Source organism: Microcystis aeruginosa NIES-4325, from assembly GCF_008974145.1.
GTDB lineage: Bacteria > Cyanobacteriota > Cyanobacteriia > Cyanobacteriales > Microcystaceae > Microcystis > Microcystis aeruginosa_G.
Genome location: NZ_BJKP01000005.1, coordinates 1 through 56,747, shown reverse-complemented (window position 1 = coordinate 56,747; position 56,747 = coordinate 1). Strand labels below are relative to the sequence as shown.

Genomic DNA, 56,747 nt, shown 5'->3' with positions numbered 1-56,747 from the left:
AAATCGGTAAACCGTGCAAACGAAAAAACCAGCCCACTTGTACTAACTTGATCACAAAAGCGAGTAATCCCCCTACTCCCGCAATTAACCAAAGGGGTTGCAGATTTAACTGCAACATTTTCACCATGGTTAAACTCATTAACGCTCCGACGAGCGGACTGGTAAATAAAGAGATACTCTGTAGAACCCGCTGCCCCAAAAGACTCTTGGAACCCAACAACTCGAATAACGACCAACTAACCAAAATCGCCAGTAAAACTTGAGGATGAAGACGCGATAATAACGGGACATCCTGCCAGAGATTAGTTCGTAGCAAACCAATAACCAACAACGGTAAAGCAGTGCGCAGACCAGCCGCCGTCGCCGCCGAAAGTACCGCTAAAATTCCAATTAACATAGATTTCAGTTAAGCTAAGACGCATTTTCACCGCCTATCCTTGGATTAGTTGAGTCTCCCCCAATCTCTTTACTGTTGCCTGTTGCCCCTCGCAAGAGGGCCTCATCTCAACAAGCAATTTAAAATTGAAAGATTTGGCGTATTCTTCTCCATTCTATATTTTCCGATCGAGCGACAAAGGTTAAATTTTGGGAAACACTGCAATATGCTGGCAGTCATCCTGGCTAAAAACACGCTATTTTATTAACTTAATAGTAACCGCGCTTTAGGAGTAAACAGTTTTTATGGACTCCCTGACAACCCTCCAATGTCAAAACCTAACTTGTCTAGCCCCGAACGCTCTCACTAATAGATTCTGTGAAAAATGTGGTACTCCTTTAGTTAAGCGCTATTTATGGATGATGGGTGATTGGGGGAGAACCTATTATCGTGTTGGTGAGCTAATTGATAATCGTTATTTGGTCAAACAACCACAAGTTGTTATTGATACTAAACCCGCTCAAGCACCCCAAGCGCCGGACGAACCTCCTAGCTGGATTTCCCTCTACCTAAAATTGTTACCCCTTCATCTTCACATTCCCCAAATCTACGGCTATATTCCCAGTCCCGACGAACGCTTAAATATGGACATCTGGCTGTTGGAATACGGCACTATTCCCCTCGATGAAGCGGGAGAATTAATTTATCCAGAACTATTGCCCACTCTCGGCGAGGTTTGGTCGCAAGCTTCCGATTTAAGGCAAATTCACTGGTTATGGCAAATGGCCAAACTCTGGCATCCCCTCCAGAAAAAAGCCGTGGTCTCTAGTCTGCTTAACCCTTTTCTGACGAGAGTGAATAATCAGCTGCTGCAATTGCTAGAATTAAGCAAAGACGAAGCCACCGCTCCCAATTTACGAGATTTAGGGGCTTTCTGGGCCAGTCTGATCCCGACGGCAGCCGCTAATGTTCAAGATTTTCTCGCATCCCTAACCCAAGAGCTAGAATCCGGTGATCTCGATCGCCCAGAATCCCTGGTCACTATTCTCGATTATGCACTACAGCACTACGGTGGAGGTCAAGATCGCACCTATGAGATTTTTACCTGCACCGATACTGGTTCGCTACGGGAACACAACGAGGATGCCTGTTATCCCCCTGCTAATCAGGCCCTAACCCTCGCTCATGGTCAAAATCCCTTCGACAAAGCTCAGGGCAAGCCCCTAGCGATTGTCTGTGATGGCATCGGCGGTCAGGAAGGGGGCGAAATCGCTGCGCAATTGGCGATCGAAACCCTGTCTAGGGAAATTAATCAGGGTCCCACCACTGATATTGAAGTCTGTCCCGATAGTTACAGTCTTGTCCTCGAACAGGCGATTCGTGTCACCAATGATCTGATCAGTCAACGCAATGATCAGGAGTCAAGACAAGATCGCCGGCGCATGGGTACGACTCTAGTTATGGCTTTTGCCCAGAACCAAGAAATGTACGCAGCCCATGTGGGAGATTCCCGTATCTATTGGATTACTGCCCACGGTTGTCATCAAGTGACCGTGGATGATGATCTCGCTTCCAGGGAAGTGAAATTAGGCTATCTCCTCTATCGTGATGCCATACAGTATCCCAACGCCGGGTCCTTGGTGCAAGCTTTGGGGATGAGTAGCTCCAATAATCTCCATCCCACTGTTCAGAGGTTGATTGTTGATCAAGATTGTGTTTTTCTCCTCTGTTCCGATGGTTTAAGTGATTATGATCGGGTAGAACAATACTGGGACAGTGAAATTCTGCCTCTTTTGCGAGGAGAGAAAACTGTAACCGCCGTGGGGGAAAGTTTATTACAACTAGCTAACCAGAAAAACGGTCACGATAACTCCACCATCGCCCTAGTTTATTGTCGGGTAGTTCCTGCGGCTGAACCCGTCACGCCTTTAGTTTATACTGAGGCCAAAGAACGGATTATTGCGGATCTGAATGACCAAGATTTTGCTCCTAGTCAGGAAACCTACCCCGGAGAAGAAGTGGTGACGGCAATACCCGCTCCCTCCCCCGCATCTTCTTCGGTTCCTAGTCCTACCTCTCCCCCCCAGCGCACTACCGTTTCTACCCCGATGGGAGCGATCGCTATCGGTGTCCTCGTTTTGCTGGCTGCGATCGCTTGGCAATTCCTGAGTCGTGATACCGCTTCCAATCCATCGATTTCTCCTGCACCTGTTAACGATATCAGTCCGGTGACGACACCTTCCGCACCTGTCACCGCTCCTAGTCCCCCCAATCCCTAATTCCCACCTCCCCACTTCCCTATATGTGGTCGAAGATTAATCGGCTTGTCGGGGGTTGCCAGAGCGAGTTAAGATAAAATGCCTGATTAACTGCCGAGTCTATCATATATGGTTGATGCTGCGACGTTCCCCTCCGACACCTCCGCGATCATTGATGCCTTTGAAACGCCTCTAGAGTTTAACTTTCAACTGCCGGATCCCGAAGATGAAACCATCCAAGATCACGACTTTCAGCAGCAACTGGATTCTTTTTGGAAAGTCTGCGATCGCTTTGATTTGCAAACGGAAATCTGGCGGGGGCGAATTTTGCGAGCTATTCGCGACCGGGAGAAGCAAGGCGGTGATAGTCGGGGTACGGGCTTTTTAAACTGGTTAAAACAGCGAGAAATCACTAAAAGTCAAGCTTATGCTCTGATTCAATTGGCTAATAGTGCCGATACTCTCCTGGCGGAAGGACAACTGGATCCCGATAGTATCAATAATTTTAGTAAACGCGCCTTCGTAGAAACGGCCAAATCTGCCCCCGAAATTCAAAAATTAGTCAGTGATGCAGCCCGACAAGGGGAAAGAATTACCCGTCGGGAGGTAAAGCAATTGGCCGATGAATGGACGGCGATGAGTTCAGACTTACTACCCGATGAAGTGAAGGAAAAAGCCAGCGACGGCAGTTTACCGGCGCGTCATCTCGCCCCCCTAGTGAAAGAATTAGAAAAGTTACCCGATACTCATATCGACACTCTCCGTCAAGAAATCGCCGCTAATCCCGATGTAGATACGGTAAAATTAATTACCTCGGAAGCACGCAGTTTAGCCAAATATCTCGATGCGGCGGCCCAAGTGCAAACTCTCCGACGGGGTAATTTAGATATTGAAATGGCTCTAGAAGAAGCTTTGCGCGTCGATTGTCTAAATACGGCGGCGGATCTGGTTAAACAAGCCACACAATTAGAGCAGGCCGTGGCTAAACTTTATACTACTTGGAAACGTTTGGGTAGTTTGTCCGATCGCCTCTATGTAGATACGGGAGCAAGTAATCCCCATCTGCGATCGATGTTAACCTGTTTGGAAAGTTTAACCAGTGAAGTGATCGAAGTAGAACTGGATGAAGGTGGTCAAAAAATGGTACGTTTACGCATTATCAGCGATGGGGGAAGTTAGATGCTTTGTTGGTGGTTGGGTGTTGGGTGTTGGGTGTTGGGGTGTTAGGGTTTTAGGGTTTTAGTTGAAATTCCCCTATCCCCCCCATTACCCTATTCCCCCATTCCCCTAACGGCTTGCTGCTATAATCTCTGAATATCCTCAATTTTTATGAAAACTTATTAATAGATACTTGACTTTATGCTAAAAATCAAGGAAAAAAAACAAATAATTAGCATCGGTTCCATAACTGCGGCGATCTTGCTCAGTTTAACCCTAATTCCTGCCGCTATGGCCAAGGATGTGCTTCTGAGAGTGGGCATTGTCCAACGTTTTGGCGATGAAGCCAAGGAAAAATTAACCCTCAGTAGTACCAGTGGTGATAATCTCACCCTCCGCATGGTGGGAGAAGATGGCCAATCCCAAACCCTGCAAACCAATCGCCTACAATTAGAAGTTATTCCCCGTCCCCTCGCTTCTCCCATCCTCCAAGAAAAAGTCATTTTGAGCGACCACGCCACCTTTGAAACCGCCGAAAATAGCGCCAAAAATTGGGCAAAAATGGGCATTAAAGTAGAAATTACCCAACCTGGGCGCTGGCAGGTTTGGGCAAAGCGAGAAGTTTATGAAAATCCCCTAGTGCGGCGTTGGTTGCTGACCAGTTTGCAAACCAAAGGCCACAATCAACCCTATATTAATAGTGTTTTACTCAAAGAAAAGCCGCAAGTTTCTTTCCAGATCAACGGGGTGCGCTATTTTCCCAAAGAATTGGAAATCGAGAGCCAAAAAAACCTGATTCAAGTCACCCATAGCCCCGATCAGGTACGTTTGTACGGAGGGACTATGCGCCTACAGCCCAACGCCTACGGCACTTTTACCCTAGTTAATAACGTTCCCCTCGAAACCTACCTGCGCGGGGTTGTACCCCACGAAATCGGTCATGATGCCCCAGAAAGTGCCACCCAAGCGCAAACTATTATCGCCCGTACCTACGCCCTCCGCAATCGCCGCCGTTTTCAAGCCGATAATTACGAACTCTGTGCCGATACCCATTGTCAAGTTTATTATGGATTGACGGGAACTAATCCTCGGGCTGATCAAGCGATCTCATCCACCCAAGGCCTGGTTTTAACCTACCAAAATGAGTTAGTGGATGCCCTTTATTCCTCAACCACCGGCGGGGTAACTGCCCTCTTTAGTGATGTTTGGGATGGGGAAGAAAGACCATATCTCCGGGCAGTGGTGGACTCCCCTAATCGAGTCTGGGACTTGTCGAAACAATCTCTCGCTAATGAGACAACTTTTCGCCAGTTTATTAATCTTAAAGATGGTTTTAATGAGACGGGGCGACGGGTTTTTCGCTGGCAAAAACAAGCTTCTTTAGCTGATTTGAGTCAAGACCTAGAAACCTATCTAACACGGCGAAAACATCCCCTCGCCCATTTCCAGCAAATCCAATGGATGGAAGTGACTAAGCGCTCTCCTTCGGGTCGGATTCTGACTATGACTATTCAAACCGATAAGGGGATTTTGGAACTGCATAAAAATGAGGTGCGTAGTGCCTTAGGACCGCCTCGCAGTACCCTATTCTACATCGATCCTATCTACGATACCAATCGACAGATTAAGGGTTATAACTTTATTGGTGGCGGTTTCGGCCATGGGGTAGGATTAAGTCAATTTGGTTCCTATAATTTAGCCCGTTTGGGTTGGTCTCCCGAACAAATTCTCGCTTTCTATTATCCCGGTACCACCATCCAAACTCTCAATAATTCGATTATCTTTTGGCGAGGAAATTAAGCAGTTATCAGTTATCAGTTATCAGTTTCTCAAGGCAAGAGGCAATAGGCAAAAGGCAAGAGAAAGGCTCTGACAATTCTCCTACCTAAAAAGAGGATTAGAAACTAAGTAGAGCAAATATTTGACTAAATTCTACATCGGTAAACGCTGAATATCTCGGTTAGAACCAATTACCACCATGGCTAAATCCTTGTGTAATCTTTCTTGGGGATTGGGGTTAATCTTGAATTTTTCCGCATTACCGACAGCGACAATATTTAACCCATAACGATTACGAATTTCTAACTCTGCTAGGGTTTTACCGTGAAAAGCTTCCGGGACTTTTAACTCGACAATACTATGTTCGGGATCGAGATCAAATCGTTCTAAAATTGATGGTTTAGTTAAACGGTGCGCTAACTCACAACCGGCATCGTATTCGGGAAAAACTACTAAATCTGCACCAACTTTTTTTAGTAATTTTCCATGAATTTCTGTGGAGGCTTTAGCGGCGACAAAATTAACCCCCGCTTCCTTACAATTGAGAGTAGTAATGATACTTTCTTCCACGTATTTACCAATAGCGACAATCACCGTATCGGTTTCAAAAATTCCCGCTTCTCGCAGGGCGTTAGGTTTGGTAGAATCAAGCTCGATCGCATTATCTACTATTCGATCAGATAACGCTTGTGCTACTAATCCTTCGTCAATATCTGTCGCTACCACTTGATAACCTTGTTTGCGTAAGGTTTCACAGACGGCGCGCCCAAATCTGCCTAATCCGATGACGGCAAATTGACGATTTTGGGGACGCATACTACTAAAAAATTTAATTGATTGCATAATTTTAAGTTAAACTGTTACGCATTTAAAATGCTAGTATCAATAAGTACCAATAACTGATAACTGATATTAATTATCCCACTAAAAGGTTTTCTTCGGGGTAATTAATAACTGTTGGTTTCGGATCGCCGATAATAGCCGCTATTAAAAGTATAACTCCTACCCGTCCCAGATACATCATAAAAACAATAATTAACTTAGAAATCGGCGATAAAGCTGCGGTTATCCCCGTAGATAGGCCGACAGTTCCAAAGGCAGAAACCACCTCAAAAAACAGTTGAATCATTTTAAAATCTGTCTCGACAAACGAGATAGCTAGGGTGGACATAATAATCGCTATAACTGAACCAAAAACCACCGCCATTGACTTTAAAATTAACGGCATAGGAATGCGTCTTTGATAGAGAGTTACTTCTTCACGACCTCTTAAAACCGAGCGGGTACAATTATATAAAATCCTAAAAGTTGTGGTCTTAATACCTCCCCCTGTACCGCTAGGACTGGCACCAATAAACATCAAAGCCATGGTAATTAATAAACCTTCTACGGAAATTTTACCAATATCAATGGTATTAAATCCTGCTGTTCTCGATGTTACCGATTGGAACCAAGCAGCCAGCAATTTATCTTTAAGTGATAAATTAGCCAAAGTGTCACCATTTCCCTGTTCAGTAAATAGGAAAGCCAATGTTCCTATCACTAATAAAAATATGGTTGTGCTGATAGCAACTTTGTAGTTAAGAGAAAAAACAAAGCCTTTTCTTTTATATTGAAAGCGGTAAATAAACCAAGTGTAAAACTCGATAATTACCTGATAACCGATACCTCCCAAAATGATCAATCCTGTGATGGCTAAGTTAATAATAATTGAGGATTGATAGGACATCAAATTATCTTTAAACAAGCCAAAACCAGCATTATTCCAAGCACTAATACTATGGAATAAAGATAACCACACCGCATATCTAAAATCATACTTTTGAGAGAAGACAGTTAACATAACTAAAGTTGCTGTTAACTCAAAAACTAGGGTAGTAGCAATCACTGATTTCATTAAACTTTGACTACCTTGTAGGAAAGGTCGATCAAAGGATTCTTGAATCGCTAACTTCTGTCTCAGGTCAAATTTTCGCCCAATTAATAACATTAAAAAAGTGGTAGTGGTCATATAACCCAAACCTCCCACTTGCACTAATAAAGCAATAAATAATTGACCCCAAAAAGAAAAATAAGTACCCGTATCTACTACTGCTAAACCCGTGACACAGACGGCAGAAGTGGAGGTAAACAGGGCAACAATTGGGTCATTCCAAGTGCCGCTAGTGGTAGAAACAGGCAACATCAACAGGGAAGTTCCCGCTAAAATTACCGCCATAAATCCCAAGCAAATTGTGCGTGCGATTGTCATATAAATTCCCTAGTGAAAGTAGCTAAGAGAAGATTGTTTTTTGGCTAACACTTCTTGATAAACTAACTGCAAGCGATCGATATTTTTGCTAAGAGTGTAAGATTCTAAAACTCTTTGACGGGCTTTTTGACCTAAAATTGTGGTTAATTCGGGATGATCTCGTAATACGGGCAAGAGAGTTTTTAATTGGGTAATCAGTCCTTTAGTATCTAGAACTATTCCCGCACCTTTTAACACTTCCCCATCGGCCCCCACATCCGTGGCCAGACAAGCAACACCACAGGCCATCGCTTCCAAGAGGGAAATCGATAAACCTTCCACTAATGAGGGTAAAATAAAGCCGTCAACCCCGCGCAAAATTTCAATTCGTTTATTTTCATCGCCGATAAAACCTAACCAGATAATACCATCTTCTTCTCCATAAAAAGGTTTAAGGGAAGGAGTTAACGGACCATCGCCCACAATGAGCAGTTTGCATCTATCCCCTAAATTGGTTTTTTTCCAAGCTTTCAATAAAGATTCTACATTTTTCTCCGGCATGATCCGACCGAGATAAATAAATAAACAATCGGCATTATATTGAGCTTTAATATTCGATAGTCCTGGACAATACTTATTAACATCAACCCCGTTGGGAATAATTGCTAATTTTTCTTCGGGAACTCCCAATTTAACTAAAAAATCCCGTTGAGAGGTGGAAAAAATAATTACTTTATCGTAATTAGCTAAAAAAGGGGCGTGTAGTTGGTAGGTTAATAATTGGGTACTGGAGATGATATTGCGAATTTTACTATCAAAAGCCGGGTGAAAAGTCGCCACCAGAGGCAAATCTAAAGACTCACAAATTTCTGGTAGTAGAAAATCGAGGGGAGACAGGGGTAAGGACGCATGAACTAGATCCGGTTTCAGTTCCCTGAGTTTATCCTGTAGAACCCGACTCGATTTCAGGGTGGGAATAGTATAGACTTGGGAACTATAGAGACGTGGCAGGGTGATTTCGTCGTAAAAGTCAGGCCAATCGCTTACGGTGGGTTTTTCGGAAGAAAAATGCAGAAAACTGACTTGATAATCTCGATCGAGCAGGGAATTAGTCACTTCTCGCCCATAGGTAACGTTACCGCAAAAAGGAGATTTTTTTCCTAACCAGGCAATGTGCATTCAGATTCTCTTAAGAAAAAGTTAATTTAGCCAAATATCAGCTTACTAAATTAGCCGTAAAATTAAAAGCTAATACAGTACCTAAGCAAAATTAATTACCCATCTAAGTCCTCAGCTAAAAATTGCCTTTTGCAAGAGTGCCTATTTGATAGTTAAAATTCTCGGCTTTTTACTGATTCGCCGAGGACTTGCGACGACGACAGCGTTCTGAACAGTATTTGACCTCATGCCAACAGTTTTGCCACTTTTTGCGCCAAGTAAAGGATAAACCGCAAACGGGACAAATTTTACTGGGAAGATCGGACTTCGAGACCTGACGTGCCATGATTAAAATTAAAAAGTCAAAAACTGCGCCTTATCTATGAGTGTAGATGAAAATAATCAGAGTTCCCCACTCGATCGCCTGAGAATTATTTTGGTTGAACCGGCTGGAGCCTTAAATGTGGGTTCCACTGCCAGAATTATGCGGAATATGGGCTTAAGTCGCTTAATTATCGTCAATCCTGCCTGTGATATCCTGGCAGAAGAAGCGCGACGCATGGCAGTACACGGAATTGAAGTCCTAGAAAACTGTTCACAGGTAGCCACCCTTGGGGAAGCTTTGCAGGGTTGTCATCGCATCATTGCCACCACCTCGAAACCCCGTCACCTGAATACTCCCCTCGAAACACCCCGGACCGCCTTACCCTGGTTACTCACCCCTAACCTGGAATCGGCATTAATTTTCGGGCCAGAAGACCGGGGTTTAAGTAACAGCGAACTGAACCACGCCCAGCGTTTTGTCGGTATTCCCGCTAATCCTCAATATTCCTCCCTCAATCTCGCCCAAGCGGTGGCGGTTTGCTCCTACGAACTGTATCAAATGGCGACGGAAAATAGGCTCGAACCCCCGTTAGAAACGCTCCCTAATGCCACTTTTGAGGCTCTAGAAGGCTATTATCAGCACTTGGAGAGCTTTTTGCTCAAAATTGGCTATCTTTACCCCCACACCGCCGCCGCTAGGATGGAGAAATTCCGGCAATTTTATCATCGGGCCCGGCCCACGGTGGAGGAATTAGCCCTGCTGCGGGGCATTATCGGTCATATTGAAAGTATCGGGCAACTTTTTCTCGGTCTTGATAGTCTCAAGGGCAAGAAAAAAAATTCTCCTAGCGATCGATAATAAATCTGGATACCCTTGAGGAAAACCGTGACTCGTCAAGTAACTCGTCGTCCCACTAAAGTCCTATCTGTCCCTGGTTCCCCTAGTGACATGGACTCAAACAATAAAAAAAGGCCTGTACCAGTTAAAAAGTCGAAAAAACAACGTAAACCTAACCTAATCGCTTCTTTTCTCCTTCAGGTTCTTCGCTTCTCTATCCTTGGTGTCGGTTTAGGTGCGATCGCTGGTACGGTTTTAACGGTGGTGGATCCGAGCAAATTACCCCTACAACCAAAACCCACCGCTACTAATTCCCCGACTCCCAAACCCGTCACCCCAAAACCGACCACCTTAGTCTTAAACGAAAATCTCAGCAGCCTCAACCAGAAATTACAGGCTTTAGCGGTCAAATATCCGAAATTACAGGCGGGAGCTTTATTTATTGACCTCGATAACGGTGCTTACGCTAATTTTCGCGGAGATACTATTTTTGCCGCCGCTAGTACGATTAAAATCCCGATTCTGGTGGCCTTTTTTGAGGATGTGGACGCGGGGAAAATTCGTCTCGATGAAACCCTTGTGGCCACTAAGGATGTCATGGCCAGTGGATCCGGGGATATGCAGTATCTAGGAGTGAATAAAACCTATACTGCCCTAGAAACCGCCACTAAAATGAACGTAATTAGCGATAATACCGCTACTAATATGTTAATCAAGCGCATGGGCGGCAAAGAGGCTCTTAATCAGCGTTTTCAAGCTTGGGGTTTGACCAGTACTGTAATTAATAACGCTTTACCTGACTTGGAAGGAACCAATACCACAAGTCCGAGAGATTTGGTGACAATCTTAGGAAAAGTTAATCAAGGGGAATTACTCAGTTTACGTTCCCGCGATCGTCTATTGAATATTATGCAGGAAACGCGCACTCGCACCCTGCTGCCGCAAGGTATCGAGAAAGCCGCCGATATTGCCCATAAAACCGGTGATATTGGCTCGATGTTAGGGGATGCCGGAATTATTGATATGCCCAACGGGAAACGCTATCTAGGGGCAGTGATGGTGAAACGTCCCCACAATGATAGTAACGCTAGGACTCTGATTCAACAAATATCGCGCACGGCCTACCAACACTTTAAATGGTATCAAACTCAACCGGCAGCCAAACCGCAACCAGTCCCCCAGTCTTCTCCCTCTCCGAGTCCGGTCGTTATTCCTAGTCCAGGTAATTAGCCCCTAGGTTAAATTATTGGCTAAAAGACGGGCCAATTGTTCGGCATTTGCCCGGGGGGAAAGACGAGGGAGGATTTTTTCCCCCGTGGCTAGTTTTTGACAGAGGACGGGGATTTCGTACTGATAAGCGTTAAACCAATCCTCTCGACTGGTAATGTCCCTAATTTCTAATTGCCAGTCCGGTTGACGGATTTTTTCTAGTTTCTCTAGCAACCCTTCGCAAAGATGACAGTCCGGTTTACTGTATAAAATTAGTTCTATGGTAGTCATAAATATTTATGTTCATTACCCCCACGATTAGTCTCTCATCAACAATTATACAAACTCCCTCACCCACACCGACTTTAAATAATAATTTAGTTAATTCAGGTACTCAATATCTAGTCTATATCGGTGTGTTTCTTCTGGCAATTACCCTAGTCATTGTTATTGGTATTATCAATCAAAAAATTGAATACGCTATCATTTTTGCCGCAACTCTCACTGTTATTTTAGTTGCTTTCTTCTGGTTTTTATAAGTCCTTCAACCAAGGGGATTGAGGTGATGGTATTCTGACTTCCCCAACTGACTCCGTTCGGACCTCGGCGTGAGCTCACGGCCGAAGCCTAACCCCACCAACAAACTTTTTCAGCACACCCTATACACAAGCAAAATGATCAGACTTATAATATAATTGTATTGATTGTGGCTTGTTGCTAGAATCACCCCAAATTGACTCAATGGGTTTATAAACGATGACAACCCTAGATATTGCTACCGATATTGTCTGTCCTCCCACCGATTTATGGAGTGATGAACCACCCGTGGAAAGTGATCTGCATTTACAACAAATTATTTTATTATTATCTTGTCTTGATTGGTTCTGGCAAGATAGAAACGATTACTATGCCTCGGGCAATTTGACCATTTATTATAACGAAAGACAACTGAAACAGCGAGATTTTTGTGGACCAGATTTTTTCGTGGTTTTAGATACAGAGAAACGTCCCAGAAAAAGTTGGGTCGTCTGGGGAGAAGGGGGTAAATATCCCAATGTAATCATCGAAATTCTCTCCGATTCCACTGCTAATGTGGACAGAAAAGCCAAAAAGGAACTATATCAGCATACTTTCCGGACTCTTGAGTATTTTTGGTTTGATCCTAATACCTTAGAATGGCAAGGATTCACTTTAATCGAGGGACAATACCAACCGATTACCCCTAATGAAAAGGGTTATTTATGGAGTAAGCAACTAGGATTATATTTAGGGATTTTTGCCAATAAATTGCGCTATTTCACCGAATCGGGTGAATTGGTTCCCACCCCTCAAGAGTCGGCCCAACAGGAAAGATTAGCCAAAGAACGGGAAAGATTAGCCAAAGAACAGGAAAGATTAGCCAAAGAAAGAGAACAACAACGGGCGGAAAAATTAGCCCAAAAGCTGCGAGAATTGGGCATTAATCCCGATGAAATTGCTTAAATATCTGGTTGGGGGTGTTAGGGTGGAAACCACGGCGCAATTTTTCCTTAATTGCTAGGCATTAAGATGAGGAATCCGAAACTCTGATTCTAGCCTAGAAATCATGGCAAAATCTCCACACTGATGTTATAAAAATGACCAAGGGCAACAATCTTCAAATATAATTAATGCCATGGTGCAAAAAATAGCTTTTTTTAATCATAAAGGTGGAGTCAGCAAAACTACAACCACTTTTAACCTTGGTTGGATGCTTGCTGAGAAGGGCAAAAGAGTAATTATTGTCGATACCGATCCCCAATGTAACTTAACTGGTATGGCTTTGGCTAAAGAAAGTGAAGATAGGGAGGAAAGACTACAAGCCATCTACAATACTTACTCTAATATTAAAACAGCTTTAGCACCTGCTTTTGAGTCTCAACCGAGATTAATTGAAGCTGTGGACTGTATTCCTATTGATGGTCGTGATCGTTTATTTCTATTGCCCGGTCATGTGGGGTTAGCTGAATATGAAGTTACCCTAGGTATTGCTCAAGAACTTAGTGGGTCAATTCAGGCTTTAAAAAATCTCCCCGGTGCGATTACATATTTATTAGACAAAACTGCCGAAAGATTTGAAGCTGACTATATTTTAATCGATATGAGTCCCAGTTTGGGGTCAATCAATCAAAATATACTGATGACCAGTAACTTTTTTATTGTGCCAACAACGCCAGATTTTTTCTCGGTTATGGCTATCGATTCTTTAGCTAAAATCTTGCCTAAGTGGCACCAATGGGCGAAGGCAGCTAGTGCTTTACCAATTCTCAAAACAGCCAACTATCCCTTTCCCGAAGTTAACCTAAATTTTTTGGGAACTATTGTTCAGAACTATCGAATCAGAGGTGGTCAAGAAACAAAAGCTTTTCAAAACTGGATTAACACAATCGAGGAAAATATCGGCTATAAAATGATTCCAGCTTTAGAAAAAAATGGCATGATGCTACCGAAATTTATCTACGATAAGAATGGTGTACCAGACTGCTGTACTTTAGTAAAAATTCCTAATTTTAATAGTCTTATTGCCTTATCTCAAGAGCATCAAACGCCCGTTTTTGCGCTAACTGCTGAACAATTAGGATGGCAAGGTACAGTGTTAGATCAAGCCCAAGAAAAACAACAAAAATTTAAAGATATTTTTTCTGACTTAGCAGACAAAGTTATCGGTCTTACCTCCGAGATTTATGCAGTTAGCAATTGAACAATTTCGCCTTAGTATTGCCCGCGTTCGTGACTTGATCGCTATCCACAATTCCCTCAAATCTCAGACTACTCCCGCCCTAGATGTATCGGATATCCTCAGAGCGGCTTTAGTCCTGACTGTGAGTGCTTTAGATTATTATATTCACGAAGTGGTTACTCTAGGAATGCTAGAAATTTATCGAGGCCAACGTTCAGAACCTTCTCCCACTCCTAACAGTTCTCAATCTGCCTTTTCTCGTTTTAAAGTCTCCTTGGATGGCGCACGACAAGAACGATTGATAGCTATTAGTATTGGCTCTTGGTTAGAGAACGAAATTCAACAAAACTACGGTTTTTTTTTTGGTCAAGAATTTCGCTCAATTTCCGAGGTACTACCAATGATTGAAAATCTCCTCACCAACAAACTTAATAGTAATCATTGGCTAGAAGCTGAAATTAGAGAAAAACTCAGCTATGAAAGCTATCAACAACCGAACAAGATAGCGGATGCCATTAGACTAATTTCAGCCAAGAAATTGTGGGAAGAAGTGGCGGGCCAACTAAATAAACCAGCTAAAGATATTAAAAACCAACTTAGCGCAATTGTTGAGCGAAGGAACAAAATCGCCCATGAAGCTGATATAGACCCGAGTTATGGCATTGGCAGTCGCTGGAATATCGATGAAAATATGGTTAATGATGCCGTTAACTTTATAGAACAGCTTGTTGAAAATATCCATCAGGTACTTGAGGACATCCACTAGCCGAGAATTTCTCCGGCAGTTCAGCCATAAATACTTATGATTTCTCAGGGAATTATAACAATTATTAAATAATGTGTAGTTTTGTATACTGATGTCAGGAACTTAGCTACAATATCAAGTGGCGTAAGATATATAGAGATTAGCTTGTGAGTCGGAATCAAGACAGTCAAACTGACCGGAAACGAGAAGAAACACAGTTCACTCCTTACAGTGCAGAAGCGATCGCTCAACAATACCGTTACAAACCTTGGCAATTGTTTGGTCGCGCTTTCGTGATTATTTGGTCTTTAGGATTATTTCTGCTCAGTCTCCTCTGGGACAAATGGACAAAGCAAGAAGAAGCCAATAAATACAGGCGTGCCAGCGAACTTAGGCAAATTCTCACCCGTTTTGGTCCCACCTTCATCAAAGTCGGTCAAGCTCTCTCTACCCGTCCCGACCTCGTTCGCAAAGACTTTTTAGACGAATTAGTTAAACTGCAAGACCAACTTCCCCCCTTCGATAACGACATCGCTTTTGCCATTATCGAGACAGAATTGGGAATGTCCGTAGAAAAAGCCTATCGAGAAATATCCCCCACCCCTGTGGCTGCCGCTAGTTTAGGCCAGGTTTACAAAGCTATTCTACCCACCGGTGAAGAAGTAGCCGTTAAAGTGCAACGGCCTGGGCTGCGGGCGCTTTTAAGCCTCGATTTATACCTAATGCGCTGGGCTGCCCAAAAATTCGGTCGTTTATTACCCCTCAATCTCGGCCACGACCTTACCCTGATTGTCGATGAATTCGGCACCAAACTCTTTGAGGAAATCGACTATCAAAACGAAGGTCGCAACGCTGAAAAATTCGCCACCAACTTCCAAAATAACCCCGAAGTTAAAGTTCCCAGTATCTACTGGCGTTATAGTGGTCGCCGCGTCCTCACCCTGGAATGGATTGATGGCTATAAACTCACCGATACCGAGAACATCAAAGCTTTAGGATTAGACCCCAATAATATCGTTAAAATCGGCGTAACCTCTGGATTACAGCAACTCCTTGAACACGGCTTTTTCCACGCTGATCCCCATCCGGGTAATCTTTTCGCCACCTTTGATGGTCGCATGGCCTATATCGATTTTGGCATGATGGATCAGTTAGAGGAGGAAACTAAAGAAACCCTCGCTAGTTGCGTCGTCGATTTAATTAACAAAGACTACGAAAACCTAGCCAGCAACTTTGTCAAACTGGGATTTTTAACCCCAGAAACCGATATAAAACCAATTATTCCCGCCCTAGAACGAGTTTTAGGCAATGCCATCGGTCAAAGAGTCGGTGACTTCAATTTCCGCACCATTACCGATGATTTCTCCGAATTGATGTACGAGTATCCCTTCCGGATTCCCGCCAAATTCGCCCTGATTATTCGTTCCCTCGTCACCCAAGAAGGGGCAGCCCTCACCCTCGATCCTAACTTCAAAATCGTCCAAGTGGCCTATCCCTACGTCGCTAAACGTCTCCTGACCGGGGAATCGCCGCAACTGCGCCGGCGTTTATTGGATGTACTGTTCAAAGACGGTAAATTCCAGTGGCAACGCTTAGAAAACATGATTACAATGGCTCGATCGGAAAGTAACTTCGATTTACTGCCCACAGCGCAATTAGGCATCACTTTTCTTCTCTCGGAAGAAGGTCGTTATCTGCGTCGTCAATTGCTATTAGCTTTGACGGAAGATGACCGTCTCCATACTGCCGAAGTGCAACGTCTCTGGGGTTTAATTCAAGGAGAATTGCAACCGCGGCGACTCTTGGATGTGGCCATGAGTGCTTTTCGGGAATTATCCAGCCAAGGTGTGGCCGCTGTCCTTCCGCGAGAAACCAGTTCGCGTTAAAGTGTTTAAGGTCATCATCGGTTAATCACTTTTTCTATGGATTATTATTTTCTGCCCCAACCGCCCTATTTTCTAGTTTTTGCCGGTTTATTTATTGGTATTACCTGCGGGGCTGCTTTTGAAGCTAGTCTCAAGCAAGTGGTTAACAATTGGTATAAAAATAAGGGTTCAGACGATCAAAATCTTTTAAAATCCAGTGCCTTACAAATTCCTTTTATTGGTATTTGTGTAGGAATCTGTCTTTTCCTGGCCTCGGGATTAGATATATTTATTCTCAATGGTTGGGTTGCCTACGCTATCTCTCTCCCGATGACTATCTTTATCGGTGGTTTGGTTTGGAGTCAGTTAGGGGAATTATTAGGCCAATTACAGCGCGGCGGTTCTAAAGAAATTGACCTCGATTATCGGGGATAATTAGGAGGCAGCAAACAATTAAGACTAAGATAATAGGTGTTAGCAGATAGGAAAGATCAACTCCCCCACAACTAACACCAAAACCCTAGTTATACCCAATTTCCCAGCTATTTTGGCCCGCAATTTTAGATGCAAAAACCTTTAGCATGGCATTGGCGATCGCTCCCCCTGCATCAGCGCACCGGTTCCGAGGTTTTTGCCTGCTTATTCTGCCAAGATGCGATCGCTACTTTACTAGAAAGTCCCTATCCGGGTAATTCCCTTTCCCGTTACTCTCTTTGTGCTGGTTCCCCGCGTCAGCTTTGGACTCCCGCACTAGGGGAGATTTTGCCCTTTTTAAGCAGTTTACTCCCCCAAACCCGATCTGATGTGCTTCCCGATCATCTTCCCTTCCATGGCGGTTGGTTGGGGTGGTTAGGCTACGATTTAGCTTGGGAAATAGAAAAATTACCCGACAGGAAAGCTGATACTCTCCCTTTTCCCGTCGCTTATTGGTATGAACCGGATAGTTTTGCCCTTCTCGATCACCAAGCACAAATTCTCTGGTTAGCTGCCACTAAACCCGAAGATTTAGATAAATACGAACAATCTTTAACCACTAACCCCGATTTTGAGTTTATCGATCCCCATCCATCTCCCTTAATCTTTTATACTTCTCAACTCGACTACGAAAAAGCTGTTAAAAAAGCCTTAGATTATATCAGAAAAGGTGATATTTTTCAAGCAAATTTATCCCTAAGATTTCAAAGCACAACTAGGGCAAAAGGATGGCAAATTTATCGCAGTTTACAACAGATTAACCCTTCTCCTTTTGCTAGTTATTGGCGCACCCCTTGGGGCGAAATGATTAGTTGTTCTCCCGAAAGATTGGTAAAATTAGAAAAAGGAATAGCCAGCACTAGACCGATCGCTGGAACCCGTCCCCGGGGTAAAACCGAGGCACTCGATCGACAATTGTCCGAGGAACTATTAACTAATAAAAAAGAGCGGGCCGAGCATATTATGCTAGTGGATCTAGAACGTAATGATCTGGGTAGAGTTTGTGAATGGGGATCGGTGGATGTGGATGAATTACTGACGATCGAGCGTTATAGTCATGTTATGCACTTGGTCAGTAATGTTCAAGGAAAATTAGATAAAAAGTATCATGCTATTGATTTAATTAAAGCTCTTTTCCCCGGGGGAACAATTACCGGTTGTCCGAAAGTTCGTTGTCTAGAAATTATCGAAGAATTGGAACCGATGCGACGCAATTTATTCTATGGTTCCTGTGGCTATATTGACCTACGGGGTCATTTAGATTTGAATATTCTCATCCGTACCCTATTAATGACTGCTCAAGGGAATTTAAACACCGTTTGGGGACAAGTGGGAGCGGGAATAGTTGCCGATAGCGATCCCGAAAAAGAATGGTTAGAATCTCTTCATAAAGCTGAGGCACAATTAATCGCTTTACGTTCTTTTTAATTTTTGATTGGCTCTTCTCGACTTTGTGTGATAATTTTTGCTTATGAAATCATAAAATGTTTACTGGGAAACACTTTTAGGACTATTTTGTTAAATAAACTATCAGTATAGACCTCGTTTCCACACAGAAACCAGAAGAGCCTTTGATTTCCACAAACTAACCTATTGTTGCATCTAAAACCGATCTTTTTACTTTTTACTTAATCTGCTATTTTGTAGGATAGCTTCCGATCTGGAACCCTATTCATGAATCAAATTTCTATCGCTGTTACTTTTTTTCTTAGTTTAGTCTTGACCTCGCTTCCCTTTTTACTTTTGGGGGCAGCCGTTTCCAGTTTTTTGCTGGTTTTCGTCAATAAACAGCGATTAGCGGCGATATTTCCCCGCAATCGAGTCTTAGGAGCGATCGTTGGCAGTGCCATCGGATTAATCTTACCCGTCGGACAATACGGCACGATTCCCGTCGCTAGAAGATTTTTATTGGAGGGAGTACCTTCGGGGGTGGTGTTTAGCTTTCTCACTGCTGCACCGACCCTAAATATCGTCACTCTTTGGCTAACTTGGCAGACTTTCACCTATTCTAGTATTTTCTTCTATCGATCGCTTTCAGTCTGGTTAATGGCAATTGTTATCGGCACTCTCTTTAGTTTCTATCGGGAAAAACCCCGCACCGATAGCGAAATTCCCCTAGAATCGAGTTTAGTTCTTTCCGGTAGTTTTTTACCGGAGGAAGCAGCCAGTCAACCCCTACAAAGAGTCGGTAGTCTTGTTTATGAGTATAAAACTAGAGATAGGCAAGCTTGGCCAATTTCTGTGCAGTTATTTCTCGATAACTTTATCGATGAAGCGCTGGAATTAGGGGGATTATTAATGATTGGCTGTGCGATCGCTAGTATCTTTCAGCTATTATTACCTCAGAGTCAATTAATTGCCTGGGGGAGTACTGCCGCTACTCAAATTCTTGTGCAGTTGTTCTTTGGTGTCACCCTCGCTGTTAATGCTAGTCTTAGCACTTTTGTTCCCGGTTCCTTAATTACTAATCTGTCCGTGGGTTCCACTCTAGCTTTTTTACTGGTCGCTTCCCTCATTGATATTAAAGCTTTTATCCTCCTCCTATCAGCTTTCCGTGCTAAAATCGTCCTTTATTTCGGAATTTTATGCCTGTTAATGACTTTTTTAGTGGCTCTGATCCTCAGTTTTTATCTAGGTTGAATTTCTCTGGGTCAGAAAAATTTTCTCTTGACAAAAGCCCCTTGACATGATATTATATTCATAATGGGAAATCCGTGCGCCTGCGAACCCTATTTTCCCAAGCATTTAAACTCTATCTTGATTCTGCTTGTCGGAGTTGCCAGAATATACTCCTATAATTCTCCATAAGGTTGACCTGGAATAATCTTCTGATAATATATCCAAAAGTCCCTATAATATCACATCCGTCGCTTTTTATTGAAGTTATCTAAAGCGGAAAAGATTCCTTTTTTGTAGTCTATAATACTGTTTTTTGGATTGAGATCGTCTAAGGTCAAAGAAATTGCTTCTAGGGTTCCGATTTAAGCGTCCTTAAATGTCAGGTCCGAGAGGAGCAAGCTAGTCTTATAATGATCGGATCAAAAAATTTTCCGTCTAAGCTGGCTACACGGCGGGATAAAAGCCCGGGAGACTTTAAGGATAACTGTTTTAAGGCAGTGTCGTTGAAGACTCCCGGGTTATTGTATTTTGAGGTGAAATGATGTCCGAGGAATCTACTTTTCAACCCCCGCATTTAACCGAAGCTGAACAGGCCCTAGAAAAAGAACGCCATTTGCCCCTAACCGGTTGGCAACAGGAAGTTTACCAGGGGTTAACCTACGGTTTAGAGGCGGCCGATAGTATTCGCGATCGCAGTATTCCCACCTTTTCCAGGGGTGAGTTACCCCACTATGCGGGAATTAACACCTTTATGAAGGCCCCCTATTTGGAAGATGTGCGGAATGTGGGCAATTATGACGTGGCGATCGTGGGTGTTCCCCATGATTCGGGGACAACTTACCGACCCGGAACTCGTTTTGGTCCCCAGGGAATTCGGCGGATTTCGGCTCTTTATACGCCCTACAATTTTGAATTAGGGGTAGATTTGCGCGAACAAATTACTCTCTGTGATTTGGGGGATATTTTCACCATTCCTGCTAATAATGAAAAGTCCTTTGATCAAATCTCTAAGGGGGTTGCCCATGTCTTTAGTTCCGGTGCCTTGCCGATTATTTTAGGGGGTGATCATTCTATTGGGTTTCCGACAGTGCGCGGTATTTGTCGGCATTTAGGGGATAAAAAAGTCGGTATTATTCACTTTGATCGCCATGTGGATACCCAGGAAACAGATTTAGATGAACGGATGCACACTTGCCCCTGGTTTCATGCCACCAATATGAAAAATGCTCCTGCCAAAAATCTCGTCCAATTAGGGATTGGTGGTTGGCAAGTTCCCCGTCAAGGTGTGAAAGTTTGCCGCGAGCGGGCAACTAATATTTTGACCGTCACCGACATTGTAGAACGAGGCATTGATGCTGCCGCCGAATTTGCCTTAGAACGAGCTTTAGATGGTACGGATTGCGTTTGGATTAGTTTCGATATTGATTGCATTGATGCCGGTTTTGTCCCCGGTACAGGTTGGCCGGAACCGGGCGGTTTATTACCCCGTGAAGCCTTAGCTTTATTAGGCAAAATTATCCAAAAAGCTCCCATTTGTGGCATGGAAGTGGTGGAAGTTTCCCCTCCCTACGATATTAGTGATATGACCTCTTTAATGGCTACCCGTGTTATTTGTGATGCCATGGCCCATCTGGTTATTTCAGGTCAATTACCCCGTAAAGAAAAGCCCTATTATATTCATTCTGATGCCAATATGGAGGTTGATGAACCTTGGCAGTAATTTCCTATGCACGAAACTGATATGACTAAGGCGTTAATTATGACAGTTCGAGATTGGTATGATAGCCAACCTGAAAAGCTCAAAATTGAAAAAATTCATCTCATGGTTGGTGAATTTACCTGTGTCGAACCGGTCAGTTTACAATTTGCCTTTGAAGTTCAAACTGCCAATACTTTTCTTGCTGGTGTGGAATTAGCAATTAAAAATATTCCCCTAATTGCTTATTGTCATTGCTGCCAAAAGGATTATCAACCCCAAATTGGCCAGCAATATTCCTGCCCAACTTGCCGATCACCGATGGAGGATATTCGTTCAGGTCGAGAGTTAAAAATTGACCACATTGAATATTCTTTAGTTTCTTAAACAAAGTTTGGTGATCGCTTATAAAAGTTCGATGATCAATTATTCATTCTCAACTAAAATGCACCAAACTTTTGACGCAGCCCTAGAAATTAATCTACTTCATGCCAATCAAACAGGAGCCGATCACAACCGGGAACATTTTGACGAGTGGGGCATTACCTGTTTAAACTTGATGAGTAGTCCTGGTGCGGGTAAAACTGTGTTATTGGAAAAAACCCTCGCAGCCTTAAAAAATCAATTAAAAATGGCTGTTATTGAAGGTGATATGACAACAGAACTAGATGCAGAGCGTCTGAGACAATATGGAGTTCCCGTGATTGCCATTAATACAGGTCGATCCTGTCACTTAGATTCCAAAATGGTAGCTGGAGGAATTCATCGTTTCCAAGAAGATTACAACCCCAAAGAGTTTGATTTATTGTTGGTAGAAAATGTGGGAAATTTAGTTTGTCCCGCCGAATTTGAGGTAGGGGAACACGCAAAAGTTGCTCTATTAAGTATTACTGAAGGAGAAGATAAACCCCTCAAATATCCAATTATGTTTCAAGAAGCTGATTGTCTGATTATTACCAAATTAGATCTGGCTCCTTATTTAGAGATTGATTTACAACGTTTAGAAGCAAATGTTCGCTCTATGAATCCCGATGTGACCATTATTGCTCTTTCTGCTCAAACAGGAGAAGGTTTAGAAGAATGGTTCAATTGGCTAAAAAGCCAAGTCAATAGGCCGAGGTTCTTGACTTGAATTGTTAATCAGTAACATTTTTTTAGATTTATTTCTGTTTTACTATCTATCACATCTAAAGGCTATTACCTATGAAACGGCGAAATTTTTTCTCCTTACCTCTCGTTTTTTTTAGTAGCTTACTCCTGACCATTAGTTGTAATCAAGCTCCTCAGCAAACCCCCAATGCAAGTAATTCTCTGAGTAATACTGCCCCCATTGTCATTGGTTATAGTAACTGGGCCGGTTGGTGGCCCTGGGCGATCGCTGAAGAAGAGGGATTATTTGCTAAAAATGGGGCTAATGTTCAAATGAAATGGTTTGATGGTTATCTTGAATCCTTGCAAGCTTTAGCTGCTGGACAATTAGATGGAAATAGTCAAACTCTCAACGATACCATCGCCTTTGCAGGAGATGCAGTCAATGGTCAAGTTGCTATTTTAGTTAATGATAACTCGTCAGGAAATGACAAAGTTATTGTCACAGAAGAGATTAAAACGATTCAAGATTTAAAAGGCAAAAAAGTTGCTGTTGAAGAAGGTGTTGTCGGTGATTTTCTCCTCAGTTTAGCCCTAGAAAAAGAGGGAATGAGCCGTAAAGATGTGCAAATTGTCCCGATGGAAACAGGGGCGGCAGCCGCCGCTTTTGCATCGGGAAAAGTGGATGCAGTTGCTGCTTTTCCCCCCTTTTGGTCAACCGCTCTTAAACGAAAAGGTTCTAAAGAATTAATTAGTTCTAAAGCTTTTCCAGGTGCTATCCCTGATTTATTAGTTGTCAGTGCCAAATTAATCAAAGAAAAGCCAGAACAGGTTCAGGCTCTTGTCAAAACCTGGTTTGATGTTCGGGAGTTTATGGCTAAAAATCCCCAAAAAGCCGATGAGATTATGGCCAAGCGTGCCGGCATTAGCCCAGAAGAATTAGCCCTATATAAAGAGGGAACGAAGTTTTTCACCCTAGATGAAAACCTAGAAGCGTTTAGTCCGGGGAAAACCATGAAAAATATGCCCTTTGCCGCTCAAAAAATGGCCGATTTTATGATGGGAGTTGGCTTTATTAAAAAAGTCCCCGATCTAACAACCATTTTCGATGCCCAATTTGTCAATTACTTGGCAAATCAAGACAAAAAATCCTAATTAGTCTGTCGATCATTATCTACAGGATTGATTAGGGAGATAAGTTGAATTCAAGAATTTTTTGATAACTGGGTGATATTGGCTATCAAAATTATTCTTTTCTTTTGAAAATCCCATGACCACAACACCTAAAACGCTTCCTAAAAGCAATTTTTGGCGGATTACCGAGGATATTCCCGAATCCCTAAAATGGACTTTAATGGTTTCCTCTATTATTGTACCGCTGATTTTATGGTTAATAATCTCTAGTTTTGCGGGCATTGAATCCGTATTTTTGCCCTCTCCTTTAGCCGTTATTCAGGCCTTAGGAAAATTGGCGGAACAAGGCTTTTTAATTCAAGATACTATTACCAGTTTTTTACGAGTAGTTGGCGGCTTTTTTTTGGGAGGATTGTTCGCTATTCCTCTGGGTATTTTAATGGGAACTTTTCCGAGTATTCGTAGTTTAATGGAACCGATCATTGGCGTTGTCCGTTATATGCCCGCTCCTGCTTTTATTCCCCTATTGGTTATTTATTTGGGGATTGGAGAAACGTCAAAGATTATGCTCATTTTTATCGGAACCATTTTCTTTAATACTCTGATGATTATGGATGCAGTTAAGTTCATTCCCCGGGAATTAATCGAAGTAACTTATACTCTTGGAGGAACTAGAAAACAGGTTTTATTTAAAGTGATTACTCCCTATATTATTCCTAATATTATCGATACTTTTCGCGTTAATATGGCGGCTGCATGGAATTTAGTAGTTGTAGCAGAATTGGTGGCGGCCGATAATGGATTAGGCAAACGCATTTTATTGGCTCAGAAATTTCTGAGAACCGATGAAATTTTTGCCTGTTTAATTGTACTGGGAATTATTGGCTTTGCTCTAGATTTAAGTTTTCGTTTGTTTTTGCAGTGGACTTGTAAATGGTCAATTACTCGTTAACCTAAAAACTCAAGCACAGAGTTTATTATGTCACCAGTAAAGTTATTTTAATGATAAGAGAAGAACCTTAATGCACTTAGAAATTACTCAACTCAATAAAATTTTCACCACCAAACGAGGTGCTGTGGTCGCTCTGAAAGATATTAATTTACACGTTGACAGTGCTGAATTTGTCTGTGCGGTCGGGGCCTCTGGTTCGGGAAAATCGACTTTGTTGCGAATGATTGCGGGTTTAGAACTGCCCACTTCTGGCAAAATTACCGTTGATGGTGTTGAAGTGACAGGGCCGGGAGCCGATCGCGGCATGGTTTTTCAAAATTATACACTCTATCCCTGGATGACGATCCAAAAAAATGTTGAATTTGGCTTAAAACTACAGGGATTATCGACAAAAGAATGCTGGGAAGTGGCCTGTTATTATCTGGATATTGTGGGTTTAACTCAATTCGCTAATGCTTACCCTAGAGAACTATCGGGTGGGATGAAACAACGGGTAGCGATCGCCCGATCTCTTGCTTGTCATCCCAAGGTTTTATTAATGGACGAACCTTTTGCGGCTTTAGATGTACAAACCAAAGAAAGAATGCACGAATATTTAATTGAAATTTGGCAAAAAATTAGGTGTAGTATTTTAATGATTACTCATGATGTGGATGAAGCGGTTTTTTTAGCTCAACGTATTTATGTTTTGAGTGCTAGACCAGGGACTATACAACGAGAATTAACAATTAATTTACCCGTAAATCGTAATTATAAAATTAAACGACAATCTCAGTTTTATGACTATACGGATGAAATTTATGACCTACTACGAGGTGATAAATTCTAGAAAAAACTAGGGAGCATCAAGAGTAGTCACGGATTGAAAACGAGTTAGATCGGCAAAAATCATCATCCAACAGCGAGCGATCGCTGCTGCTGCCAACCCTAGATAAGTGATAGAACAGTTGTTCAACCATTAAGATTTTGTGATAATCCCAGGTAAGTGTGATCTAAACTACAGCTTTTTTTGGGAAAGTTTCTCCATCAGTGCTGCCTTGGGTCGCCAATATGATAGAATGTCAGTAAATTGATACAAAACTTTACTTCAAGGTGAATCTATGCCGTTTACGATCGAATCAGCGCGGAGCATTTTCCCCAACACGCTATCAGCGGATGTGGTTCCCGCCACGATTGCGCGTTTCAATCAGCTGAATACCGAAGATCAACTAGCCTTGATTTGGTTTGCCTACCTAGAAATGGGCAAAACCATCACCGTTGCCGCCCCCGGTGCCGCTAGTATGGTATTTGCCGAAAAAACCATGAATGAAATTCGGCAGATGTCACCTTTGCAACAGTCGCAGGTGATGTGCGACTTAGCTAACCATGCTGACACCCCGGTTTGTCGCACCTACAGCACTTGGTCTGCTAACATCAAACTGGGATTCTGGTATCAATTAGGACAATGGATGGAAGATGGCAGTGTTGCCCCAATTCCCAAGGGTTATGAACTATCTGCTAATGCCAGCGCCGTTTTAGACGGGATTAAAAAATTAGAGTCGGGACAACAAATCACTGTTCTGCGGAATTGTGTGGTGGATATGGGCTACGATCCCAAGAAACTGGGCGATTATAGCCGTATTTCCGAACCCGTGGTTCCTCCCCAAAATATTGCCGAACGGACCAAAGTTAGCATTGAAGGCGTTACCAATGCCACAGTCCTCAACTACATGGACAACCTCAACGCTAACGACTTTGATGTATTAATTGAGTTATTCACCCCTGACGGCGCTCTGCAACCACCTTTCCAACGTCCCATCGTCGGTAAAGAAGCAGTATATCGCTTTTTCCGGGAAGAATGCCAAAATTTGAAATTAATCCCCGAACGCGGTGTGGTAGAACCCGCCGATGACGGTTTTACTCAGATTAAAGTGACGGGAAAAGTGCAAACTCCTTGGTTTGGTGCAGGTGTGGGTATGAATATGGCATGGCGCTTCCTCCTAACTCCTGATAATAAAATTTTCTTCGTAGCGATCGATTTATTAGCTTCTCCGAAAGAATTATTAAACTTTGCCCGTGGCTAAATAGCTACTGAGAGAAATCATTAAAAATTCTGATGAAAATTATTAGAGTTCCTTGTCAAGTGAACTCTTTTTTTTCTACAATTAAAAGGCTGACTTAAAAAAATTGGTAAATACACTGGTTTCTTCTCTGATCTAGGTAAGAATAACTAAACAATCATTCTTAACAGGTGTCGGCGAAGAGAGTCATGGTAGTTCAAAAACCCAAAATTATCATCCCTAAAACTAAAATCATGCCTATGAGTGAAATAATTTGGTCAGATACCGAACAAGAAATTGCTCAAACTGCTTTCCAAAAAGCCTATCAGCGAGAAACTAGCACTTTAATAGAACATATTAAAGAACAGTCTGGTCAGATCACGGTTTTAGATGATATCTGGCAAATGCACGATTATCTAAGCGCCCGACGACATCAGATTGATGGTAAATATGACTATCGCTATACTTCCCTAATTTTTGTCTTTGCTCAACTATTAAAGGAAGGATGGTTAAAGCTAGAGGATCTCAACGGTTTGGAAAAAGATAAACTAGCAAAAATCGCTGCCCTCTCGCGAATGTAAATTAATGATTAGCATTAAGCTATCAGCTTTCTGCTCCTAGTTGGGTGACTAAAAAATTCATCTCTAGATAATCAACACCGTCTTAAGTTTTTCCTAAGCGGCAACCAATTCCGCTAGAATGAGTCAATCATCCCGATCGCTTTTCGCTTGTTTTGTACCTTTGGTTTATGTTCAAAAATCTTTTACTTCCCCTAGGAATATCTATCTTTCTCGGTGTTTGTCAGTCTTTGTCAGCCGCCGAATCAGCTATCATCAAATACTACATCTTCCAAGGGTCCGTATCGGTATCAGAATTAAAGCAATTGAGCGAAACAGGCGAATTAGCCCCCGCTTTAGCCTCACAATTAAAGATGGCTAACCAAAAACCCGAAGAATTCCGCAAAATCCTTAATCGTCGGGTAGCGGTGGATGCCGTCTTTCTTTCCAAATTTCTTAATAGTTTTTTTGGCGAAAGTTTGCTAGATTATGCGACTGAAATTGTCCATACCCCCAATCGAGCCGCTAGTCGGCAAGCTTTACGGGGTTCCTTAGTCACTTCTGCACTTAATGATAATGAGATTCAAATCATCGAAGTCCTCGCTAATTATCCCACCAGCGAGGTTCATGTGGATGGCAATCGTCTGCTGGATTTAATCAACCAAATTGAGTCAGTATTGAAAAAAATGCCCCGTTTACCTTTCTGATCCCAAATCCGCCTTTCAGGTTTTCTTGAATTGCGCTGTAAATTGAATAAATTAGGATAATCTGCTAGGAATAATGACCACTTCTTTGTCTGAAAGGAAAACAGTTAGTGCCAAACCTTTTCTAAAGTGGGCGGGAGGCAAAACTCAACTTGTTCCCAATATTCTATCTTTGATTAACTCCCAGATTTCTCAAGATTGTCAGTTTAACTACATTGAACCTTTTGTCGGAGGTGGGGCGGTTTTATTCTCAGTCTTAAATAATTTTTCTCCTGTCCAAAAAGTTATTATTAATGACATCAATCCTGATTTAATCATGGCTTATAATGTTATTAAAAATAATGTCAAAGAATTAATAGTCAAGCTAAAAAAAATTCAGCAGGATTTTTATGAACTTAAAAATCTAGAGGAACAACAAAAGTTTTTTTTGGATAAAAGAATAGAATTTAATTCTCGCAGCTGCGATGACGATATAGAAAAAACAGTTTTGTTATTATTTCTCAATAAAACTTGTTTTAATGGACTTTATAGAGTCAATAGCAAAGGACTTTTTAATGTCCCTTTTGGAAAATATGTCAAACCATTGATCTGCAATGAAGAAAACTTATTAGCTGTCAACCATCATTTACAGAAAGTGACGATCCTACAAGGGGATTTTGTCCAAACCCTAAATTATGCCAATAACAAGACTTTATTTTATTTTGATCCTCCCTATAAACCGATTAAAAAAACATCAGCTTTTACCTCTTATACTAAAGAAGATTTTAACGATGAGGAGCAAATACGATTAAAACAATTTATTGATCGAGTGGATCAGGCTGGTTATAAATTTATTTTAAGCAATTCCGACGTTAAAAACTTTGACTCTGACAACAATTTTTTTGATGATTTATATAAAGATTATAATATTCAAAGGGTAAAAGCCCGAAGAAATATTAATTCCCAGGGCAATAATAGGGGAGAAATCTGGGAATTACTGATCAATAATTGACAGAAATCAAGCTTAACAGAAAATTAGTAGAAATCCTCCTAGATAAAACTTAAGTCCCACTGAACTTAATCTACAAGACTTTCTTTTCGGATTAATACCTCACCAGCGATCAAACGTTGGGCTGCCGACAGTAAAACATCCTCAACATAGGGCTTGACAAAATAACCTTTTGCCCCTTTAGCAGCGGCGAGATTCTGCATTTTTTGCGCCCCTCGCGAGGTAACCATCGCCACTGGTATCTTCTGAAGTTGCTCATCCTCTTGCAGACGAGAGAGCAATTCTAACCCATTCATACGCGGCATTTCGATATCGCAGAGAATCAGATCACAAGCTAATCCGGCCTGTAATTTTTCCCATGCTTCTAAACCGTCCCGGGCCTGTTCAATGCGATAACCAGCTTTAACAAAAGAAATCGTTAACATTTCTCGCACCATGACCGAATCATCGACAATCAAGACTAGAGGAGTCGATTGTGGCGAAAAATTAGCAGTATTAACGTCAATAATCGTTGTATCAGAGGATAAAGGCTGATTAAGAGCGGTTTTAATACTATCAGCTAGTAACACTTCCCCCGCAATCATTTTTTTAGCTGCCGAGAGTAAATCTCTGTCTGGGCAGGGCTTGATAAAATAACCACTAGCTCCTAATTCCGCCGCCATCTTGCGATGACGTTCCGATCCCCTGGAAGTCAAGCAAGCCACAGGAATCGCCGCCAATCGGGGGTCTTTTTGCAAATTTGCCAGTAATTCTAGGCCATTCATGCGCGGCATCTCGATATCGCAGAAAATGATATCACAGGGCAAACCGCCGCGTAATTTTTCCCAAGCTTCTTGACCATCCCGGGCCTGTTCCACACGATAACCGGCTTTACTAAAGCTTAAAGAGAGCAATTGCCGAACAGTAATTGAATCATCGACAATCAGCACCATAGTCTCCGATTTTTGGTTAGTTTCCACCTCTACGGGGGGTGCAGGTTGGCGCCAAGGACTGCCGTTATCGGTACGCAGACGACCCTGGGCAATGTCGATTAACTCTAACACATCGCCTATAGGCATCACCGTCCCATCGCCTAAAACCGTCGCCCCAGCAATCCCAGGCGTTTTCGGAATCGGTCCTTCGATCTGTTTGATGACGATTTCCAGTTCACCGATCACTTGATCCACCTGTATCCCTAAGAGATTATTGCCACTTCGCAGGATCAGGATTGCAAAAGAGTCTTCCTCCTGTTTGTCGGTGTAAAAACTACGGCGACTGACTTGCCGATTATAGGAAAGCAACTCGCTCAGGGGTTGGAAAGGTAGTAAAGTATTTTGCCAGAAAACGCAGCGACGTCCATCCCGATCCATTTGGATATCACGGGCCTGGATATCCCTGATAATATCTTCCACTCCGTCCATGGAGAAACCAATGCGCGCATGATTACTAACACAACAGAGGGCTTTACAGATACTTAGGGTTAGGGGTAAACGGATCGTAAAAGTGGTTCCTTTACCCAGTACCGAGTCAATAGTTACCGTTCCCCGCACATCGATTAAACTGGTGCGCACCACATCTAAACCCACCCCACGACCAGCAAAATCATCGGCCTGATCTTTGGTACTAAAACCGGGGTGAAAGAGGAGTTCATAGACTTCTTGGGGACTGAGGTGTTGAGCTTCCTGCTCGCTGATCAGACCTTTTTTGATCGCCTTGCGTTTAACCCGATCGGCATCAATACCGGCCCCATCATCACTAACGGTGATCAGGGTTTGATTTCCCTGTAGGAATGCCCTGACCCAGATCGTACCGAGGACGGGTTTCCCTTTGGCCATGCGTTCTTGGGGTGATTCAATGCCGTGGGTGATTGCATTGTTGACCAGATGGGTCATCGGACTATTGAGATGTTCAAGGATCATCTTATCGATGAGAACATCACCTCCTTCCACTTTTAATTTGGCTTGTTTATTCAGTTTCAGGGAAATATCGCGAATTGCCCGGGGCAGGCGATCGGCAGTTTCACTAAAGGGACCCATGCGCGATTTGGTCATCCCTTCCTGTAGTTGGGTGGTAACCTGTCGCAGAGTGCGCGTCACCTGATCGGTTTCATCGACGACAAATTGAATATCAGAGGCCGATTCTCGCACTCGCACGATCAACTCGATCGTCTCTTGGGATAATAAATGGAAATCGGTAAAACGGTCGATCTCTAGGGCATCTAGTTCGCTGGTCATAGCCGAATCGCCCTGGTTTTCTCCCTTAACTCTACCATAACCGATGCCACCGCCGGAATTGCGACTAGCCAGTAAAGCCCCTTCTAGGAGGGTTCTTTCATAGAGATCCTGCATCCGACTGCCCACATCACTGAGATTTTGGACTTGGTTAAGCAAATTATCTAAAAAGAGACGCAGGCGCTCCTGTTCCTCTTCAAGGCGATTGCGTTTAACCACCACTTCCCCGATCAGATTGCTGAGGTTGTCCAATTGTTTGAGCGGTACTCGCACGATCAATTGTTCAAAAGCTTTACTGACAAGAGGACGCAGGTTATTTAACCCTACCGATGGACTGAAACTCGAGGCCAGAGTTGCTCCTCCCATCACCTGATTGGCTTCTTCGATGAGTTTTTCTAAATCTTTGAATTTATCCTCTAGGTGGCTTTCTGGGGCAATTTCCAGAGATTCCAACCGTTGGAGAGGTTCCGCCGCGCCCACCTGGTTCACTGCCGTGGATTCCGAGAGAAGGGACTCTAGGGATTTAAAGATGTCTGACAGTGGCGATTGCGCTGGTGCAGTGGGTTTTTCCAGAAAAGCTTCTAAGTCTTCGAGGCTGTCGTAAAAATTGGGGTTGCTGATGGTTATAATTGCTTCTGAGTCCCAGAGCGCTGCATTTTCTAGCCGTGGAAATTCGAGATCATCCCCCTCTTCTGGTTCTGACTTGGGCACCAGCCCACGGGTAGAATAAAGATCATTAGTGGGAACCTCTTCCCAATTGATGCTATCGCCAAAAAGTTCCTGTAATTCCTGTTCGGAGGGCAAGGAAGACAGGGGTTGGCCAAGAGAAGTCCCAGACCTGGCCGCCGGAGAGCAACTCTGTTCAAATAAAAAGCTGAGTTCGTCTATGGCCTGCTCACCGTGGCTGTCTTTGTCTTCTAAACTCTCTAACAACTGTTCGAGATCCTCGTTAAAGAGATGATCCGGATCGGGTTTCATCATGATTTGCTTCCTGCCAAGTCTTCCTTTTTGGTCAACCAATACGCTCTCTTTAGCTTCAGGGTACCCACAATTCTACCCGATAACTTCATCCACTAGCAATTTTTTTATGGCTAATCAAACTCTTGGACTCGATCGACAATTTTATTCCTATTATCAATCTATCTGTCTGCGAGAACCCCCGATTTTGGCTCAATTACGTCAAGAAACTGCCTCTCAACCCCTGGCGGTCATGCAGATTGCTCCCGAACAAGGTCAATTTATGGCTTTTTTGGTACAGGCGATCGGAGCGAAAAAAACCCTAGAAATAGGGGTTTTTACTGGTTATAGTGCGCTAGTGGTAGCCCTAGCTTTACCCCCACAAGGCAAGCTGATCGCCTGTGATCTGAGCGAAGAATATACCAGTATAGCCCGCCGTTATTGGCAGCGGGCCAGTGTCGCTGATAAAATCGATTTAAGAATTGCCCCAGCCCTGGAGACTTTAGAGCAATTAATCGCCGCAGGAGAAAGTAATAGTTTTGATTTCGTCTTTATCGATGCCGATAAAAGTAATTATGATTGCTACTACGAACGGGCTTTACAATTGGTCAGAAGCGGCGGAATTATCGCTATCGATAATGTCTTTTGGTCGGGACGGGTAGCGGCGGCCGATAGCACTGATAATCGCACCAAAATTATTCGTTCCCTTAATGCCAAAATTCAGCAGGATGAACGGGTGAATATCAGTATTATTCCTATTGGTGATGGTTTGACCCTGGCCATGAAAAAGTGAAGAAGTTGGGGAGAGTAGAAAAGCTTTTGCTCTTGCGGAAACCACCTAGGACAACACTACATCCCTTAAGCTCCTTAACGACAGTAATAAATTATCAGTTCAACGGAGAGGGTGGGATTTGAACCCACGTTAGGTGTGACCCTAAAGCAGATTTCGAGTCTGCCGCATTCAACCACTCTGCCACCTCTCCACAGGGTTTGAGTCTGGATTATCATTTTAACAGATTACTTGTCCTAGGATTGATTTTTTTTGATAGACCTCTTGCATAATGGATTTTTGAGGGTTTAAAAACGTCAAAAATAAGGATTAAGTGGCATAAAATATCTAAATAGACCATTTAATCGATTATTATTCATTATTGATTCTCCTGACTACTGACGACCGACTCCTCAGCAACCATAACAATTTTTGATTTTTACCGGAGGTCTGATGAATCAAGCTCCTTTTCTTCCAGTTAACCATCCCCAGACTAACTTTCTCCACTGGTTAGGGAGTCTCTGGAAATTTTCCCGTCCCCATACGATTATCGGCACTTCTTTGAGTGTTTTAAGTCTTTATTTAATTGCTTTGGGCAATATTAGCGATTTTTTTAGCCATTGGTCGGTTTTATTGCTCACTTGGGTCGCTTGTCTCGCGGGTAATATCTATATCGTCGGTTTAAATCAGTTGGAAGACATCGACATCGATAAAATCAATAAACCCCAGCTTCCCCTCGCCAAGGGGGAATTTTCTCGGTTGACAGGATGGTTAATCGTGGGTTTTACTGGTATTTTAGCAATTATACTGGCTTTTATCGGTGGTTTTTGGCTGGTAATCACCGTAGGAATTAGTTTACTCATCGGTACTGCCTATTCCTTGCCACCAGTGCGTTTAAAACGCTTTCCCCTCTGGGCAGCCTTCTGTATTTTTACCGTCCGGGGTGTCATCGTTAATTTAGGTCTTTTTCGCCACTACAACACAGTTATTAATCAAAATCAGTCTATCTATCCCTCAGTCTGGGTTTTAACAGCTTTTGTTCTCGTTTTCACCGTTGCGATCGCTATTTTCAAGGATGTTCCTGACCTAGAAGGCGATCGCATTTACCAAATTACCACTTTTACCCTGCTGCTCGGCCCAGGAAAAATCTTAATAATTTCCCTCTTGACAATTTCGCTATGTTATGGGGGCATGATTGCCGTCGGTCTCTTGGGGATAACGGGAATTAATTCTCCTCTGGCCATTGTCGCCCATCTGCTCCTACTTCTTCTTCTTTGGTGGCGTAGTCGCGGAGTAAATTTAGAAGATAAAAGCGAAATAAGCCGATTTTACCAATTTATTTGGAAATTATTCTTTCTAGAATACCTGATATTTCCCCTAGCTTGTTTACTATGAAAATATCTCCTTTTTTAGCGGCAATTCCCTTACTTTTGCTAGGTGGTACAAGCGCACCTAGCCAAGGAACGATCAATCCGCAATTATTAACCGGCAACCTTCGTTTAACCCTGAAACATGGCGTTTGGAAACTGTGGCAAGATAAACCCGTTTATCAAGATCTTACCCTAGATTTAAGATGCGATCGCGCTGTTTGTCAACCATCGGTGTGGGGATACGCGCCCAAATTCAATAAAGACGTGGAGCACCAAGGTACGGTAAAAACGATTAAATTAGACAATGCTTGGCGATTACAGGTGAAAATGAGGATTCAAACTCACCCTTGGCAAGCGGAAGTCAGGGAAGCTATCTATAATATCGAAATTGTCCCCTACCAAGACCAACTTATCGGCAGTTATCAAGGCACTTTAGGGGGAAGAAGACGACATAGCCAAGTTAATGGCACAATTTCCCCTTTATGGCCTAATCCCGTCCCTAATTACCAACCCCTACAAGCGCGAGAACATCCCCGTTTAATCTTTCGCAAGTCAGAATTAACTAATCTCAGAGAAAAAGCGAAAACTCCCATCGGTCAGACTATTATCGCCCAATTAAACAACAGTTTACAAGAAAAAATTTATTACGATGGTTATGTGCCTAATGGGGGTTATCATGCCACAGGTCATTGTTTTTTAGCAATTTTAAATCAAGATAGAAAATCAGCAGAAACCGCCTGGGAAATTATCGAAAAAACCCGTAAACATCCAGGAAGAAGAATCTTAGAACACTCGCCAATTGTCGCCGGAGTCGCTCTCGCCTACGATCTTTGTTATGATTTTTGGGGAGAAAAGCGCCAACAGGAAATTACTCACTGGTTATTCAGTGAAAGTAAAAAACTTCTCAGTGGTTTACCCAAAAATGGATGGAATGGAAACGCAGTTAGTAACTGGAATGCGCGGGCCAGAGGTGCGGCAGGTTTAGCTAGTTTAGCGATTCTCAAGGAAGATTTACCGCCCGATTCCCTCTATTATCCCTCTGCACAGGTGGAAATGGCCAAACGTCACATCGAAAGGTATTTTACCACAGGTATCGGCGATCGAGGATTTGGCACAGAAGGAGATTTATACACCACCGAACCGATGGTTCTCGCTGTTTTTCCTTTTCTGCAAGGGTATCGAAATAGTCTCGGATTAGACTTAGTAACTGGTTCCTCGGCATCCCAATTGATACCCCATTATTTAACCAGAATTGTCCCTAAAAATGGTCAATTATTGATTCCTGCTTATGGCAGACATCAGATGTTTGTAGGGGTATCTTTATTAACTGCCGGATTGGGAATTACCGATAAATCATTGCTACCGGCAATAAAATGGCGACTACAAGGTCAAGAAAAACAACTTTTTCACCCCCATTATACCCATATTGCCCCTTTTCTTCTCGCCGCTTATCCATCTAATCTTACTCCAGAAAATCCAGATCGCCACCTTTCCCGGGTTTTAGTTGATCAACAAAAGGGATTTTATGCTTTTCGTAATCGCTGGCAAAATGAAGAGGATTTTGTCGCTAGTATCTATCTCAAACAGCAACCTGTTAGAGGAGGATGGTCTTTTCCTGATGTCGCTAGTGTGAGAATTTGGGGATTAGGAGGACATTGGGCGAGTTTTGAGGGGTCAGAAGGTGACTGGAACTCAGAAAATACGGTTACTTTCCCGAAAACACCGCCTTGGATCCAGGCAAAACCGATGACTTTTAAATCCAGTCCCGATGGTTCGGGAGTAATTACCTTAAAAACTGATAAAATTAGGGTTAAAGAAGCTAATCCACCCTTCGGCTCCACTCAGGGTGAACCCGCAGAAGTTGCTCTGGTTCGCTCTTTCGCTGTCGATTACAGTCTATCATCCGGTTCCCCTGGATTATTTGTCTTGATGGATAAATTATTAGGTAAAGTCGATAAACTGGAATTGATGAATAAAACTTGGGTGATGAATACCCAGGGAAATGTCACTCTCGGAAAAAATAGTTTTACTATTGCTCAAAATGGGGCAACTATGCAGGGAACTTTTATCACTCCCGTGACTTTAAAAGTCGAGAAAACTAATACAGGTGAGCGCATTTTAGCCACGGGTAGCGATGAGTTTTTTCTGGTGATGACCGTGCAGAAAAGTCGTCCCCCAGCAGTTACAATTATAGGTAAGGGATTAGATGCGATCGTGCAAATCGGTTCCCAGGAAATCTCAATTATCGACGGTGCAGTTAGATTAAAAAAGATGAATTTTCAAGAGCGATAAAAATTGGCAAGTGACCACAAAAAAGTTAACAGTTATCAAGTATAATTATGAAGATGATGACTATTTGAGCAATGATTTATGATACAATTGGTACGGCTGACTAAAATAGCCCCTAAAATTAGAACTATCTAGAATTGCATCTTTAATTTCCGCCTAACTAAACTATGACTAAATATCATCAAATCACCGTTAACAATCGTCAGACGGGCGAAAAAATTACCACCACCGTTGCCGAGGATAACTACATACTCCACAGTCTGGAAAAACAGGGCCATCAATTACCCTTTTCCTGTCGCAATGGAGCTTGTACCAGCTGCGCGGTCAGGGTATTATCAGGAGCTATCCATCAACCAGAAGCGATCGGACTATCGCCGGAATTAAAAGCCAGAGGTTATGCTTTACTTTGTGTCAGTTATGCCCGTGGCGATCTGGAAGTAGCCACCCAAGACGAAGATGAAGTCTATGAACTGCAATTCGGTCGCTTTTTTGCTCGTGGGAAAGTGCGTTTTGGTTTACCCTTAGATGAGGAATAGATTAGGGATTAACCGTGCTAGATACCAGCAGCCAATTAGAAAAATACTTAGACATTGCCAGCGAAGCCGCTCTAGCAGCGGGAACAATTATCGAGGATAATTGGGGTAAAATCGAGACAATAGAAGAAAAAGGGAGATCGGGCGATTTAGTGACGGAAATAGATCGTCGAGCAGAAACAGAAATTCTCAAAATTATTGGCCGTCACTTTCCCAAACATGGGATTTTAGCGGAAGAATCGGGAAAACGGCCAGGGACGGACAGCGAGTATCTCTGGGCGATCGATCCTCTTGATGGAACCACCAACTATGCCCACGGTTATCCCGTATCCGTCGTCTCCATCGGACTACTGATCGCAGGGATAGCAGCAGTGGGAGTCATCTATAATCCCTTTAGAAAGGAACTATTTCGGGCAGCCCGGGGTTTAGGGGCCACCCTGAACCGTCGTCCTATCCATGTCTCCCGGACGAGTGAACTAGAAAAAAGTTTACTGGTGACAGGCTTTGCCTACGATCGCTGTCAAACTAGGGATAATAATTATGCCGAATTCTGTTATCTCACCCATCTAACCCAAGGGGTACGCCGGAGTGGTTCCGCTGCCAAAGACTTAACCGATGTGGCCTGTGGGCGCTTAGATGGTTATTGGGAACGAGGGATTAATACCTGGGATATGGCCGCAGGAGTTATTCTGATCGAAGAAGCTGGCGGTAAAATTAGCGCCTACGATGAGAGTCCTTTTCTGATGGAAACCGGGCGAATTCTGGCCACTAACGGACAGATTCACAGTCCCTTAAGCCAAGCTCTGCAAAAAGCGGCCTCTTGGAGCTTTCAGTTTTAATTCTTTTAATATTTATTGCGTTATCATTCTGATTAGAGTTAGTATCCGCCGTATGCCTTTTCCAATTTCCCAAGGTTTATTTCAATTTGATTTAATCGATCACTTCGCCATTTTAGGAGTCTCGATCGATGCCGAGCATAAGGAAATTCGCCAGCGTTACTTAAAGATCGCCCATAAACTCCATCCCGATACCTGTCGCACTCACACTCCCGGCGAAAGGGAACAGGCTAGTCAGTTACTCTCCAAATTAGTTAACCCCGCCTACGAACATCTGAGCCGCGACCTATCTCGCGAGGAATTTCGCCTTATTCTAACACAAATGGGCAAGACAATGGCCAGGGATGCCAGTTCAATTCCCATTATTAGTGAACCAGCTAAAAAACTAGCCCAATCCAGTGCTAACCATGAATTAGCCTATCAAAAAATCCTGCAATCTTTGGCGATCGATCAATATGCTGCCCTGGAAAATACCTATCAGAAAATCGCCCAACTCAGTGAACTCAATCTGGTTTATCTGATGTTAACCGAAGGTCAGGGCCACAAGAAAACCGGCCCGAAAGTCTTTGTCTCCCAAGGCAGCCCTAACCAGTCCGAATTAGTGGTCGCGGCTGTCACCGCGGCAGCCCCAGCTAAAGCCAAAGAATCGCCCCTAGAAGCCTATATTCGCCGCGCTCAAGCCTCTCTTGACCAAAATAATCCCGCCCAAGCTTTGCGAGAATTGCGCGATGCCCTGCGGCAAGAACCGGATAATAGCATCTGTCACGCCCTTCTCGGTTTAGTCTACCTGCGACAAAATCAACTCTCCATGGCCCGGGTTCATATCAATCGCGCCTGGCAAGTCAGCCCCCAAGATGCGATGGTGATTAAGTGCAAACAGGAACTAGATCGAGTAGTTAATCCTAATACTGAAATACAAGACCAGAAGGGACAAAAAAAGGAAGAAGATCCCAAGAGCGGTTTTTGGTCTCGATTTGGTGGTAAAAAGAATAAATAGGACTAACCAGTGCCACCGATTTTGATCAGCAAACTCCCATGATTCATCAACCCCCAGCGGGGACAAGGGATTTATTACCCCTAGAAGTTACCCAAAAAGGCTGGATTAACGATCGGCTTCAGTCTGTCTTTCAGCGTTGGGGCTATCAAAGGATTGTCACCTCCACCATTGAATGGCTCGATACCCTCACCGCAGGCGGTGCGATCGATCCCAGTACCGTAATCCAACTCCACGGGGATAGTCAAGGACTATCGGGATTGCGCCCCGAATTAACCGCTTCCATTGCCCGTAGTGTCGTCACCCGCATGAGTGGGGAGTCCTATCCCCAACGTCTCTGTTATCGGGCCAACGTTTTTCGTCGCCCTAGTGCTGGTTATCACGGTCGTCAAGTGGAATTCTACCAAGCGGGGGTAGAACTGCTCTTTTCTGGCGGTTTACTAGCTGATGCCGAGATTTTACTGCTCCTGGCCGACTGTTTCGATAGTTTGGCCGTCCCTAACTGGCAGATTATTCTAGGAGAAGCGGGTTTGACTCGTTCCCTACTTTCACCTTTTCCCGGTCCCCTACGGGAACAGGTGAAACGCTGTTTAGCCCTCCTTGACTACGTTAGCCTCGAAAATCTTCCCTATCCCAACGAAACCCTGCGGCAGCAAGCCCGACAATTATTTCACTTGCGCGGTAATCCTCACGATGTCCTCGCACAAGTGGCAGTATTGGCCCAGGAAGAATCAGCCCAAAAAGCCGTTAATAACCTTAAATCCCTAGTAGAGCTGCTTAATGCTGATCGCTCTGAACCCTTCCCCCTAATTCTCGATTTAAGTCTGATTCAAACCTTTGATTACTACACCGGCATCGTTTTTAAAGCCGTTAGTGATCACCAGCAAAATCTCAGTATTTTAGGCCAGGGCGGACGCTACGATCAATTATTGGGCGTTTTTCATCCCCAGGGCCAATCGGCTCCGGGTATCGGTTTTTCCCTGAATATCGAAGAACTGCACGAAAGTTTATTATCAGGGCAGACTTTACCCAGTCAAGCTCCTCCCCTCGACTGGTTACTTATCCCTTTGGGTAATAACGCCCAGATAGCGACTTTTAGTAAAGCTCGCTCTCTTCGCACCAGTGATCCTAATCTGAGAGTGGCGATCGATTTAGGGGGTCGCAGCGAGGCACAAATTCGTACCTATGCCCGCGATCGGATGATCAAAAATCTCGCCTGGGTGCAGGAAGATGGTTCCGTGAGCGAAGAATCTCTCTAAAAGGGGGCAAAAGCGGCGAAAATCCCGCCTTCTGCCCGCTGCTATATTGTGTTCAATTACCCGTTATTCCAGTCATGCCTTCCAGCGGTCAACTGAAATCGATTTTTTTTCTGATCCTCTTTCTCCTCAGTATTCTAGGGGGTATTCTACTGGCTTCGCTACTTAACCAACCAGCGATCGCCCAATCGCCTGCCTCGGATACATTGCTGAATCGTTATCAAATTGGACAGCAAACCTATCTAGAAAATTGTGCCACTTGCCATATTGCCATTCCTCCCAGCATCCTACCGAGTCAAACTTGGAAAAAAATCCTAGAAAATCCTAATTCTCACTATGGTATCCGTTTAAAACCAATTGTTGGCATTACTCAGCGTCTTATCTGGGATTATCTCAGTTATTCTTCCCGCCCTCTTAGCGAGACTACTTTTGTTCCCCTCCTAATTGAACAGTCCAGCTATTTAAAGGTTTTGCACCCTAGGGTCGATTTACCCACTCCTCTCGGTCATACCACCTGTGTCACCTGTCATCCTAACGCTTCCCGCTACGATTATCAGACCCTTACCCCCATCTGGGATAATGCAGCCTGATCAGGAGTCAGTTTTCAGATGTGAGTTTTTAGTTCACTGATTACTGTTTACTGATGACTGAGAGGAGGTGCAGTTAGGGTGATTTCGCCGATTTGACCAGCTTTACCCATTAATTGGGCAGGGTTTTCGTTAAGAGAGATTTTAACACCGCCAGCATTGCCCGATCGAATACTTAAACTCTTTTGGGCTGTCCAAGTTCGTTTGGTTCCAGGTTGGAGATTGCCTTCATGGACTTTTTTGCCATCGGCAATTACCCTTACCCAAGCGGCCTGTTCAATAGTTACCTGGGCTGAGAGGGGAACTTTTGACTGAGGAGAGGAGGGAGTGGAGGCTACCGGTGCGGGAAATACTATCGGTGCGGGGGAACCCACGGGGGAAGGAGATGGAGTAACGGCGGGGGAGTTAGAGAGAGGGGGACGGAGGAAAAGATAGCCAATACCGCAAAATATGCCCGCCAGCAAGCCTAGCCAGAGATAAATCCCGAAAAAGGTCGATTTAGCTGGTTGGGGGCTAGTTTCTGGGGCTGGTTTTTCTGGTTTCACTCGTTCCGCTTTTGGGGCAGCGGGTTCAGCCTTGGGGAGAGGGGTAACTTTTGTGGGCAGTGTTTTCGGGATAGTTACCTCTTGAGCTAATTGTTCCGCACTGGGAGACAAGCGATCGGCTAAAGCTTTACCATCAATTTTTAGGGCATCACCGTAGCGCTTGATAAATCCCTTGACATAAATTAATTCTGGTAATTTCTCCCAATTCCCCGTTTCCAACGCTTCTAGCATTGGTAATCTAATCATCGTCAGGGCGGCGATATCTTCCATGCTCAGACAGCTTTCTTCCCGTTTTTGACGTAAATAAGTCCCGATTTCCTTGATTTGTTCAGCTTGTAGGGGACTGAGTTGACTCATAATTCCAGTCATAATCTATACCAATTTAGATGATAATCTCGATTTTGTTATTTTGGGATAATCTGTTCTCTAGAAGATCCTTTTACCTTGTCATCATTACCAGCGAAAAGGTTCCAAAAACCAGCAAAAATCGGCAATACTTGCCAAAGTTAAGTTTTTTATTCTAGGGTGACTGCACTGGCCAGTTAGTACATACATTTGTTCTGAATACTTGTTTTTCTCGAACCCCCAGCTGATCGCTAATTATGACCTTTATTCCCCATCCCGACACCACCCCCCTTCACCTTACCTGTGCCGTAGTCACGGTGAGCGATACTCGTACCCCAGAGACGGATAGAAGTGGCCAAATAATTCAAGAGTTACTAACTCGATCGGGTCATGATATCGGTCTATATTTAATTATCCCCGATCAACCCTTACAAATTCAAGCAATCCTACCAGAGATTAGCAATCAAAATCAGATAAAAGTCTTAATTCTCAATGGGGGTACAGGTATTGCTCCCAGGGACAATACATACGATGCTTTAGTACCTTTATTAAGGATCACTTTGCCCGGTTTTGGCGAATTATTTCGTTATCTCAGCTATCAAGAAATTGGCTCCCGTGCCATGGCATCGAGGGCAATAGCTGGGGTTTATCAAAACTTATTAGTCTTTTCTCTACCTGGTTCCACTAATGCCGTTAAATTAGCCCTAGAAAAACTGATTCTTCCCGAAATATCACATCTGGTTAAACAGCTAAATGGATAATTTATTTTGATTTGATCTGGGCTGAAATTTCTTGAAAACATACATCCCAAAAATAGCTGGCTAGATTCACTGCGCTTAACAGTTTGGGAATTCCTTCACTTAGACTAGCAAAACCTCGATTGTTAATCTGGAGAAAATCGATAGTGATCGCAAAAGTTAAAAGTGCTAAAGCGATGATTAAAATTTGGTAATAAGTTTGTCTTATTTGTCGCCAAAATACTAAACCATAAATCAGAATTGTCAGGGCATAAACAGAGATAGTCAAGAATTTGGGAATATTAAAATAGAGGAGAATGATATGAATTCTGAAGATTTCATTGATGGCAAAAAGTCCCGTTATTATACCAGAAAAAAGCAAAAAAATGTAAAAATTATTGGAAGTTGTCTTGCGGGATAATAAAGCATAACTAAAAAGGCAAACAATCGGGGGTAAACAACAAAGAAACTGAAAAGAATGGGTTAATAAACCAGCGATCGGAGTTGGGGGAGTAGCGGGAGGATAAAATAAAAGACTAGAGTTTAATTTTGCCCGATCAATCCCAGCAATCAAAGCTAAAATTAAGAGAAGAACGACAAGATTTATTTTCAGAAAATGCTGTTCTCGTGAGGACATAAGTAGAGCAGGTTATAATTGTGGCTATTAACCCCGGTATAATTCAGAGAGTGCCGCAAAGCGCCAAGCATTTCCCTAATTGTGTTAGGGACAATTTTCTCGGTTTTCTATGCTCGATCAAAAAGAACTTTTGTGTTTATTACAATTGGCTAGTCCCATTTTACCCGTGGGGGCCTATAGTTATTCCGAAGGGCTAGAAACCCTCGTCGAAAAAGGGATTATCTCCAATAGTGCCACCTTAAATGATTGGTTAGAGCGATCGCTTTGTCAAGGCTCGATTCGCTTAGAAACGGCTGTTTTGGTGAGGGTATATCGTTGTTTTTGTCAAGGGGATTTTACAAAACTTAATTATTGGGACAATTGGTTATCGGCAACGCGGGAAACAGCCGAATTAAGACAACAAAGCTGGCAAATGGGGCGATCGCTGTTAAACTTATTGCGGGAGTTAGCAGCGGACAGAGATAATCTACCGGAACAGGCTAATTATGCCACCGCTTTTGCGATCGGGGCAAGTCATTGGCAAATTGGGGAAGAATTAGCGGTTTTAGGCTATTTACACAGTTGGGTAAGTAATTTAATCAATGCAGGACTGCGTTTAATTCCCCTTGGACAAACTCCAGGACAATCGCTTCTGATCGGTTTGCAGCCCAGTTTATTAACAGCAACAGCAGATATTATCAGTTTAGCCGATGAAAACCTGAGTAGTTGGAGTTGGGGGCTAAGTTTTGCCAGTATGAACCACGAAACCCAGTATAGTCGTCTATTTCGCAGTTAGAAATTAGCGATCAAATTTTTCACTATTTTCCGGGAGAATATGCAAGTCTCTAGGAGTGGCACTCTTGGGTTCAAGCTTAGAAATAGCGTAAAAAACCAAATAAGGTATAGTAAGATCAAGAAAAATCTTAAGTCCTAGTTCTCGCCTTCTGAGTAACTCAGGGTTTTAAGGAAAGATGCGAACACTCTACCTAGCCACAGTGTACCAATGTTTAGTCAATCAGAAAAAATTCCCGTTTCGGTGTTAATTCCCGCTAAAAACGAGGAATCCAACCTTCCCGCTTGTTTAGAGAGTGTTGCTAGGGCTGATGAAGTGTTTGTCGTCGATTCCCAAAGTAGCGATCGCTCGATCGAAATATCTACCAACTACGGGGCTAATGTAGTCCAATTTCATTTTAATGGTCGTTGGCCGAAAAAGAAAAACTGGTCCCTCGATAACCTGCCCTTTCGCAATGAATGGGTATTAATCGTCGATTGTGATGAGAGAATCACCCCTGAACTATGGGATGAAATCGCCACCGTGATCCAATATCCAAACTATAACGGTTATTATCTCAATCGTCGCGTCTTCTTCCTCGGACAATGGATCCGTTATGGTGGCAAGTATCCCGACTGGAATCTGCGCTTATTTAAACATAAGTCTGGCAGATACGAGAATTTAAACACGGAAGATATCCCCAACACGGGAGATAACGAAGTTCACGAACACGTTATCCTCGATGGCAAGGTGGGCTATCTCAAAAATGATATGCTGCACATCGATTTCCGCGATATCTATCATTGGTTAGAAAGACATAATCGTTATTCCAACTGGGAAGCGCGGGTTTATTACAATATTCTCACGGGTAATGACGAAAGTGGCACGATCGGAGCGAACCTGTTCGGTGATGCGGTGCAGAGAAAACGCTTTTTAAAGAAAATTTGGGTAAAACTGCCCTTTAAACCGCTGCTGCGCTTTATTCTCTTTTATTTTATCCGTCTCGGTTTCTTGGATGGCAAAGCTGGTTATATCTACGGTCGTCTTTTGAGTCAGTACGAATACCAAATAGGGGTTAAATTGTACGAATTACGGAGATTTGGGGGTAAATTAAACGTTAATGCCCAGGCTAATCCCCCCGTTAAACCCTCGGAACCTCAACCCGCAGAAATGATTAAATAAGTCCTATGTCCCCAGAAATCCGCACCGATGAGGAAGCGTGGCTAGATCTGCGTACCTACGATCAATCTTGGTTCGAGCGCGGTCGTTCTAATCCGATTATCCTACTTTGGTGGTTAGTACAGGCAATTCTTTTTCCCCTCAGTTTGCACCAGATGGATAGCTTTCGCTGTGCTGTTTTGCGGCTATTTGGGGCTAAAATCGGCCTTGGGGTGAAAATTCGCCCGACGGTAAGGGTGACTTATCCTTGGAAAGTGGCGATCGGTGATTATACTTGGATCGGCGATGATGTGGTGATTTATAGTTTAGATAACGTTACCATCGGCAGTCATTGTGTGATTTCTCAAAAATGCTATCTTTGCACTGGTAGTCACGATCCAGGCGATCGCTCTTTTGGCTTAAAAACCACTCCCATCCTCATCGGTAATGGTACATGGATCGCGGCCGATTGTTTTTTGGCTCCGGGGGTAAAAATTGGCTCTAATGTTGTTATTGGGGCAAGAAGTAGCGTATTTGCCGATATTCCCGCTCAAAAGGTCGCTTGGGGCAGCCCCTGTCGTCCTCAACACGATAGAAAATTCTTATAGTAGTTAACCTAAGAGGCATTTTATCAGAGATTATTGCCGCAAATACGCACCTTACAAAATCAGCGATCGCAAGATGATGCGCTCACACTCAACTTAATATCAGCATACTTTCTGTTGCACTATTGTAAAATTTAATAATGATTAAAAAATTATCCCTTAAAATTTCGATAATTTTTGAAGTGGGACTATTGCCAATACGAAGATAGATAAATTTTGGTGGATGACCATATAATAGACTGCGCTGATGAAAATCGGAGTCTTTAGAGACAATGCCAAAATTGTTGAATTTGGCAAATTCCCAGATAAGTGCATCATCAGTATTGATCAGTCCTAAAGTCTTGACGTGCTGAGAATCAGAATATATAGCGTTTCTCACGCCTATGTGGCACAGTTAAACCTTCGTTGATTAAGCTTTTAATCACCGGTAATGTACCTCTTGCAAACAGGAAACGTTATAAATCAATTATTTTATCAATAATACGATCTGACAAATTTTCATCTAATAACAGTTTCATAAAGAGGTGATAAATAATTTCTTCTCTCGATCAGCAGCAAAAGCCAAACAAGCTTTGATATCCTCGGAAGTTAATTCTGAAAAATCCTCAAGAATTTTTGCTTCTGTCATTCCTCCCGCTAAATATTCTAGAATATCGTACACAGTTATACGCATTCCTCGAATGCAGAGTTTTCCGCTTCGTTTTCCTGGTTCAATGGTAATAATGTTTTGGTAACTCATAAGTACCTAAGCAAAATTAATTACACATTAGGATTAGTTGGAAAACAGAAAAAGGGTTTCTTTTAGAAACCCTTTTTCTAATAAATTGTGTCAAATATATAGCGTTTCTGATTCACAAGAGGTACATTCCCGATCCTGAACAACTTAATCAGCAAAGGTTTAAGTGTGCCGCACAGATACGAGAACCGCTATATCTTGACAAAAATCGATAAAAATGCTATGACCTAACGGCAATCTTCGCTTTATTGCATGAGTAGAAAACGGGTTTCCCCGAGAAACCCGTTTTCTGCGATCGCCAGTCAAGGAAAAACCCGATAATTCAACCTATTCCCTCGGATCAAAATCTGGCAGCGTCCCCAGCTTGCGAATGGTCACTTTAACATCCATCGACAAAAAGTCATCAGCATCACCAAACCAAGAACCAGAAAGAGGTATGATTTGACCGGGATGACGAGCGATCGCCACTCGAATTAAATCAAAGCCGGCGGTAATTTGATTAGTCGGATCATAATTACGCCAACCAGCCCCCGGTAGATAAACCTGTAACCAAGCATGGGTAGCGCCAGAGCCAGTCATTCCCACTTCACCACCGTCGAGGGCAGCATCGTAGAGATAGCCACTGACAAAACGACAGGCTAAACCCAATCTTCGCAAAGCTTCGATCATCAACCAAGCATAATCGCGACAAGTTCCCGACTTTAGCCGCAGGGTTTCTCCGGGGGATTGAGTTCCTTCACTCTCCCGGGATTGGTAGGTAAAATTATCTTTGATAGCCGCCATCATTCTTGCCATGACATCGAGGGTATCATCTTGATCCCCCGCTACAAAACTTTTGGCCCAAGCTGCCAAGCTGCCGTCGGCATCCTCGGCGTGGGGACGCATAAACACCACTAGATCTAACCATTCATCGGGGGTATATTGGACAGGAATTTCGATCGCCCGTTGAGCGAGGGGAAAATCAGCGATCGCTTTTAAGCCAAAATGTTCCGCCCGTAATCGACAGGTAACGATTAATTCTGACGCTGGTTCAGCAAATTCAAGCTCTACCACGTTGTTAGATAGAGTATCCATAGTCCAGCGCATTTTTGCGGCAATATTCGCCTCTACAGAATAACTGATAATTCTTTCACCGTGACCGGCACTAGGCAAAAAAATCGCCCGGTGTTCCCCAAAAGTTACCGGTTTACGATAATGATAGGTGGTGATGTGTTCCAAGTCGTAGATGACACTCATCCTGATTATCCTTGATAAAGTAGCTGGTTATAATTAAATTGAAGATGGTTCCCCCCTTGATCCCCCCTTAATCCCCCCTTGATAAGGGGGGTGTTGATCGCCCCTTAATCCCCCCTTAATCCCCCCTTGATCCCCCCTTGATCCCCCCTTAATCCCCCCTTAATAAGGGGGGTGTCTGACAATTTTTAACACCCACCCACTTAATCACTGATCACTGATAACTGATAACTGATAACTGATAACTGAAATGACCTCTGACCCGTTCCTCGATCGAGCTTGGAATACCGAAGACCTAGAACAAGCGCTTCGAGGTGTCGGCACTATTCAAGAAGAACTCAACTATAATCAGGCACGCAATTCTCTGAGCAAACTTGTTGAGCGTCTGGATCTTACCTCGATCGAGAAAATTGGTCTAGAAGCGGAGATCGATCGCCTAGTGGCCCTGCTAGAAAAACTCGATCGATCCCTGATTCAAATTGCCGCTTTTGGACTGGTGGGCCGGGGAAAATCCTCGATTTTAAATGCTCTGGTCGGTCAAGAAATCTTTACAACCGGTCCTCTGCACGGAGTTACCCGCACCATTAAAGGGGTAAATTGGCAGTTAAGCAGCGATGATACCTTCCCCAATCTAGCGCGTCTGACCCTGAACGGCCAGGGTAATGCTCAGGTGCAATTGCTTGATACTCCGGGTATTGATGAGGTAGATGGGCAAACGAGGGAAATTCTCGCCTGTCAGGTGGCGCAGCAGGTGGATTTAATCCTTTTTATCATCTCCGGTGATATGACCAAAGTGGAATTTTCCGCCCTGGCCAAGTTGCGGGAAGCGGGAAAACCGATGATTTTGGTCTTTAATAAAATCGATCAGTATCCGGAAGTTGATCGCCTCGCTATCTATGAGAAAATCGCCTCAGAACGGGTGAAAGAATTACTCTCCCCCGATGAGATCGTTATGGTGGCAGCCTCTCCCCTCTTGGCGGAGACGGTTAAAGGGCAGGATGGACGGCTAAAAACGCAACGATTTCGGGGAAAACCCCAGATAGAAGCCCTGAAAATCAAAATTTTGGAAATTCTAGAGCGAGAGGGTAAATCCCTCGTAGCACTCAATTCTATGCTGTATGCGGACGAGGTAAACGAGCAAATTGTCGCCCGCAAAATGGCTATCCGTGATCGCGGGGCTAATCAATTGATTCAAAAAGCAGTGATGATCAAAGCATCGGCGATCGCTCTTAATCCGGTGACGGTGTTGGATCTGTTTACGGGGGCAGTTATCGATCTAGCCATGATTCTCGCTCTTTCTCGCTTATACGGCATCGATTTAACTCGTCAGGGGGCGATCGCTCTTTTACAAAAAATTGCCCTCAATATGGGGGGTATTAGTGCCAGCGAATTTTTAGCGGTTTTGGGCTTAAGTTCCCTAAAAGGATTACTCGGTCTCTCGATTCCTGCCACTGGCGGCATTTCTCTCCTTCCCTATACTTCTATCGCCCTGACTCAAGCGGGAGTTGCCGGTGTATCCTGTTACGCGATCGGCCAAGTGACGAAAACCTATCTCGCTAATGGGGCCACCTGGGGACCCGATGGCCCGAAGGCAGTGGTGGCCAGTATTCTCGATTCCCTCGACGAAACCTCGATTCTCAACCGGATTAAGCGGGAATTAGGCTCAAAATTGGGGGGTGGGGGTTAGGGGAATTATGAATTAGGAAGTGGGGAAGTGGGGAAGTGGGGAAGTGGGGAAATTTCAACTAAAACCCCAACACCCTATCTCCTATCTCCGTTCGGCTGAGCTCACGGCCGAAGCCTGACGACCGACTCCTAACGGTTGATCACTGACTCGATCAATCCAAGAAATGCTTACTATGGACGATCGCCGCTATAATAACTACCGCCCCTTGAATTTGATAGATCAGACGGTAGGCATAGGCAGACTTTTCTCGGATGGTGTCATCGCTAAATTCGGCGCATTTTTTCGCTTCTAGGGGGCAATTTTCTAAAGAATAGCTTATATCAAGAATTCTACGCACGACGGCCGCCGCGTAGGACGGGGAATCTCGACTAATGTAAGATGCGATCGCATCCACGTCTTCAATTGCTTTGGGCGACCAGACAAGGCGATAATTCACTCGATCAGCCATTTGTTTAAAAGACCCTCAACTTCTTCTTGGGGGATTGTATTCTCTAGAGAAGCAGCGCTCAAACTTTGACGTACCTTCTCCAGAACGTATAAATGATACTGAATATCTTCAATTGAACAATCATCCGGTAATTGATTCAAGAGGGATTCCACTTTTTGTCTAATGCTATTCATACAAGTTTGACCGAAGTTTTTAAGGAAAAGTATAAATTTAAATTATCTATCAACTATCATCTATAGCAGTTATCTTAATAGTGAGGTACGAAGTATCTGGTTTTAGGAAACAGGGAACGGTTAACAGTAGATGGTCGCCAAGAGATAAGGCCAAATTCCCTCATACTTCATCTTTATGAGAAACGCTATATCATAGATAGAAAACTAATAGTTACGCATCCTATCTTATGCCATAGTCCCCAGAAAAGCGAGAAAAAGTTAAGAATAGATAAGGTAATTATCTCGCTTTTGTAACATTGGGGCGGGTATTCTGTTAAGAATACTTAATAATTCTCCTATCTGCCCAATCCCTGCAACTTTTAGGGATTATTGGCTAATAACCATCCAGCAGCGACAAGCCCCCCCAATCGCAGCAATTTTTTGTTACATTAGTTTACAGTTCCTTAACGCCCTGGTGGGTTATTAATTTTAATGTCTTCTTCGGTTCCTTCGTCGGATTTTATACCCTTAATCGGTCAAGAAACAGAAATCTTTAACTGGGCAAAATCCCATTATCGTAACCATACCTTTGCCAAAGATGAAAAAGTAGCCACGCGCCCTGGACTGTTATACTTTGTCGAATCTGGGGCGATTCGTATTGTTGGTAAGGCACAAGTTAACGTTATCGACCAAAAATCCCCCCGTCAACCACCTATTGCCGATAGTGAGGAAGTATTTCTCGGTTTTGTGGGTGCAGGTCAACCTTTTGAGATTGTTTCTCAATTTCCCTTTCAATTACAAGCCCAAGCTCATCTAGACGGAACCGAGTTAGTCTGGTTATACTGGGAAGACCTAGAAAAATGGCCGCAATTGCGATCAGCTATTATGGAAACTTTTCGCCATCAATACCAGCGTAAGTTATTTTGGTTGAGTATTCTCGGTCAAAAACGCTCCCTCGATCGATTAATGGGGTTCTTGGTTTTATTATTGGAAGAATACGGTCAACCCTGTGTAGAAGGCTATTATCTTCCCTATCCCCTAACTCACGCTCAAATTGCCAGCGCCATCGGCACTACCAGAGTAACAGTAACAAGATTAATCGGTAAATTGCGACAACAAAATTCGATCTTTTTTAAGCAAGATAATCTTATCGGATTGCCCAGTTTATTTTTGAGTCAGAATTAATTTTTCTGCGGTGTTGCTGACTCAAGCTATAAATGCCAACTGTGCATCCTATGCAAAAGTTAGTTTGGCTCTAGGTTTTAAAAACCCCACACAAGAAGATTCCTATCACAAATCAGCAACCCCAGAAATCTATTATGACCGCACAACCCCCGCTATCGCTCTCCGTTCTCTACGAGGAAGATTTTGTTCTCTGGACAGAAAAAACCGCCGAACTTTTAAAGCGAAAAGAGTTTGATAGGGTGGACTGGGAAAATCTGATTGAGGAAGTAGAGTGCATGGGAAAAAGCGAGCGCCAAGCTGTCGAAAGTTTATTAACTCAACTATTAATCCATCTTTTAAAACTGAGTTATTGGACAACGGAAAGAGAACGAAACGCACGTCATTTGCTAGGAGAGATAGCCACTTTTCGAGTGTAACTGAAAAAAAAGATCAAAACCCCAACGCTGAAAAATCATGCCATCAATTCCTTCGGGGAAGCCTATTCAGACGCAAGACAAACCCTAATTGATGGGAGAATTGTCGAGAAAAATACAATTCCCCTAGACTCTATATTCACTCTCGCACAAGTATTAGACGGAGATTGGTTCCCCATCGATATCGCACATTTTTTTACGGAAAGTTGAGAGCCACTGATACTTAGTTCGAGGTTATCTCAAAATAATCTCGAGGACGAGCTTTTCCCTCATGTCTGATGTTTATCTAATTGCTGGCCCAATGGTTCCGGGAAAACCACCGTCGCTAAAAAAATTTTACCCAACTTTTTAGGCGTTATCGACTACGTTAACGCCGATGAGATTGCCGCCGGACTCTCACCTTTTAATCCTGAGTCGGTTGCTATCCAAGCAGGACGGTTGATGTTAGAAAGGTTGGTAACGCTGAAGTGCCAAGGAATAGATTTTGCTTTTGAAAGCACCCTGGCAGCCCGACATTTTGCCCGTTTTTTGAGAGACTGTCAAAGTTCTGGCTATAGGCTCAATCTTATTTATTTTTGGCTACAAAGTCCAGAATTAGCTTTAGAGAGAGTTCACAGAAGGGTAGCCAGTGGCGGTCATAATATTCCTGAAGATGTGGTTCGTCGTCGTTATCAGCGGGGACGTATTAATCTCATGCAGTTGTATTTACCTTTGTGCGATACTTGGGTTATCTATGACAATTCTGGGGATGAGCCGCACTTAGTTGCTGAACGTCCCTTCAATCAACAAGTCATTATCTATGACTCCTCTATCTGGCAACAAATAACCGAGGCAGCCCATGACTGAGCCAATTCCTGATAAATTATCGGAACGAATCGATACAGGTGTTAGAGTTGCAATCGCAGAAGCAATTGAGAGACACCGTCTCTTAGGAGAATCTATCAGCATTTTCAAAGATGGCCAAATTGTCACCTTAACAGCTGCGCAAATTCCGCCAAAACTTGCCCAAAAAACGGAAGTGTAAAAAATTGGTTGACTGTCTCAAATTGCACTATTCATAGAAACAGTTTCACCTATCCGAGGGATTTATATAAAGGTCAATTTTAGCAAATTCCCGTTACGAAAATCGAAAATACATAGTATAATAGTACTGTTAGTTATTTTTCGAGGTGTAAATATGAGTTTAACAGAAAATCAAAAAAACCTTTTGCGATGGATAGTCAAAGAAGTACGAGCTGGTCATCTTAAAGAGGACTGTATTTGGTACATTACGACTCTTACAGATTGTCGTTGGGTTGATTACAAGGGTTCTGATAGCACTCCTTATGTCGAATTCGCAACCTTCGATATATTAGAAGAATATGATTATGTTAAATGGCAAAAAAAAGACTCGAAGTCCGTTCAATACAAAGGCGCTCTAACAGGAAAAGCTTATGAAGCGGTTGATTCTAACTTTGCTGAACCCAATCGCTCGGCTATTCCTCATCTAATTCCCTTGACTGAAGTTGAACATTTAGACTCCGAACTATGGGAGAGAGTCCGTTTTTCTGTGAGTGCGGGTGGAGATAATCCAAAAGCGTGGGATACTGCAATTCGCAATGCGACAGTGGTTTTAGAGGACCGCATGAGGAAACTGGGAAATATTGATAATATTAATCAAAAAGCCACGGGTAATGGTATTGTTAACCTAATTTTTGGAAGCAATAAATCTGTACAAAAAGATAAGCTTCCATCAGAAGAATTAGAGTCATACCGTGATTTATATTCGGGTACAATGAAGCTTTTTCGTAACCGTTACGCTCATCGATTCATCGATCCTAAACCAGAGGAGGGTGGAGCAATTATCGTATTCATCGATTTATTGTTGAAGATGCTAGATGATTTAGATTGGGAGACAGAAAACGAGAATACATAAATCTCTAATTCTTGTCTGGTTTAACTGTTCACCGATAATTGTCTTCTAGCTTCGTAGAGGATGACAGCAGTAGCGATCGCAACATTTAAAGATTCCACACCACCAAAGAGGGGAATTTTCAGCGTTTCATCGGCTAAAGTCGCTAATTGGGGTGATAAACCGGCTCCTTCATTGCCTAATAATATTAAAGTCGGACGGGTAAAATCAATCTCCCAGTGGTTTTTGGTGGCTGTGGGTAAAGTTGCGATCGCTTTTACCCCCTGTGCTTGATATTTTTTCACTAAAGCCGATAAATCCGATTCTACCACCAGGGGCGATCGAAACCATTCCCCGGCGGAACTGCGGATCACTTTGGGGTTATCGATTTCGACGCTATCGAGACTTAACCAGATACCCTGTACTTCCGTAGCCGCGGCAGTGCGAATAATAGTGCCGAGATTGCCCGGATCCTGCAATCTTTCCAAAACTAAGCCCAATTGTAGCGGATTTTGGGGGGTTGGATGAAGGTGATGACGGGAAATAGTGGCAATCACACCATCGGGATTAACTGTTGTTGCTAGGGAAGCGAGGACTTCCGGGGAAACTATCTCGACTCGTTTCGCCTGATTTTGAAGCTTCTCTGCTAATTCCACCTGTCTTTGCTGCCACTTTTCAGTATAACAAACCGTCTCTAGGGAACAATTCAGGGCCAAAGCTGTCTCTAGTAAGTGGGTTCCCTCAATTAAGGACAAATTCTGCTCCTGTCGCTCTCTAGTGCGGTGTAGCTTGCGAATTTGCTTGATTAAAGGGTTTTGAACACTGCTAATCATAGCCAATCGGATTTCTCACCCGGCTAGGGCTACCCTAAACAACTGAGTCTTGAGGGAGATAATGCGGAACTCGGGACTTGAACCCGAAAGTCTTTGCAGACACTAGAACCTGAATCTAGCGCGTCTACCAATTCCGCCAGTTCCGCATTTTTCTTTCACAATCTTTTATTATACTATCGGACAATCCATAAGTCAAGATAGTTCAGATAATTAAGACAAAAATCGCTTTTCGGGGTAGAATCACCAATAAATTACTCAAAAATCTGATACAGTGCAGTCTAATTTTGCTGAAGCCTTCCTTAGCCAAGACTCCCAACCAAGATAAATGAATCATCCTATGACCATCGATACCGAGCATCCCTATTTAGAAATTCAAGGTCGTCACTCTCTAAAGGGTGAAGTCAAGATCAGTGGTGCCAAAAATGCCGCTCTAGTGATTATGGCGGGAGCTTTACTCTGCTCCGACGAGTGCCAGATTAGTAATGTACCTGCCCTGGCCGATATCGAGCGGATGAGTCAAATTCTCTCGGCTTTGGGCGTGCAAGTCCGTCGCAGCGGAGACAGACTAGAGATTGATGGCAGAGACCTCAAACAAGCTCAAGCACCCTACGATCTCGTCTCCCAGTTGCGAGCCAGTTTTTTCGCCATCGGACCGATTTTAGCCCGTTTAGGAGAAGCAAAAGTTCCCCTCCCCGGCGGCTGCGCCATTGGGGCCAGACCAGTGGACCTGCACGTTAGAGGCCTACAGTCAATGGGTTCAGATGTACTAATTGATGGCGGCATGGTACACGCCCGCGTTAAAGGTAATGGTCGTCTGAAAGGGGCGAATATTTATCTGGATTATCCCAGCGTGGGAGCGACGGAAACCCTAATGATGGCGGCGACTTTAGCGCAAGGGGAAACCATTCTCGGTAATGCGGCCCAGGAGCCAGAGGTGATTGATTTAGCCAATTTTTGTGTTTCCATGGGGGCAAAAATTCGCGGTGCCGGGACCAATACAATTGTCATCGAGGGAGTTTCCCGTCTGCACAGTACCGATTACAGTATCATTCCCGATCGCATTGAAGCCGGGACTTTACTGATAGCCGGGGCGATTACCCGCTCAGAAATTAGTCTTTATCCCGTGATTCCCAGCCATTTAGCTTCGGTAATTGCCAAACTGCACGAAATCGGTCCAGAAGTGCTGGAAGATGGTCCCAATCGCCTGCGGATTATCCCTAGAGACTTAAAAGCCGCCGATATGGAAACCCTGCCCTATCCCGGTTTTCCCACGGATATGCAGGCCCAATTTATGGCTCTATTAACTTTAGCCGAGGGCAGTAGCGTGGTTAATGAGACGGTTTTTGAAAATCGTCTGCGTCATGTGGCGGAATTAAAGCGTCTGGGAGCAGATATCAAGGTCAAAGGAAATGTGGCTTTAGTGCGCGGTGTACCTTTCCTCTCCGGGGCACCGGTGATGGCCACTGATCTACGCGCTTCGGCAGCTTTAGTGGTGGCGGGATTGGCAGCCCAGGGGACTACTATTGTGCAGGGACTCCATCACCTCGATCGAGGTTACGATAATTTAGAGGGTAAATTAAGAGCATTAGGGGCGAATTTACGCCGGGTTGATCCTTTAGCCTTAGAATTGGCTACTCTGACCCAATCTTAATAGGATGATTAGTTATCGCTGTTCTATCGGTGTTGAGTGGATTCTCGTGAGCAACAATATAGGACAGCGTTAATCGTGCTTAGTTGTTCTATATTGACGGAAGGTTTCATATCATCGGTAAAATAAAGGGTTCCTTCAATCCGAAATTTCCGGTAAACACCCCATTCCCCCATTGGGGACAGTCAAACAGGATGCCTCAGCGATCGCATTCACCAAATCTTAGCCATTACTAATACAAACCCCGGCAATTCTGGATCACCACTAATGGTTTCAGGCGCATTTAAAATCTCCGGTTCTCGATAGGGACGATAAATATAGACTTGGCGATTTTGGCGATCGATTAACCAACCCAATAAACTACCATTGGCAATAGACCTCTCCATAATTTAATTAAATCACAATAATAGGATATAATAAAACAAATAGTAACTCAAAAAAAGCCATGAAAAACTACACTTGGGAATACATTCAAAAATATCCGAAACAAACTAAAAGACTATTAGGGATTGACTACCAACAACTAGAACAACTAATGGCACTTGGAAAACTTATACATCGAAAAAACCAAAATTAGGATTAATCAACCAGGAAGCGGAACACCTCCTAAATTATCAGAAGAGGAACAAATTGTTCTAATGTTGGTTTATTTAAGACATAATCTAAGCTTTCAAATCTTAGGACTAATGTTTCAAGTGAGTGAATCAACGGCTCATAATATCTTTACCTATTGGCAAAAACTTTTTGAAGGAGAGTTACCGCCAAGTTTGTTAGAACAAATAAAGAAGTGCCAAGAAGAGAAAATAATAATTGAACAATTAAGGGATTATGAGTTGATTGTCGATAGCGCAGAACAGCCCGTGGAGAGGCCGACCGATTATCAAGAACAAAAAATATATTATTCGGGAAAGCAAAGAAGACATACTTTAAAAAGTCAATTTATTGTTTTGCCAAAAGCTGAAGATATTGTTGATGTAGTTATTGGTCAACCTGGTCCGACGAGCGACATAAAAATCTGTCGGGAAACTTTAAGCAAATTCGATTCTCAACAA

Annotated in this window: 55 protein-coding genes, 2 tRNA genes, 4 pseudogenes and 1 riboswitch (1 of these 62 running past the window's edge); of the genes and pseudogenes, 43 read left to right on the top strand and 18 right to left on the bottom strand. The window is 43.3% G+C overall.

The window, feature by feature from the left end; genetic code table 11:
- Positions 1 to 397: the 5' portion of a DUF4126 domain-containing protein gene (locus MiAbW_RS04135; protein WP_151695047.1), read on the bottom strand. Its footprint begins 152 nt before the window's first position; only the first 397 of its 549 coding nucleotides appear in the window; the start codon lies at positions 395 to 397; its stop codon lies off the left edge, out of view.
- A gap of 284 nt (positions 398 to 681) precedes the next feature.
- On the opposite strand from MiAbW_RS04135, the gene MiAbW_RS04130 reads away from it, so the two are divergent.
- The 3 genes from MiAbW_RS04130 to MiAbW_RS04120 all read left to right on the top strand — a co-directional run bounded on the left by MiAbW_RS04130 (position 682) and on the right by MiAbW_RS04120 (position 5,592).
- Positions 682 to 2,655: a protein phosphatase 2C domain-containing protein gene (locus MiAbW_RS04130; RefSeq protein ID WP_151695046.1), complete on the top strand. Its 1,974-nt coding sequence runs from the start codon at positions 682 to 684 to the stop codon at positions 2,653 to 2,655.
- A 108-nt stretch (positions 2,656 to 2,763) separates the two neighbouring features.
- The gene (locus MiAbW_RS04125; RefSeq protein WP_002765465.1) at positions 2,764 to 3,813 is read left to right on the top strand and encodes a hypothetical protein; all 1,050 of its coding nucleotides are present in this window, start codon (positions 2,764 to 2,766) and stop codon (positions 3,811 to 3,813) included.
- Positions 3,814 to 3,993: 180 nt separating this feature from the next.
- Positions 3,994 to 5,592, top strand: a complete 1,599-nt coding sequence (locus MiAbW_RS04120) for a SpoIID/LytB domain-containing protein (protein WP_151695045.1) — start codon at positions 3,994 to 3,996, stop codon at positions 5,590 to 5,592.
- A gap of 132 nt (positions 5,593 to 5,724) precedes the next feature.
- Here the strand turns inward: MiAbW_RS04120 and MiAbW_RS04115 are convergent, their stop codons facing one another.
- The 4 genes from MiAbW_RS04115 to MiAbW_RS04100 form a co-directional block, all read right to left on the bottom strand.
- Positions 5,725 to 6,414 (bottom strand): potassium channel family protein, encoded by a 690-nt coding sequence (locus MiAbW_RS04115; protein ID WP_151695044.1) that lies wholly within the window; start codon positions 6,412 to 6,414, stop codon positions 5,725 to 5,727.
- A 73-nt stretch (positions 6,415 to 6,487) separates the two neighbouring features.
- Positions 6,488 to 7,822, bottom strand: coding sequence for a TrkH family potassium uptake protein (locus MiAbW_RS04110; protein ID WP_151695043.1), 1,335 nt, complete (start codon positions 7,820 to 7,822; stop codon positions 6,488 to 6,490).
- Positions 7,823 to 7,831: 9 nt separating this feature from the next.
- Positions 7,832 to 8,980 carry a glycosyltransferase family 4 protein gene (locus tag MiAbW_RS04105; RefSeq protein WP_151695042.1) on the bottom strand — a complete coding sequence of 383 codons (1,149 nt, stop codon included), beginning with the start codon at positions 8,978 to 8,980 and terminating at the stop codon, positions 7,832 to 7,834.
- Between the two features lie 169 nt (positions 8,981 to 9,149).
- Entirely contained in the window at positions 9,150 to 9,305 is a 156-nt protein-coding gene (locus MiAbW_RS04100) for a DUF2256 domain-containing protein (protein ID WP_002801262.1), read from the bottom strand.
- 36 nt (positions 9,306 to 9,341) lie between these two features.
- On the opposite strand from MiAbW_RS04100, the gene MiAbW_RS04095 reads away from it, so the two are divergent.
- Together MiAbW_RS04095 and MiAbW_RS04090 are read left to right on the top strand one after the other, a co-directional pair.
- Positions 9,342 to 10,142, top strand: a complete 801-nt coding sequence (locus MiAbW_RS04095) for an RNA methyltransferase (RefSeq protein ID WP_002765474.1) — start codon at positions 9,342 to 9,344, stop codon at positions 10,140 to 10,142.
- A gap of 27 nt (positions 10,143 to 10,169) precedes the next feature.
- On the top strand, positions 10,170 to 11,351 hold the full coding sequence (locus MiAbW_RS04090; protein ID WP_151695041.1) for a serine hydrolase: 1,182 nt from the start codon (positions 10,170 to 10,172) through the stop codon (positions 11,349 to 11,351).
- A 3-nt stretch (positions 11,352 to 11,354) separates the two neighbouring features.
- On the opposite strand, the gene MiAbW_RS04085 is transcribed toward MiAbW_RS04090, so the two are convergent.
- Positions 11,355 to 11,621, bottom strand: coding sequence for a glutaredoxin family protein (locus MiAbW_RS04085; protein WP_008204472.1), 267 nt, complete (start codon positions 11,619 to 11,621; stop codon positions 11,355 to 11,357).
- 8 nt (positions 11,622 to 11,629) lie between these two features.
- Here MiAbW_RS04085 and MiAbW_RS04080 point away from each other — a divergent pair, with 8 nt between their 5' ends.
- The 18 genes from MiAbW_RS04080 to MiAbW_RS03995 all read left to right on the top strand — a co-directional run bounded on the left by MiAbW_RS04080 (position 11,630) and on the right by MiAbW_RS03995 (position 28,893).
- Complete coding sequence (locus tag MiAbW_RS04080) at positions 11,630 to 11,869, top strand: hypothetical protein (protein ID WP_151695040.1); 240 nt, start codon at positions 11,630 to 11,632, stop codon at positions 11,867 to 11,869.
- A 217-nt stretch (positions 11,870 to 12,086) separates the two neighbouring features.
- Positions 12,087 to 12,812 carry a Uma2 family endonuclease gene (locus tag MiAbW_RS04075; RefSeq protein WP_151695039.1) on the top strand — a complete coding sequence of 242 codons (726 nt, stop codon included), beginning with the start codon at positions 12,087 to 12,089 and terminating at the stop codon, positions 12,810 to 12,812.
- A gap of 172 nt (positions 12,813 to 12,984) precedes the next feature.
- Complete coding sequence (locus MiAbW_RS04070; RefSeq protein WP_151695038.1) at positions 12,985 to 14,049, top strand: ParA family protein; 1,065 nt, start codon at positions 12,985 to 12,987, stop codon at positions 14,047 to 14,049.
- The gene (locus MiAbW_RS04065) at positions 14,033 to 14,794 is read left to right on the top strand and encodes a HEPN domain-containing protein (protein WP_151695037.1); all 762 of its coding nucleotides are present in this window, start codon (positions 14,033 to 14,035) and stop codon (positions 14,792 to 14,794) included. The genes MiAbW_RS04070 and MiAbW_RS04065 overlap by 17 nt, the downstream gene beginning before the upstream one ends.
- 146 nt (positions 14,795 to 14,940) lie before the next feature.
- Positions 14,941 to 16,659 carry an ABC1 kinase family protein gene (locus tag MiAbW_RS04060; RefSeq protein WP_151695036.1) on the top strand — a complete coding sequence of 573 codons (1,719 nt, stop codon included), beginning with the start codon at positions 14,941 to 14,943 and terminating at the stop codon, positions 16,657 to 16,659.
- Positions 16,660 to 16,695: 36 nt separating this feature from the next.
- Positions 16,696 to 17,073 (top strand): hypothetical protein, encoded by a 378-nt coding sequence (locus MiAbW_RS04055; RefSeq protein ID WP_052277861.1) that lies wholly within the window; start codon positions 16,696 to 16,698, stop codon positions 17,071 to 17,073.
- A 129-nt stretch (positions 17,074 to 17,202) separates the two neighbouring features.
- Positions 17,203 to 18,540 carry an anthranilate synthase component I gene (locus MiAbW_RS04050; protein WP_151695035.1) on the top strand — a complete coding sequence of 446 codons (1,338 nt, stop codon included), beginning with the start codon at positions 17,203 to 17,205 and terminating at the stop codon, positions 18,538 to 18,540.
- 246 nt (positions 18,541 to 18,786) lie between these two features.
- The gene (locus MiAbW_RS04045) at positions 18,787 to 19,752 is read left to right on the top strand and encodes a permease (protein ID WP_151695034.1); all 966 of its coding nucleotides are present in this window, start codon (positions 18,787 to 18,789) and stop codon (positions 19,750 to 19,752) included.
- Between the two features lie 317 nt (positions 19,753 to 20,069).
- Positions 20,070 to 20,204, top strand: a riboswitch (guanidine-I (ykkC/yxkD leader).
- Between the two features lie 68 nt (positions 20,205 to 20,272).
- Entirely contained in the window at positions 20,273 to 21,451 is a 1,179-nt protein-coding gene (locus tag MiAbW_RS04040) for an agmatinase family protein (protein WP_151695033.1), read from the top strand.
- A gap of 6 nt (positions 21,452 to 21,457) precedes the next feature.
- Entirely contained in the window at positions 21,458 to 21,814 is a 357-nt protein-coding gene (hypA, locus tag MiAbW_RS04035; protein WP_002798306.1) for a hydrogenase maturation nickel metallochaperone HypA, read from the top strand.
- 58 nt (positions 21,815 to 21,872) lie between these two features.
- Positions 21,873 to 22,559, top strand: coding sequence for a hydrogenase nickel incorporation protein HypB (gene hypB / locus MiAbW_RS04030; protein WP_151695128.1), 687 nt, complete (start codon positions 21,873 to 21,875; stop codon positions 22,557 to 22,559).
- A 71-nt stretch (positions 22,560 to 22,630) separates the two neighbouring features.
- Positions 22,631 to 23,671, top strand: a complete 1,041-nt coding sequence (locus tag MiAbW_RS04025; protein ID WP_151695032.1) for an ABC transporter substrate-binding protein — start codon at positions 22,631 to 22,633, stop codon at positions 23,669 to 23,671.
- Between the two features lie 115 nt (positions 23,672 to 23,786).
- On the top strand, positions 23,787 to 24,602 hold the full coding sequence (locus MiAbW_RS04020; protein ID WP_151695031.1) for an ABC transporter permease: 816 nt from the start codon (positions 23,787 to 23,789) through the stop codon (positions 24,600 to 24,602).
- A gap of 70 nt (positions 24,603 to 24,672) precedes the next feature.
- The gene (locus tag MiAbW_RS04015) at positions 24,673 to 25,431 is read left to right on the top strand and encodes an ABC transporter ATP-binding protein (protein WP_151695030.1); all 759 of its coding nucleotides are present in this window, start codon (positions 24,673 to 24,675) and stop codon (positions 25,429 to 25,431) included.
- Between the two features lie 271 nt (positions 25,432 to 25,702).
- Positions 25,703 to 26,665 carry an orange carotenoid-binding protein gene (locus tag MiAbW_RS04010; protein ID WP_151695029.1) on the top strand — a complete coding sequence of 321 codons (963 nt, stop codon included), beginning with the start codon at positions 25,703 to 25,705 and terminating at the stop codon, positions 26,663 to 26,665.
- Between the two features lie 167 nt (positions 26,666 to 26,832).
- Entirely contained in the window at positions 26,833 to 27,222 is a 390-nt protein-coding gene (locus tag MiAbW_RS04005; protein ID WP_002798313.1) for a hypothetical protein, read from the top strand.
- 167 nt (positions 27,223 to 27,389) lie between these two features.
- Positions 27,390 to 27,905 carry an alpha/beta hydrolase gene (locus MiAbW_RS04000; protein WP_151695028.1) on the top strand — a complete coding sequence of 172 codons (516 nt, stop codon included), beginning with the start codon at positions 27,390 to 27,392 and terminating at the stop codon, positions 27,903 to 27,905.
- 73 nt (positions 27,906 to 27,978) lie between these two features.
- A complete protein-coding gene (locus tag MiAbW_RS03995; protein ID WP_151695027.1) occupies positions 27,979 to 28,893 on the top strand; it encodes a DNA adenine methylase in 915 nt (304 codons plus the stop codon).
- Between the two features lie 65 nt (positions 28,894 to 28,958).
- On the opposite strand, the gene MiAbW_RS03990 is transcribed toward MiAbW_RS03995, so the two are convergent.
- Positions 28,959 to 32,081 carry a hybrid sensor histidine kinase/response regulator gene (locus MiAbW_RS03990; RefSeq protein WP_151695026.1) on the bottom strand — a complete coding sequence of 1,041 codons (3,123 nt, stop codon included), beginning with the start codon at positions 32,079 to 32,081 and terminating at the stop codon, positions 28,959 to 28,961.
- 106 nt (positions 32,082 to 32,187) lie between these two features.
- On the opposite strand from MiAbW_RS03990, the gene MiAbW_RS03985 reads away from it, so the two are divergent.
- Positions 32,188 to 32,850, top strand: coding sequence for a class I SAM-dependent methyltransferase (locus MiAbW_RS03985; RefSeq protein WP_151695025.1), 663 nt, complete (start codon positions 32,188 to 32,190; stop codon positions 32,848 to 32,850).
- A gap of 103 nt (positions 32,851 to 32,953) precedes the next feature.
- On the opposite strand, the gene MiAbW_RS03980 is transcribed toward MiAbW_RS03985, so the two are convergent.
- A tRNA-Ser gene (locus MiAbW_RS03980) sits at positions 32,954 to 33,040 on the bottom strand.
- Positions 33,041 to 33,279: 239 nt separating this feature from the next.
- On the opposite strand from MiAbW_RS03980, the gene MiAbW_RS03975 reads away from it, so the two are divergent.
- The 7 genes from MiAbW_RS03975 (at position 33,280) to MiAbW_RS03945 (ending at position 40,694) form a co-directional block, all read left to right on the top strand.
- Positions 33,280 to 34,221 (top strand): homogentisate phytyltransferase, encoded by a 942-nt coding sequence (locus MiAbW_RS03975; RefSeq protein WP_151695024.1) that lies wholly within the window; start codon positions 33,280 to 33,282, stop codon positions 34,219 to 34,221.
- Positions 34,218 to 36,488, top strand: a complete 2,271-nt coding sequence (locus MiAbW_RS03970; RefSeq protein ID WP_151695023.1) for a hypothetical protein — start codon at positions 34,218 to 34,220, stop codon at positions 36,486 to 36,488. Before MiAbW_RS03975 ends, MiAbW_RS03970 begins: the two co-directional genes overlap by 4 nt.
- A 164-nt stretch (positions 36,489 to 36,652) precedes the next feature.
- Positions 36,653 to 37,021: a 2Fe-2S iron-sulfur cluster-binding protein gene (locus MiAbW_RS03965; protein WP_151695022.1), complete on the top strand. Its 369-nt coding sequence runs from the start codon at positions 36,653 to 36,655 to the stop codon at positions 37,019 to 37,021.
- Positions 37,022 to 37,035: 14 nt separating this feature from the next.
- Entirely contained in the window at positions 37,036 to 37,857 is an 822-nt protein-coding gene (locus tag MiAbW_RS03960; RefSeq protein WP_151695021.1) for an inositol monophosphatase family protein, read from the top strand.
- A 52-nt stretch (positions 37,858 to 37,909) separates the two neighbouring features.
- Positions 37,910 to 38,851, top strand: a complete 942-nt coding sequence (locus MiAbW_RS03955) for a J domain-containing protein (RefSeq protein ID WP_151695020.1) — start codon at positions 37,910 to 37,912, stop codon at positions 38,849 to 38,851.
- 38 nt (positions 38,852 to 38,889) lie between these two features.
- On the top strand, positions 38,890 to 40,107 hold the full coding sequence (locus MiAbW_RS03950) for an ATP phosphoribosyltransferase regulatory subunit (RefSeq protein WP_151695019.1): 1,218 nt from the start codon (positions 38,890 to 38,892) through the stop codon (positions 40,105 to 40,107).
- A 74-nt stretch (positions 40,108 to 40,181) separates the two neighbouring features.
- Positions 40,182 to 40,694, top strand: a complete 513-nt coding sequence (locus tag MiAbW_RS03945) for a dihem cytochrome c family protein (RefSeq protein ID WP_151695018.1) — start codon at positions 40,182 to 40,184, stop codon at positions 40,692 to 40,694.
- A 47-nt stretch (positions 40,695 to 40,741) separates the two neighbouring features.
- Here the strand turns inward: MiAbW_RS03945 and MiAbW_RS03940 are convergent, their stop codons facing one another.
- Positions 40,742 to 41,605, bottom strand: coding sequence for a helix-turn-helix domain-containing protein (locus tag MiAbW_RS03940; RefSeq protein WP_151695017.1), 864 nt, complete (start codon positions 41,603 to 41,605; stop codon positions 40,742 to 40,744).
- Positions 41,606 to 41,838: 233 nt separating this feature from the next.
- On the opposite strand from MiAbW_RS03940, the gene MiAbW_RS03935 reads away from it, so the two are divergent.
- Complete coding sequence (locus MiAbW_RS03935) at positions 41,839 to 42,342, top strand: MogA/MoaB family molybdenum cofactor biosynthesis protein (RefSeq protein ID WP_151695016.1); 504 nt, start codon at positions 41,839 to 41,841, stop codon at positions 42,340 to 42,342.
- Position 42,343: 1 nt separating this feature from the next.
- On the opposite strand, the gene MiAbW_RS03930 is transcribed toward MiAbW_RS03935, so the two are convergent.
- A complete protein-coding gene (locus MiAbW_RS03930) occupies positions 42,344 to 42,955 on the bottom strand; it encodes a hypothetical protein (RefSeq protein WP_151695015.1) in 612 nt (203 codons plus the stop codon).
- Between the two features lie 109 nt (positions 42,956 to 43,064).
- Between MiAbW_RS03930 and MiAbW_RS03925 the strand changes: the two genes are divergently transcribed.
- From MiAbW_RS03925 to hpsU, 3 genes are all read left to right on the top strand, one after another.
- Positions 43,065 to 43,730: an urease accessory protein UreF gene (locus tag MiAbW_RS03925; protein WP_151695014.1), complete on the top strand. Its 666-nt coding sequence runs from the start codon at positions 43,065 to 43,067 to the stop codon at positions 43,728 to 43,730.
- Positions 43,731 to 43,937: 207 nt separating this feature from the next.
- Entirely contained in the window at positions 43,938 to 44,888 is a 951-nt protein-coding gene (locus MiAbW_RS03920; RefSeq protein ID WP_151695013.1) for a glycosyltransferase family 2 protein, read from the top strand.
- A gap of 5 nt (positions 44,889 to 44,893) precedes the next feature.
- Entirely contained in the window at positions 44,894 to 45,472 is a 579-nt protein-coding gene (gene hpsU / locus MiAbW_RS03915) for a hormogonium polysaccharide biosynthesis acetyltransferase HpsU (protein WP_151695012.1), read from the top strand.
- Between the two features lie 88 nt (positions 45,473 to 45,560).
- Here the strand turns inward: hpsU and MiAbW_RS03910 are convergent, their stop codons facing one another.
- The 3 genes from MiAbW_RS03910 to MiAbW_RS03900 all read right to left on the bottom strand — a co-directional run bounded on the left by MiAbW_RS03910 (position 45,561) and on the right by MiAbW_RS03900 (position 47,441).
- A complete protein-coding gene (locus tag MiAbW_RS03910) occupies positions 45,561 to 45,848 on the bottom strand; it encodes a DUF5615 family PIN-like protein (protein WP_238707191.1) in 288 nt (95 codons plus the stop codon).
- 135 nt (positions 45,849 to 45,983) lie between these two features.
- The gene (locus MiAbW_RS03905; RefSeq protein ID WP_151695011.1) at positions 45,984 to 46,208 is read right to left on the bottom strand and encodes a DUF433 domain-containing protein; all 225 of its coding nucleotides are present in this window, start codon (positions 46,206 to 46,208) and stop codon (positions 45,984 to 45,986) included.
- 324 nt (positions 46,209 to 46,532) lie between these two features.
- Positions 46,533 to 47,441, bottom strand: coding sequence for a transglutaminase family protein (locus MiAbW_RS03900; protein ID WP_151695010.1), 909 nt, complete (start codon positions 47,439 to 47,441; stop codon positions 46,533 to 46,535).
- 247 nt (positions 47,442 to 47,688) lie between these two features.
- Between MiAbW_RS03900 and MiAbW_RS03895 the strand changes: the two genes are divergently transcribed.
- Complete coding sequence (locus tag MiAbW_RS03895; protein WP_151695009.1) at positions 47,689 to 49,125, top strand: GTP-binding protein; 1,437 nt, start codon at positions 47,689 to 47,691, stop codon at positions 49,123 to 49,125.
- A 151-nt stretch (positions 49,126 to 49,276) separates the two neighbouring features.
- Here the strand turns inward: MiAbW_RS03895 and MiAbW_RS03890 are convergent, their stop codons facing one another.
- Positions 49,277 to 49,573, bottom strand: coding sequence for a type II toxin-antitoxin system RelE/ParE family toxin (locus tag MiAbW_RS03890; protein WP_002737690.1), 297 nt, complete (start codon positions 49,571 to 49,573; stop codon positions 49,277 to 49,279).
- Positions 49,558 to 49,746, bottom strand: a complete 189-nt coding sequence (locus MiAbW_RS03885; protein ID WP_002752772.1) for a hypothetical protein — start codon at positions 49,744 to 49,746, stop codon at positions 49,558 to 49,560. Before MiAbW_RS03885 ends, MiAbW_RS03890 begins: the two co-directional genes overlap by 16 nt.
- 471 nt (positions 49,747 to 50,217) lie before the next feature.
- Here MiAbW_RS03885 and MiAbW_RS03880 point away from each other — a divergent pair, with 471 nt between their 5' ends.
- The 5 genes and pseudogenes from MiAbW_RS03880 (at position 50,218) to MiAbW_RS03855 (ending at position 53,238) form a co-directional block, all read left to right on the top strand.
- Positions 50,218 to 50,910, top strand: coding sequence for a Crp/Fnr family transcriptional regulator (locus MiAbW_RS03880; protein WP_151695008.1), 693 nt, complete (start codon positions 50,218 to 50,220; stop codon positions 50,908 to 50,910).
- A gap of 134 nt (positions 50,911 to 51,044) precedes the next feature.
- Positions 51,045 to 51,533 (top strand): annotated as a pseudogene (locus tag MiAbW_RS03870) (DUF29 domain-containing protein).
- Positions 51,534 to 51,594: 61 nt separating this feature from the next.
- Positions 51,595 to 52,169: pseudogene (locus MiAbW_RS03865) on the top strand (zeta toxin family protein).
- Positions 52,162 to 52,347 carry a hypothetical protein gene (locus MiAbW_RS03860; RefSeq protein ID WP_151695006.1) on the top strand — a complete coding sequence of 62 codons (186 nt, stop codon included), beginning with the start codon at positions 52,162 to 52,164 and terminating at the stop codon, positions 52,345 to 52,347. The pseudogene MiAbW_RS03865 and the gene MiAbW_RS03860 overlap by 8 nt, the downstream one beginning before the upstream one ends.
- Before the next feature lie 153 nt (positions 52,348 to 52,500).
- Positions 52,501 to 53,238, top strand: a complete 738-nt coding sequence (locus MiAbW_RS03855) for a TIGR02391 family protein (protein ID WP_151695005.1) — start codon at positions 52,501 to 52,503, stop codon at positions 53,236 to 53,238.
- A 20-nt stretch (positions 53,239 to 53,258) separates the two neighbouring features.
- Here the strand turns inward: MiAbW_RS03855 and MiAbW_RS03850 are convergent, their stop codons facing one another.
- Positions 53,259 to 54,047, bottom strand: coding sequence for a TrmH family RNA methyltransferase (locus MiAbW_RS03850; protein ID WP_151695004.1), 789 nt, complete (start codon positions 54,045 to 54,047; stop codon positions 53,259 to 53,261).
- 62 nt (positions 54,048 to 54,109) lie between these two features.
- Positions 54,110 to 54,193: transfer RNA gene (locus MiAbW_RS03845), tRNA-Leu, on the bottom strand.
- A gap of 191 nt (positions 54,194 to 54,384) precedes the next feature.
- Here MiAbW_RS03845 and murA point away from each other — a divergent pair.
- On the top strand, positions 54,385 to 55,698 hold the full coding sequence (murA, locus tag MiAbW_RS03840) for a UDP-N-acetylglucosamine 1-carboxyvinyltransferase (protein ID WP_151695003.1): 1,314 nt from the start codon (positions 54,385 to 54,387) through the stop codon (positions 55,696 to 55,698).
- Between the two features lie 209 nt (positions 55,699 to 55,907).
- Here murA and MiAbW_RS03835 read toward each other — a convergent pair.
- Positions 55,908 to 56,081: pseudogene (locus MiAbW_RS03835) on the bottom strand (Uma2 family endonuclease); the annotation flags it as partial.
- Between the two features lie 59 nt (positions 56,082 to 56,140).
- On the opposite strand from MiAbW_RS03835, the pseudogene MiAbW_RS03830 reads away from it, so the two are divergent.
- Positions 56,141 to 56,747: pseudogene (locus MiAbW_RS03830) on the top strand (transposase family protein); the annotation flags it as partial.

What these genes read in the sequence shown, in the direction of transcription:
- MiAbW_RS03880 (WP_151695008.1), top strand. Translation starts at nt 50,218, where the DNA reads ATGTCTTCTTCGGTTCCTTCGTCGGATTTTATACCCTTAATCGGTCAA.
- MiAbW_RS04065 (WP_151695037.1), top strand. Translation starts at nt 14,033, where the DNA reads ATGCAGTTAGCAATTGAACAATTTCGCCTTAGTATTGCCCGCGTTCGT.
- MiAbW_RS03895 (WP_151695009.1), top strand. Translation starts at nt 47,689, where the DNA reads ATGACCTCTGACCCGTTCCTCGATCGAGCTTGGAATACCGAAGACCTA.
- MiAbW_RS04080 (WP_151695040.1), top strand. Translation starts at nt 11,630, where the DNA reads ATGTTCATTACCCCCACGATTAGTCTCTCATCAACAATTATACAAACT.
- MiAbW_RS04020 (WP_151695031.1), top strand. Translation starts at nt 23,787, where the DNA reads ATGACCACAACACCTAAAACGCTTCCTAAAAGCAATTTTTGGCGGATT.
- MiAbW_RS03925 (WP_151695014.1), top strand. Translation starts at nt 43,065, where the DNA reads ATGCTCGATCAAAAAGAACTTTTGTGTTTATTACAATTGGCTAGTCCC.
- MiAbW_RS04055 (WP_052277861.1), top strand. Translation starts at nt 16,696, where the DNA reads ATGGATTATTATTTTCTGCCCCAACCGCCCTATTTTCTAGTTTTTGCC.
- hpsU (WP_151695012.1), top strand. Translation starts at nt 44,894, where the DNA reads ATGTCCCCAGAAATCCGCACCGATGAGGAAGCGTGGCTAGATCTGCGT.
- MiAbW_RS04025 (WP_151695032.1), top strand. Translation starts at nt 22,631, where the DNA reads ATGAAACGGCGAAATTTTTTCTCCTTACCTCTCGTTTTTTTTAGTAGC.
- MiAbW_RS03885 (WP_002752772.1), bottom strand. Translation starts at nt 49,746, where the DNA reads ATGAATAGCATTAGACAAAAAGTGGAATCCCTCTTGAATCAATTACCG.
- murA (WP_151695003.1), top strand. Translation starts at nt 54,385, where the DNA reads ATGACCATCGATACCGAGCATCCCTATTTAGAAATTCAAGGTCGTCAC.
- MiAbW_RS03855 (WP_151695005.1), top strand. Translation starts at nt 52,501, where the DNA reads ATGAGTTTAACAGAAAATCAAAAAAACCTTTTGCGATGGATAGTCAAA.
- MiAbW_RS03850 (WP_151695004.1), bottom strand. Translation starts at nt 54,047, where the DNA reads ATGATTAGCAGTGTTCAAAACCCTTTAATCAAGCAAATTCGCAAGCTA.
- MiAbW_RS04125 (WP_002765465.1), top strand. Translation starts at nt 2,764, where the DNA reads ATGGTTGATGCTGCGACGTTCCCCTCCGACACCTCCGCGATCATTGAT.
- MiAbW_RS03985 (WP_151695025.1), top strand. Translation starts at nt 32,188, where the DNA reads ATGGCTAATCAAACTCTTGGACTCGATCGACAATTTTATTCCTATTAT.
- MiAbW_RS04045 (WP_151695034.1), top strand. Translation starts at nt 18,787, where the DNA reads ATGAATCAAATTTCTATCGCTGTTACTTTTTTTCTTAGTTTAGTCTTG.
- MiAbW_RS04015 (WP_151695030.1), top strand. Translation starts at nt 24,673, where the DNA reads ATGCACTTAGAAATTACTCAACTCAATAAAATTTTCACCACCAAACGA.
- MiAbW_RS03905 (WP_151695011.1), bottom strand. Translation starts at nt 46,208, where the DNA reads ATGAGTTACCAAAACATTATTACCATTGAACCAGGAAAACGAAGCGGA.
- MiAbW_RS03950 (WP_151695019.1), top strand. Translation starts at nt 38,890, where the DNA reads ATGATTCATCAACCCCCAGCGGGGACAAGGGATTTATTACCCCTAGAA.
- MiAbW_RS03970 (WP_151695023.1), top strand. Translation starts at nt 34,218, where the DNA reads ATGAAAATATCTCCTTTTTTAGCGGCAATTCCCTTACTTTTGCTAGGT.
- hypA (WP_002798306.1), top strand. Translation starts at nt 21,458, where the DNA reads ATGCACGAAACTGATATGACTAAGGCGTTAATTATGACAGTTCGAGAT.
- MiAbW_RS04100 (WP_002801262.1), bottom strand. Translation starts at nt 9,305, where the DNA reads ATGGCACGTCAGGTCTCGAAGTCCGATCTTCCCAGTAAAATTTGTCCC.
- MiAbW_RS03965 (WP_151695022.1), top strand. Translation starts at nt 36,653, where the DNA reads ATGACTAAATATCATCAAATCACCGTTAACAATCGTCAGACGGGCGAA.
- MiAbW_RS03940 (WP_151695017.1), bottom strand. Translation starts at nt 41,605, where the DNA reads ATGACTGGAATTATGAGTCAACTCAGTCCCCTACAAGCTGAACAAATC.
- MiAbW_RS04120 (WP_151695045.1), top strand. Translation starts at nt 3,994, where the DNA reads ATGCTAAAAATCAAGGAAAAAAAACAAATAATTAGCATCGGTTCCATA.
- MiAbW_RS04075 (WP_151695039.1), top strand. Translation starts at nt 12,087, where the DNA reads ATGACAACCCTAGATATTGCTACCGATATTGTCTGTCCTCCCACCGAT.
- MiAbW_RS03935 (WP_151695016.1), top strand. Translation starts at nt 41,839, where the DNA reads ATGACCTTTATTCCCCATCCCGACACCACCCCCCTTCACCTTACCTGT.
- MiAbW_RS03890 (WP_002737690.1), bottom strand. Translation starts at nt 49,573, where the DNA reads ATGGCTGATCGAGTGAATTATCGCCTTGTCTGGTCGCCCAAAGCAATT.
- MiAbW_RS04050 (WP_151695035.1), top strand. Translation starts at nt 17,203, where the DNA reads ATGCAAAAACCTTTAGCATGGCATTGGCGATCGCTCCCCCTGCATCAG.
- MiAbW_RS03860 (WP_151695006.1), top strand. Translation starts at nt 52,162, where the DNA reads ATGACTGAGCCAATTCCTGATAAATTATCGGAACGAATCGATACAGGT.
- MiAbW_RS03990 (WP_151695026.1), bottom strand. Translation starts at nt 32,081, where the DNA reads ATGATGAAACCCGATCCGGATCATCTCTTTAACGAGGATCTCGAACAG.
- MiAbW_RS03975 (WP_151695024.1), top strand. Translation starts at nt 33,280, where the DNA reads ATGAATCAAGCTCCTTTTCTTCCAGTTAACCATCCCCAGACTAACTTT.
- hypB (WP_151695128.1), top strand. Translation starts at nt 21,873, where the DNA reads ATGCACCAAACTTTTGACGCAGCCCTAGAAATTAATCTACTTCATGCC.
- MiAbW_RS04105 (WP_151695042.1), bottom strand. Translation starts at nt 8,980, where the DNA reads ATGCACATTGCCTGGTTAGGAAAAAAATCTCCTTTTTGCGGTAACGTT.
- MiAbW_RS04040 (WP_151695033.1), top strand. Translation starts at nt 20,273, where the DNA reads ATGTCCGAGGAATCTACTTTTCAACCCCCGCATTTAACCGAAGCTGAA.
- MiAbW_RS04085 (WP_008204472.1), bottom strand. Translation starts at nt 11,621, where the DNA reads ATGACTACCATAGAACTAATTTTATACAGTAAACCGGACTGTCATCTT.
- MiAbW_RS04070 (WP_151695038.1), top strand. Translation starts at nt 12,985, where the DNA reads ATGGTGCAAAAAATAGCTTTTTTTAATCATAAAGGTGGAGTCAGCAAA.
- MiAbW_RS03995 (WP_151695027.1), top strand. Translation starts at nt 27,979, where the DNA reads ATGACCACTTCTTTGTCTGAAAGGAAAACAGTTAGTGCCAAACCTTTT.
- MiAbW_RS03930 (WP_151695015.1), bottom strand. Translation starts at nt 42,955, where the DNA reads ATGTCCTCACGAGAACAGCATTTTCTGAAAATAAATCTTGTCGTTCTT.
- MiAbW_RS04115 (WP_151695044.1), bottom strand. Translation starts at nt 6,414, where the DNA reads ATGCAATCAATTAAATTTTTTAGTAGTATGCGTCCCCAAAATCGTCAA.
- MiAbW_RS03900 (WP_151695010.1), bottom strand. Translation starts at nt 47,441, where the DNA reads ATGAGTGTCATCTACGACTTGGAACACATCACCACCTATCATTATCGT.
- MiAbW_RS03920 (WP_151695013.1), top strand. Translation starts at nt 43,938, where the DNA reads ATGTTTAGTCAATCAGAAAAAATTCCCGTTTCGGTGTTAATTCCCGCT.
- MiAbW_RS03955 (WP_151695020.1), top strand. Translation starts at nt 37,910, where the DNA reads ATGCCTTTTCCAATTTCCCAAGGTTTATTTCAATTTGATTTAATCGAT.
- MiAbW_RS04110 (WP_151695043.1), bottom strand. Translation starts at nt 7,822, where the DNA reads ATGACAATCGCACGCACAATTTGCTTGGGATTTATGGCGGTAATTTTA.
- MiAbW_RS04000 (WP_151695028.1), top strand. Translation starts at nt 27,390, where the DNA reads ATGTTCAAAAATCTTTTACTTCCCCTAGGAATATCTATCTTTCTCGGT.
- MiAbW_RS04095 (WP_002765474.1), top strand. Translation starts at nt 9,342, where the DNA reads ATGAGTGTAGATGAAAATAATCAGAGTTCCCCACTCGATCGCCTGAGA.
- MiAbW_RS03945 (WP_151695018.1), top strand. Translation starts at nt 40,182, where the DNA reads ATGCCTTCCAGCGGTCAACTGAAATCGATTTTTTTTCTGATCCTCTTT.
- MiAbW_RS04130 (WP_151695046.1), top strand. Translation starts at nt 682, where the DNA reads ATGGACTCCCTGACAACCCTCCAATGTCAAAACCTAACTTGTCTAGCC.
- MiAbW_RS04010 (WP_151695029.1), top strand. Translation starts at nt 25,703, where the DNA reads ATGCCGTTTACGATCGAATCAGCGCGGAGCATTTTCCCCAACACGCTA.